The organism is Paenibacillus sp. FSL K6-2393, assembly GCF_038002545.1.
GTDB lineage: Bacteria > Bacillota > Bacilli > Paenibacillales > Paenibacillaceae > Paenibacillus.
Map to the genome: position 1 here is coordinate 5478790 of NZ_JBBOCU010000001.1, position 57671 is coordinate 5536460.

The window sequence follows — 57671 nt, forward strand, 5'->3', positions numbered from 1 at the left end:
GTTGACGTGAACCATACTCACGAACTGCTCTAACGGCTTTCTCAACCAACACTTCAACAACAGCTTCCTGGAAACCACGTGCAACCGCAGACGGCTCCAAGGTTTCTCCGCGCATTTTGGCCTGGTTGAGCGCATTCAGTACAGCAGACTTCAGACCACTGAGACTGAAATCGTACGAACCTGCTTCCAGCCATACCCGTGGTAATGGCACTACGTCCTCCGCTTCAGATGCCATCCGGTCCACATGCGGGCCACCCGGATAAGGACAACCCAATGCACGTGCTACTTTGTCATACGCTTCGCCTACAGCATCATCACGTGTACGACCAATCAGTTTGAACTTACCCTCGGATTCCATATGCACAAGTTCTGTATGTCCACCAGATACGACCAGTGCCATCGCTGGATATTGCAGTTCATGAGTAAGTCGGTTGGCATAGATATGCCCGGCAATATGATGTGTGCCGATGAGCGGTTTGCCCAGTGCCATGGCCAGCGTTTTGGCCGCAACAATACCCACCAGCAGTGCACCGACCAGCCCCGGACCTTGCGTCACGGCAATTGCACTTAGATCACGTGGACGAATGCCGGACTGTTCGATCGCCTGTTCCAGCATCAACGTAATGACTTCAACGTGTTTGCGTGAAGCCACTTCAGGTACAACACCACCAAATGCCTTATGCGTCTCGATCTGACTTGAGATCAGATTGGACAGCACTTCCCGTCCATCTTTGACTACTGCTACCGATGTTTCATCACAGCTTGTCTCCACCGCCAAAATGTAGGATGGTGCAGAATTTATTTTTTCATTGAGTTCGTTCATGAATCCAGTACGCTTCCTTCCTCTTCGCCGCTCCGGCCTGCAGACGGCAAGTTCGCCCACATAATCATCGCATCTTCCCCATTATCGGAGTAATACCCTTTACGAAGACCCGCCGATTCAAACCCTTTTTTCTGATATAAACGCTGTGCAATGCTGTTCGAGACTCTGACCTCCAGCGTCATTCGTTCCATCCCGAGATAAGCCGCTGTGCTCATTAATTCATCCAGTAACTTTTCGCCAAGCTTGCGTCCACGATACGCGCCTCTGACTGCAATATTGGTAATATGGGCTTCATCCATGATTGTCCACATACCTGCATAGCCAATGGCTTTTCCTTCTAATTCCATCACCATATATTTAGCAAAATGATTGTGTGTCAATTCATTTTGAAATGCTTCTTCCGTCCAGGGCAGGGTAAAGGCCTCATGTTCAATCTCCATCACATCGGGAATATCCGCGAGTGTCATGAACCTGAACTGAAGCGTTGCTTCCTGCTTATTATTCGCCACGTTGTCCATCTGCTTTCCCCCCTTTAGTGCGTGTTCAAAAAGACCGGTTTTCAGTACCGAGAAGATGGGATGAAGCTAGAAATGGAGTAGCGGAGCGTAGGGAAAACTACGTGAGCAACGGACATTTCGGCTGAATTCCATAATCGATGCTGATGATGCCACCAGGCATCCTTCGTAATCAAAAGCGGACTTTTTGAACAACCTCTTTCAGCCTTTGCGCAGAAGATTGGCTTCCGCTTCAGACAGCTGGGTGTAGTTTGGCACCAGCGCATGCACGTCATCACGCTGACCTGCAAGCAGCGCGGCGGCGCCAAGGCGCCCAACCCAGCGGCCTTCCAGCTCATAAGGTACGAGCTGGAGCGCCGTTCCTGCGGGGCAGCGAAGCTCCGCCGCTGCCGCAGCATGAGGGCCCGTCTCGCCGACGAACCAGACGGCTGCGGGCCGCTCTTCCGGCGCCGCCTCCGCCATGCGGGCGGCGAGGGCTTCCAGCCATCCGTCCATCTTGCGGATGGCATCAGGCGCCAGACGCCGGGGCGCATCGCTCCCGGCGGAGGCAAACAGCGCGGTGCACGCTTGACCGCGCCGTGCATCCACAAGCGGAACGATCCAGTGGACAGGGGCAGCACTTGTGCTGCCCTGGTCCGCGGATGGCGTTCCGCCAGCCCCTGCTGCGGCATCCTCTGCCGCAGCTTCCGCCTTGGCGGCGAGGCCGCTGTGCCAGCCGCCCCAGGCGATGGCCTGAAGGCTGGACACCCCGGCTACGGGGATGTCCCACGCCCAGGCCAGTGTCTTCGCCGCGGTCACCGCAATGCGGATGCCCGTGTACGAGCCTGGGCCAACGCCAACGGCAATGCCGTCCAGTTGGCCAGGCTGTGTGTTGCTGGCGGCCAGCAGCTGCTCCATCACCGGTACAACGTGTACCGAATGGTTGCGCTCAGCCCGTTCATTGCGTTCTTGCAGAAGCGCATGATCTTCCATCATCGCAGCTGCCATCACTGCGGTGGATGTATCCAACGCCAAAAACCGCTGACGCGGCTCTTTTTGTAAATCTTCCATCATCATTTGACCCCATTCTGTCTGAACTGTCGGCACATGGCTGCATAAGTCTCGCCGTACCCATCCAGTGTAATCGTTCGATCCTCCAGGCCCGTTGTTTCAATCTGCACATGCAAGTGCTCTTGCGGCAGCAATTCGGGAATGATACTCGACCACTCCACCAGACTGACTCCGGCTCCATAGAAATATTCATCAAGTCCAAGCTCATCCGCTTCTTCCAGCGATATGCGATATACATCCATGTGATATAAAGGCAGACGCCCTTCGTACTCCTTGATTAGCGTGAATGTGGGACTGCTTACCACATCACGTACACCCAAATGCCAGGCAAATTTCTGTGAAAATGCCGTTTTTCCCGCGCCCAGATCACCATCCAAAGCAATCACCATGCCGGCGTTTGCCTGTCTGGCGAGTGCGGAAGCGAGTGCTTCTGTATCTGCAATGCCATGGGATTGATACACCCACTGCTCGTGCGTCTGATTCAATATTCGCCCCACCTTTGGCGGTCCAGCCGCCTGAGTTCACTTTGAACCTTATTATATCGGTCCCTTTCTTCCCCCGCAACATCCAAGGAGGCAAGCAGAAGTATAACATGCATTATTAGACGTGTCTCAAAACTCGCTTCCTTCGAAGTTTCAAACACCTACTGGGAAAAACCAAAAACCGGCACCTCTCGGTACCGGCCGTGTTATGCATATATTTCAGCTTTTATTCATTCTCGAATCCCTCAATAAACTATATGTTACTTGTATCTACTCCTCCAAGCGATCCACACGTACCGTCTGGGTATTTCCCGGTCTGCTGCCAACCTGAACGGTCGCCATGCCATTCGCTTCATCCACATTCTCGATCCAGACTGGATCTCCCTCCAGCGTAACGGCAATGGTATCCTTCGAATCATAGATCGCTTTGGCGCGCTTTGCATCCATCATCTTATTCATACTCCCCTTCCGGATCATCATGTGATTCTCGAACCATGCTGTCTGTTGTACTTTCACCAATATAACCGTTATCTTCCGTAACCTGTCCACCGCCTAACCCTTCATTCACCATCCGGTCAATGTCGAGCATGAACGACTCCCGATCAAGGGGCAATTCTTCCGAAGTGACCGCTTCCCAATTCACAGCTGTTGCGGGTGTATAAAATTCTTCAGCACTTTCGGCTTCCGCAAGAGGATACGGAGAAAATGCATGCTTGTGTGCTTCTTCCTCATCACGTCTGTTCTTCAATATTGCACCTCCCGGCATATGTGCTGCGAGAATAACTACCTATCCCATGCTCATCTTCCTGTCGGAATCCAAACATGTTTCTGTTATCATCCCCGAGTCTCGCCGAACCATACGAATTCGTTCGTCCATAAGACGATTATCCCTCGCACCAGATGCCCATACTATTGAATATACATCCGTGTTCAAAAAGTCCGGTTTTCAATACCGAGAAAGCGGAATTTTTGAACAACCTTTTGAAAGGAGCCGATCTATGCATACCGTCTGGAAAGGTGCAATCAGTTTTGGCCTTGTGCATGTCCCTGTCAAAATGTTCTCGGCTACCGAAGACAAAGACATCTCCATGCGCTATATCCATAAAGTCTGCGGCAGCCCGCTCGCTTATGTTCGTCAATGTCCATCCTGTGAAGTGGACGTCAAGTGGGAAGAGATTACCAAAGGCTATGAATATGAAAAAGGAAAGTTTGTACTCTTCGAGAAAGATGAATTGGAAGCGTTAAATGATTCCACCAGTAAAACCATTACCATACTGGATTTTGTCGACTTGACTGAGATTGATCCGATCTATTTTCAGAAAACATATTACCTATCGCCCGATCAGGCTGGCGGAAATGCCTACCAGCTCTTGATGAACGCGATGCGGGATACCGGCAAAATTGGCATCGCCAAAATCTCCATTCGCTCGAAGAGCAGTCTGGCTGCCATACGTGTGCTGGAAGATTGCCTCTCCATGGAGACAATTTTCTACCCGGACGAGATTCGTCCTGTCTCCCAGGTGCCCAACTTGCCGGAATTACAGAACGTGAATGAGAAGGAACTCACGATGGCAAAGCTTCTGATTGACCAATTGTCCACGCCTTTTGAACCCGGTAAATACACCGATGACTACCGCAGCAAACTGCTGGATCTCATTCAGCACAAAGTGGCGGGTGAAGAAATCAAGATTGCTCCAGCCAAACCTGAAGCCAATGTGATGGATTTGATGGCTGCCTTGCAGGCAAGTATCGAGGCCGTGAAGCCTATTCCGGCTGACCCTGGGACTACAACGGCCAAGCCTAAGAAACGTGCACCGCGAAAAACGCCTGCTCAAGCGGTTGCCGGAGGAGAATCCGATACACCTGCTGCACCAGCCAAAAGAAAAAAGGCGACACCCAAACCAAAAGTTTGAATGTCGCTAAGGCAAGACCGATTCCGTTATATAACTCATGTAATGAGGTTTACTCCGATCCGGCTTCACAGTCGGATTTTTTTGTTTTACAGAACTATGGAAACAGTTCTTGTCAGTAAAACTCCAGCTATAATCGTAAAATACGATTGACGAAAGCTGATTTATATTTTATATTAACTTATGAAAAGTAACTTATTTATGAATATACAGTCACGCTGTAATTCTGCTTTAACAGTATGCAATTAAATAATCCGTTTTCAACGCATATACACAATCAAACGAGAACCCATATTATCTATGATCAGGAGGAAACAATCATGAATACAACGTATCAAATCCCTGCCACAACCCATCTGGGTGAAGTGAGTCTCCGAATTATGAACCTAGAGCGTTCTATTAAGTTCTATACCGATGTGGTTGGATTGAAATTACTGGAGCGTAGTGGCAAAGTGGCTACGTTGACAGCAGACGGAAAACAGTCCCTGCTGCGATTGGAAGAGCTCACGGATGGAATTACCCTGCCGGAACGCTCACACGCTGGCTTGTATCATTTCGCCATCCTGCTGCCCGACCGTAAGTCCCTGGGTCTTGCTCTTCGTAATCTGGCTGCATCCGGTATCGATATCGGCCAAGGCGATCACTTGGTCAGCGAAGCCTTCTATATCTCCGATCCCGATCAGAACGGGATTGAGATCTATGCTGACCGTGCACGTGATACCTGGAAACGGGATAGCGACAATAACTACGTGATGGCAAGTGATCCTGTTGATGTGGAAAGCTTGTTTGCCATATCGGAGAATGAACCTTGGCAGGGTCTGCCTGCTGGCACCGTTATTGGTCATGTACATTTCCACGTCCGCAGCCTGGAAGAAGCCCGCAACTATTACGCCGGCATACTCGGTTTTGATATCGTGGGTAACTTTGCGAACATGTCAGCACTATTTGTATCCGCAGGCGGCTATCATCATCATCTGGGACTTAATATCTGGGCAGGAGTGAATGCACCTGTCAATCCAGATAACGCTACAGGAATTGACTACTTCACCATTGTGTACGCCACAAAGGAACAATTGGATCAGGCACTTGAACAATTGCGTCAATCCGGTACAGTCGTTACACAAGTGGAAGGTACCTGGTTTACGGTAGACCCACAAAATATTCGTATCCGTCTGACAACTGCGAACTGAATTTTGTTTAGGCGTTACAATATGTTTGCTTAACCTCATTTTATTAAGCCCGGGTAACTGATTTCTCTACATCTCAGAGAGATCGGCTGCACGGGCTTTTTGAGTTGGCTTTTATAAAACTGGCACAATTGGTGCATTCTAACCAATACAGAGACAAGATATGTTAAGGAGATACCTCATGATCGAAAAGGGACGTTTGACTGTTAGACAGCTCGCTTCACTCATGTTCCTGTGCACAATTGGAGAGCAGATTCTGGTCTTCCCTTCCATGATCACATCCTACGCTCATCAGGATGCCTGGTTATCAGCCTTGTTGGGAGTCGCAGGGGGCCTTGGCATACTCTTCATTATGCTTGTTGCCTACAAACTGCATCCCCGGTTAAATCTGATTCAAAATGCCCTTCGAACACTGGGACCCTGGATCGGGACCTTGTTTGGCTCTTTTTATCTCTTTTATTTCCTGATCAGTACCTCAACGTTCATTAGGGAGATTGGCGATTTTATGTCTACCCAGATCTTGCCGGAATCTCCATTACTGATTCTGCATATGGTTTTTATGTGTGCGCTTGTCTGGGGGCTTCTATCGGGTCTGGAGAGCATTGGTAAAACTGCTGAGGTCTTTCTTCCGCTGATCGTGTTGTTTCTGCTTATTCTGACGGTATGTCTAATCCCTCATGTACATTTGGCCAACATCCAACCTGTGCTTGCACAAGGATTTCTTGATCCATTCAAAGGTTTTGTTGCTGTACTCACATATCCCTACTGTGAACTATGCATCTTCATGATGCTTTTTCCCTACACAAAAAAAGAGCCCCATCTGGAGAAGGACATCCTGTTAGCAGGGATGATTGGCGGATTGTTACTCACACTGACGCTCAGTATGTGTCTGCTCGTTATGGGACCATGGATGACCCAGCATCACTGGTTCGCTTCATTCATCCTTTCACAGAAGATCAATATCGGAAACTTTATGCAACGCATCGAAGCCTTCATAGCATCGGTCTGGATTATCGCTGTTTTCTTCAAAGCCGCTCTGTTCTTCTATGGTTTTGTCCTGGGCGTCGCTCACCTGTTTCGCTTGTCCAGTCACCGTTCTCTGATCCTGCCGGGTGCCATGCTTATTCTCGCCATGTCTATTCTAATCTCTCCGAACGAGAACTTTTATCTCAAGGTTGTTATTCCCTATTGGATTGATTGGGATCTGACCTGTGGCATAGCACTTCCGTTACTTCTAATTCTGGTGCATCATATGAAGTCCCGCTTCAAAAAATATAGTAAAATTCCGAATTAACCTGCGCTAATTGGTGTACGAGAGAGGAGTTCCCCATGTTCAAACCGTTGATTCCGTTCGAACCTATCTCCAGAGATACTTTGCCCACAGGTCCGCAATGGATTGCCCAGGTCAAGTGGGATGGAGTCCGCATGCTTGCCTATGAGGACGGGCATGAGCTGCGCCTGGTGAATCGCAGATTACATGATCGAACCGCACAGTATCCCGAGCTGGTAACACCACGCAATTTATGTTCAGGCTCCTCTTATATCTTGGATGGAGAAGTTATTGCGCTGGACCCAGACACCGGAAAACCTTCGTTTTATCACGTTCTGCGGCGGGATCGGATGAGCAGACCCGAAGGTATCGCCCAAGCCCTACATCAGATTCCAGTCACATATATGGTATTTGATATCCTGTTTTATGAGGGGAAATGGGTGACGGATCAGCCTTTGGCAGATCGACAGCGCCTGTTGCACGAGGTCCTTAACACCGCTCCCCATGTTCAGGAGGTCACCAATACACTTGATGCCGCTTCCCTGCTTACGGTCATGAGACAACATCAGATGGAAGGCATCGTCTGCAAGGATCTCACCAGCAGTTATGGCATACAGGGCAAGGACCAGCGCTGGCAGAAGGTCAAAATCATGCATGATGTATATGCCATGATCGGGGGAGTCACGTACCGGAGCGGTATTGTAAATGCCGTCGCGGTTGGTGTATATGATGGGCCTGATTTTGTCTATATTGGTCATGTCGGGACTGGCAAATTGAACTCCAATACGTGGCGGGAACTCACACATCAAGTCGAGCCTCTGATCAGGCAGGACAGACCGTTCCATAATGTACCCGAGCGCAGTGCAGAGACCACCTGGGTGGAACCGCAAATAGGAGTCAAAGTGCAATATATGGAGCTGACTCACCATAACACTCTACGCCATCCCAGTATTCAAACCTTCGCGGATGTAACCCGCGAGGATTGCCTGGCGAACCAGCTTCTTCCATGATGAAGAGTTCGCTGCACTCGTGTTTCGGCCCATGTTTCAATAATCATTAAGCATATAGGAGGTGTTCCATATGGCCCCCAAGATCCAGGGAACCATCATAATAGAAGGCACAGAACTGACGGTAACGAACCCGGACAAGCTGTTATGGCCGGAAGCAGGTGTTACCAAAGCCATCTATCTGCAAAAGCTGGCCGCTCTGGCTCCTTATCTGCTCACGTATACGAGCAATCGACTTCTCACCACGATAAGATATCCCCATGGCGCCGGAGGAACATTTTTCTATCAAAAGAATGCTCCTGAGCCTGTACCAGATTATGTACACACTGAAGTTCACGACGGCATCCGCTACGTGGTCATGAATGGACTTCCCGAATTGTTATGGCTTGGCAATCTGGCTGCACTTGAATTTCATCCTTCTCTGCATACTGTGGGAAGCCATCTGCCCAGTGAATGGATGATTGATCTGGACCCCTCTCAGGAACATGAGCCGCGGATCATGCAAGCTGCACTCATCGTTGGCGAAACCCTGACTTCCCTTGGTCTGAGGTCCATTCCCAAAACTTCGGGCGCAACAGGAGTTCAGATCATCGTTCCCATTGTGCAAGGGGTAACCTTTGATGAATTGAGAGAGGTTGGTTATTTTGTAGGCAAATATGTCACTCAAAAGCACCCGGATCTATTCACACTGGAACGACTTAAAAAGGATCGTGGAGACCGCATTTATTTTGACTATCTCCAACATTATGGAGGTAAAACCCTTGCCGCTCCCTATACACCACGTGCCAAGGCAGGGGCCACTGTCTCTACACCTCTTACCTGGGAAGAGGTTAGAAGTAACGTCTCCATCCAGGATTACCATCTGATGAACATTATTGAACGCTTGAACCAAACCGGTGATTTAATCGCAGCTGTTGAACCCCAACCGGTAGAGCTCATTCTCAAACATTTGAAGAAAAAATAGCCGACTCCCTCATCACAAGGGTGTCGGCTATTATCATTCATGCGTATATAATTCGCTAATGGATACCTTTTTTCTTGAAACGTCCGCCCTTCACGTCATGAATGTTACCGATAGCCACAAAGGCTTGCGGGTCCCAATCTTCAACGATGGTCTTCAGCTTCGCTTCTTCCAAACGGGTGATCACGACAAAAATGATCTTTTTCTCGTCCCCGCTGAATCCGCCCTCTCCATCCAGGAAAGTTACACCACGACCAAGACGGTCTGTCAAGGCTGAACCGATATCACGATATTTCTCACTAATGATCCATACCGATTTGGACTGGTCAAGTCCTTCATTCACAATATCAATCATCTTCATCGCAATATAATATGCAATCATGGAATACAGGGCATTCGGCCAGCCGAATACAAATCCTGCACCTGCGAAAATAAACACGTTAATGAACAATACGATCTGTCCTACAGACAAAGGTGACTTCTCACTAAGCAAGATGGCCACAATCTCCGTACCATCCAGTGAACCGCCAGACCGAATGACAAGTCCAACACCCACACCCAGGATCAATCCGCCAAATACAGCTCCGAGCAAAGGCTCCCCTGGTGTTAATGCAGGAACATGGTGCAATAATGATGTCCCGATGGACATGACCACAATCCCCAGCAGCGTGGATAACGCAAATGTTTTACCAATCTGCTTGTAACCAAGAATCAGGAAAGGCAAGTTGAGCAAGGTCAGGAATACTCCGAGTGGCAAATTTGTAAGTTCTGACACCATAATTGAAATCCCCGTAATCCCACCATCAATAACACCATTCGGTACGAGAAACACTTCAAGCGATACAGCCATTAGTGCAGCACCGATCAGAATCATCACAATACGTTGCAGCAGCTTTAATGTAAACACCGAGCTTTTGACCCCGCGGTCAGCTTGCTTGGCTGTTAGTTCTTTCACCGTTACATTGGACATGGTATCCCCCCCGTTAAATCAGTGTGTGAATCCATTTTATAAATCATTTAAATACTCAGGGTGAATCTACATATGAAGAACAGCAAAGTGCGTTCTATATGTACCCTGGCTATACAGCGCAAGCATCTAAAAGCGATATAAAATGGATTCAAAATGTTATTCATCCCGGTTTGCACTTTCAAAAGAGAGCAAAAGGGAGCCTGTTTTCCCGCAGACTCCCCTCCTTCGCCAAGACATGATTTATATATCTATTATATCATAAAAGATCAAATTTGCGCAAAATACTTAGCAAAAAGAAGATAAATTCACAAAAAGTGAACTTATCTTCAGAAATCTGCCCTAAATCGGCTAAAGAAGCGGAGAAAGCATCCGAGAAAGCATTTCTGCGCCTTTTTGCCGTCGTGAACGCTTCTGAAATACCTCCCCATCGATCTGACTGCATTCCCCGAGATCACGTTCAAAGTCAGTGATCAAACGACGAATCGGAGAGGACTCGAACAGGACCGCCGTTAACTCAAAATTGCAAAAAAAACTGCGCATATCCATATTGGCCGTGCCTACCGTTGCAAGCAACTCATCCACAATCATCACTTTGGCATGTACAAAACCTTTGCGATATTGGAAGAACTCAACACCTGCTCGCAGAAGTTCCTCTACATATGAAAGGGATGCCAAATGAACAAGCTTTGAATCAGATTGATACGGAATGATAATTTTCACATCAACGCCACTGACAGCAGCTGTTTTGAGTGCCTCATACAGGGCAGGATCAGGAATAAAATAAGGTGTGGTAATGTAAATCCGGTCACAAGCTACCGAAATGGCCCCAAAACACATTTCCTGAATGGCATCCCAGTCCTGATCCGGCCCACTGGCCAGAATCTGAATTCGTTCTCCCCCGCTACAGATGTGGGGTGGAAATAATTCCGCAAGCTGGGGTTCGGTAATTCGCTCACCGGAAGCCAATTTCCAGTCGTTCAGGAACGTACTTTGCAGGAAATATACGGCATCTCCCTCAATCTGTACATGTGTATCCCGCCAGAAACCCACCTCTGGATATTGTCCAAGGTAATCATCGCCTACATTAATGCCACCCACGAAGCCAACCTGTCCATCCACAACGACTATTTTACGGTGATTCCGGTAGTTGACTCTTCGGTCAATCGTGGCAATCAGTGGCGGTAGAAAATAATGAAACTCCACACCTGCATCCTGCAGTTTGCGGATAAAACTCCAGCTCATCTTGTGACTGCCGAGACCGTCACAAATAAACCGAACCTTCACGCCCTCCTGTGCCTTGCGAATCATGACATCCTGAAACTTCGTACTGATGACATCATCACGGAAAATGTAAAATTCCACATGCAGATGGTGCTTTGCTTTTTCCATTTCCCTCAGCATTGCCGCAAACGCCTCTTCACCATTTGTGAGCACCGTACTGTGGTTACAACCTGTAATCGGGCTCTCCGACAGATGGGATAACAGGTTAAACAATCGATGCTGGTGACTGAAACGATCGCCAGGCATCTGTTCGACATCTCCAATGATGTGGGCTTGTTCCCAGATCGTTTCCTTCATTTCACGGAAGATGCGCGATCCACCCTTGCGGAGTTTTTTTCGTTTGTTATAATCCTGCGCCACGAAATAGTACACTACAAAACCGATCAAAGGCACACAGAACAAAATAAACAGCCAAGCCACAGCTTTAGCCGGATTACGAAATTCCAACAAAAGAATTGTGGCTGCCTGGAAAATAAATACGAGTAATATCATGACCAGCCAGAACATTCGGCTTCCTCCTCAAGTGGCAAGCTTCATGACCTTGCCCTTCTCTCACCTACACAGCTTTGACGATTCTGTATACAGCTAATCATAGATACCCAATGTACCCCCTATTCGTAACGTTTGCTTAGATAAAACTTTACATAAGCAGACGGAATACTTCATTCTGGAAATTCAAATTTCTACTTTGTTCATTGTATATTCTGACTGTGTTACCTTCTACATATCAGTTTAATGATGGAACAGATTCGCATTGTGTCGCCAATCTGCTCACTCCACCTTCCAGACTCTTCCTCATTTCTTTGTCTGGAGGTGGTCTTCTTACGTAAAATTAGATATAATAATCGTTAAAAACTTATTACTTAAAGGAGAACAGTAGTGAATGGACAGTGAGAGGTATGCGTTAAATTTAGTATTGGTTGCGATTTTGATAGGACTTTCGGCGTTTTTTGTCGCAGTGGAATTCGCTCTGGTACGGGTTAGACCGAGCCGGATCGACCAAATGATTGCAGAAGGAAACAAGCGTGCGCTGGCTGTTAAACAAGCCGTTGCCAATCTGGATGGCTATTTGTCCGCCTGCCAGCTTGGAATCACGATCACATCTCTGGGACTGGGCTGGCTGGGTGAACCAACGGTAGAGAAAATTCTCCACCCTGTGTTCGAAAGCATGCAAATTCCTGAGGCGGTTTCTTCATTCTTATCGTTTGTAATCGCGTTTGCTTCCATCACGTATCTGCATGTTGTGGTTGGTGAACTCGCTCCAAAAACGATTGCAATCCGGAAAGCCGAGACTGTTGCACTGCTGACGTCTACACCTATCATCTGGTTTAACCGAATTATGTATCCTTTTATCTGGCTGTTAAACGGCTCAGCGAACCAACTGGTGAAACTGTTCGGAATCAAACCTGCTTCTGAACATGAAGATGCACACTCCGAAGAAGAGTTGCAGATCATTATTAATGAAAGCTTTGAAAGTGGTAAAATCAACCAAGCTGAATTCGGTTATGTAAGCCGGATCTTTGCTTTTGATGAGATGTTAGCCAAAGAAATTATGGTACCCCGGACCGATATGGTCTGCCTTTATGTGAATAGAACAAACGAGGAAAACCTGGAGATCATTCGTGAAGAACAATATACACGTTTTCCAGTAGTGAATGAGAGTAAAGACGATATCATCGGTATCATTAATACGAAACAATTCTTCCTGGAACTTTACGGAAACGATGAACCTGTTGATCTATCCTCCCTGATTCAGCCTGTATCGGCTGTTCACGAAACAACTCCTGTGAAGGACTTGCTCAAGAAAATGCAGAAGGATGGCGTACATATCGCCGTACTTGTCGACGAATATGGAGGAACTTCCGGAATTGTAACCATTGAGGATGTGCTTGAGCAGATTGTTGGTGAGATCCGCGACGAGTTCGACGCAGACGAAGTGGAAGATATTCAAGTCATCAATGAGAACTATGTCATTATGGACGGTAAGGTTTCCTTATCAAAGGTGAACGACATGTTTATGTCCAGCCTGGATGCAGATGAGTGGGACACCATTGGTGGATGGCTCTACAGCCATCGTCCTGAGATGAACGAACAGGAAGAATATGAGTTCGAGAATCTAATCTTTGTTTTGCTGGAAAAAGACAAGAATCGGTTCTACAAAGTGGCCGTTGTTCCCAAGGAACCACTGACCATGTCTGATTATACCGATGAAGACGAGAAAGAGTCCAATTGGTCTAAATAAAGCAAATTTTAAATAAAAAGAGGAGCACTTGCCTATATTGGTAAGTGCTCCTCTTTTTATATCTCGCCCCATGTGTCACTTCCCATTGTTATCACTCAACCAAGATTGGAACTCCCGTTTTAGTTTGATTTTAATACCCACTTCGCAATATCATCGATAATGGCTTTGGAGACATTAGATGGCTCAGCGTACTCTTGACCGATTGAAAGTCCATCATAGCTGGATAACAGATGATTTACCTTTGGATAGCTATTGTACGTTACATTGGAATGACCTTGAAGAGACGATTTCCAGGTTTGGAATTGATTCATAGACACTTGCACATCGTTTTCGCCTTGTATAACAAGCATAGGTGTATTTTGTGTTTTAGCCAGTTCCGCAGGTACATAATCTCTCTGCTCAAACCACCAATAAGCAGGTTGAAGTGGAAACGCCTCAGGAAGATGATCTACAGAATATTTTGGATCTTTAACCATCGCAGCCACATTTTTATAAAAATCAGCTTGCCCTTGAATGACATCCGTGTCTAAACCAAGCTGCTTCATCCGCTCGACCAATTCGTCCTGCTGCTCGGTAAGCACATCCGCAAAGCTACTACTTGGTGCAGCAAGCAGAATACTTCCTGCAATATCATGTTGTTTATCCTCAGCAATAATTAACGGCATTGCAAACCCGCCTTGACTATGTCCAGCTACAAAAATCGCTGTAGAATCAATATGTGCATTCTTTTTAAGCAATTCCACTGCATCGTTTACCTGATCTACGCTCTCTTGTTTTAATGTGAATTTAGGCTGTGAAGCCACCTTATAGGTATGCTCATACGTGACCTTATCGTATCTTAATACAGCAACTCCTTGTGAAGCCAAACCTACCGCAAGATCGCGAAACGGCTTTGCACCACCAATGGCAGCATCTTGATTGTTAGGCCCGGATCCGTGTACCAGAACGACAACCGGGAAAGGTCCCTCTCCCTTGGGCAAAGTTAATGTCCCTGGCAAAGCTAAATCACCCTGACCAACCGTAATGTTTTGTTCTGTATAGGCAGATGGGTCGTCGTAGCTTGGTTTTTGATACACATCTGGCGTAGCGGCGGCAATATGCAAATCATCCACAAGTCCGTTATGATTCATTCTGACCGTAATATTTATACGAGTTAGCTCTGTTTTGAACGTATAGGTAACATTGCGATGCACTGTATTATTTTCTACATGCTTAGCTATGGCTTCACTTGTAATTTTGCCATTTTGTCCTTCTAAAGCTCCCCACAGCTGGCTCAACAACGTGGGTGACAACACTCCACTCACAGAGGTATGAACATACTTGGCTGCCTCCTTGCCATCGCCCTCACTAATAAGGGAAATGAATATATCCTTAGGTTCTGCCTTCAGCGTCTCGGTAAGAAATGTCCCATCCATATAGGTAACTCCTTTCGTTAACTGAACAGGATTGTCTAAGGATATGGCTTGCCCATTCACCATCGCCTGTTTCTCTCCTACCTTAACTACAATAGTAAGCTCACTTTTTCGTATTGTGATTTCTCCTGTCTTTTGTTGCCAAGATACCTCTGCCCCATTCTTTTCTGCAATCTCACGAACAGGAACAAGATTTTCACTACCAGCGGATTTTTCAGCAGCTTCTGAGATGGATGTCACCGGAAGAATGAGACCTACGAAAGTAAGAGAAAGTAATAGCTTTTTCCAATTGTTCATTGTAATAACTCCTCCTAATCAGTTTTTATGTTATGCATAGATCTATGAGCATTTATTGGCTCAGAACTCTGCTTATAACAACAATAGCAATGATGAATAACAACAGGACCCAAGATAGTGGACGAGCGAAGTTAATCGTCCAGCCTATTCCATAACGCTTTTCTACGGTAAAAGAAGGATCATTGGCATTGAAGTAAATAAAACCAAGCTTCCAATGTTCATCGTCATTCACAGGCTGCTCCTTGGATCGTTCACGATCCTCTTGATGGTTCCGAATTTTCCCACCGCCTTGTCTGCCTGTGAGAGATAGCCCTACCGCGCCTAACAAGATCAGCACAGGGGTAATGAAGATAATACCTTTTAACAAGACGAGATTCGGGACGAACATATTCATCTGAATGAAGGCAAATAAAATGGTAAGAAGCAACCCCGTTATGATCGTAAATAGGGACCATTTACGGCGGAATTGAATATTTTCAGCAGCAAATTGGGCAGGATTAGACGCGGTAAGCTGTTGTTTGCTTGTTTTGATACTCCAGTTCACCAACATCATAAGTGCAATGATGCCTAGCTGCACAAGATTAATAGCCAGTACCGAGAGGTAGGTTTTAGGCGCACTGGAAATGACATGGCCCTGAAGATCATATTTCATTGGAATGACGTTAGGGAGTGCCTTATAATTCAGGATTGAAATGATTCCAATGGCTACAATAATAGCAATGTGAATGAGAAACCAATAGTTGGAATAGGTGAGTTTATTTTGACGGAAGGTGGTATCGATTTTAACCCGTTGAGGTGCGTCTACAGTTGTAAGTGTTCCTTTTATCTTTTTCATCTTGAAATGAAATAAGATGTGTAGTGCTGCCCAGTATACAATAAACAGCACTGTGCAAACACCGGTGATCATTGCCGTAGACTTTTCATTAGCAGATGGGAGTAAATACAGACAGACAAGTATAATCATCCCGTTTCCGATCAGACTTACGGTAGCAAACGTACTCCGCAGCTTACGCAAGATGGGTGTGTAGTAATTATATTCACTTACCGTAACCCCAAAGCTGATTGTTTCCCTTGTCACATATGGTGCAAAAGATAGAAATACGGCTAATGGAGCAAAGATTAAAATGATAGGTAATATACTAAATAGTTGCATACATAACACACTCCCTCGATTCCTTTATTCTTTGTTGTGACCCATCTTCACATCATCATACATTTGGTCTAACACCGCAGATAGTTCCTCTTTGGTCATTCCGCGACAGATCGCTTCGGCAATAATCGGTCTTAATTCTCTTTGCTGCTTTTTCAAAAAATCATCCGTTAAACCAGGCATTCCATCAGGGTTCACTACGACTCCCTTTTGCCTATGAACCAGAATGTATCCATCTTGCTTGAGTAGTGTATAAGCCTTGTTGACGGTGTGAAGGTTAACACCAATATCTGCGGCTAAATTCCGAACCGAAGGTAACGCCTCACCTAGCTGTAACTCACCACTAGCAATGCCTTCAATAATTTGATAAACAAGTTGCGAATAGATGGGAAGTTCGGATTGCATATCCAATTGAATAATCAAGGGTTCACCTTCTTTTTGTTATCTGTTATATATCAAGTATAACAGCTATAACATGAGTGAGCAATAAAAATGAAAATAAAAATAAAGCCGCATATCCATCGCGAGGGCAAACTTACCTGACCCTTCACCATGGATATGCGGCTTATCCTGTTGAGCTTATCGATGTGATTCAATAACAAACATTAGTAGTGGCACATGACAGCGTTGTATTTCAGATTCCATTTAAAGTTCAGTCTTATCTTCGACAATCCGATAATGGATTTTGCGAACTATAATTTTCAGAATCATATACAGCGGAATCACGATGATCATACCCAAGATATTTCCCAGGTCAGCACCCACGAGCAAAAGGATAACGGTAGTCAGTGGATGAATATCGAGCTGTTTGCCATAGACGTAAGGTGAGATCAGATTATCCTGAATTTGCTGTGCGATTACAATGATGACCAGTGACCAGATCGCCATCGAAGGTGATTCGATAAACGCAACAATGACAACCGGAATAGCTGCCAGCAAAGCACCCACATAAGGGATGAAGTTTAGAATAATGGATACAACAGTCAGCAGCAAAGCGTAAGGCAAACCTAAGATTAGAAAACCGATGTACATCAGAATCCCTAGGGCTACATTAACAATAACCCGCCCAACAATATAGTTACTTAGTGCTTCATCGATCTCATGGACGGTTTCTTCCCCATCCTTCCGATAATGTCTTGGCAACAATAAGGTTAGATTCGTTCCAAACTTGCTGCCTTCCTTGAGCATGTAATACAACATGATCGGGAACGTTGCCAGAATAATAACCAGATTGGATACCACGGAGAATAACCCGGAGACATAATTGGTTGCCTGAGTGATCCCTTGGCTCAGAACATCGGATAATCGTGAGAATAGATTGGAATCATCAGGCAGGTATCTGGATACAAAATTGCTCTTTTCAAGTGCATTCAACTGATCGCTGAGTGAAGTAACCAACGCTGGAGCATTCTCCACAAAATTCATTAATTGTTCACGCAGGGAAGGCCATACAAGCACACTAAAACCTGCAAGTATTAATGCAATTACGACATAAATAATCAGAACTGACAATGCACGTTTGATCTTATGCCTTTCCATATAATCGACAAGCGGGCGCAGCAGATAATAGAAGAAACCGGCAATCAGCAGCGGGATGATGATGATGTGAATCAGTGAGGTCAGGGGGCTGAAAATAAAGTTCACTTTATCCCCCAAATACACGATGAGCAGCAGCAGAATAATCGCTGTGCATATGCGGTAGAACTTGTTATTTATCAAGAAACGTGATCCCTCCATGCGCTGCTCTGCCAAAGTGACTGCGGCGTTCATATGTATATCTAATCATTTACTTATGATACTAAGTACCCTTAAATGACAGTCATGCCACAGTCGATGCTGAATATACACTTTTTCTTTCCAAAACAAACATTGGAGCAAAAAAAGAAGCAGGCGTTAGCCTGCCACATCTCTTTTGCTGAATACAACCCAAGAAATCACCATGAAAATAACGTAATACACCGCCAGGACTGCAATGGAGAAACCAAGTGTCATTCCTGCACTCGGACCACCCATTAGCGCAAAATCCGCCCCGGAGGTCATATATTTGCTAAGATCCATGTTGTTGAACAGAACATACTTGGCCCATTCATAACGGACCGGATTGAATATGAGTGAGAAGATACTCTGTGAGAACATAATGAACAGGGATAATCCAATCGCAAGTGCACCTGAACGAAATACGGAGGACACCATAAAGGCAATCGCAAGTGTAATGAACAGATCAACATACAAATATCCCCATAACGTCAGAGCATTACCACTTCCCGAAGGACCATCATGCGAGAACAGTAGATAGGACATACCTGTTGCCATTACAATGACAACCAGAGTACTCAAAATACTGAAGATGATCACGGTGAGGTATTTGGAAGCTAGAATTTTGCTTCGAGACCATGGACGAATAAGCAGCAGTTTGATTGTTCCCCAAGTAAATTCTCCAGCTACCGCTTCCGCTGCAATCACAACACAGAAGATCGTATTCAGAAAGAATACAATTTGCACAGTTGTTACAGCCGCTTCCCAGAATGGAACACCAGCCGACCCCATTCCTTCTCGCAGTAACACTGGCATTAATAGCGAGATCAGCGCCAGAATCGATAACATGATCCAGGTACGGGGACGACGGAAAATTTTCATATTCTCATTTAATATCAGATTACCAAAACTACCCAATTCCTCCACCCCCAGTGACTTGCAAGAATTGTTCTTCCAGGGTGTGAGTCACGTTACGAATACCGTATACCTGAAACCCTTCGCTAACCAGCTTGGCATTGATATCCGGAATCTGCTCACGAGACACCCGCATCACCAGGACATTGCCCTGTACGACAGCACCCTGAATCAGATCCGCAGCGCGGTCAGCATCATTCAGCTCAAAAGCAACTTCGATTAATGCATCCGAACCGGCTTCAGCCCGAAGGTTTCTTACATCAATCAACTTGCCATTCTGGATGATGGCCACCGTATCACACATCAGCTCCATCTCCGACAATAAATGACTGGATACAAAGACCGTAATACCTTCCTCTTGGGTGAGCTGACGCAAATAATCTCTCAGTTCCCGTATACCCTGTGGGTCCAAACCATTGGTCGGCTCATCCAGTACAAGCAGCTTCGGTTTATGTAATATCGCTTGCGCGACACCCAGACGCTGGCGCATGCCCAGTGAATAGGTTTTGACCTTATCGTGAATACGGGCCGTAAGCCCCACACGTTCAATCGTTTCCGCAATACGTTCTTTCGTGACTCCCGGCGACATGCGGGCAAAGTGAACGAGATTCTGGTACCCGGTCAGAAACTTGTACATTTCCGGATTTTCTACAATAGCTCCTACCTGGGCTACCGCCTTCTCAAATTCATTCTTCACACTGTGTCCCGAGATCAAAATGTCACCTTTACTGATGGACATCAGTCCAACCATCATCCGAATCGTTGTTGTTTTCCCCGCGCCATTAGGTCCTAAAAAACCAAAAACCTGCCCCGGAGAAATATCCAGAGTCAGGTCGCTGACCAATGATCGGGAGGATATGATTTTGCTGACGCCCTGAATCCGGACGACCGGCTCCTGCTGCATTCAATCCCCTCCTTCATGGACGAGCACATACCTCATGCCCGTTTCTCATATGCACATAGTGTATCATAATCTTTAGTATATTGTCCCGCAAACTGGGATTTCCCCTGACGTTTCGCTTCAACTACACACGCTTCACAGCATCCAAGCGGCATTTCACTCCGGTAGAATCCGGTGCGAAATACGTGATTGCCTCCATTGCCCTCTTCCTTCATTTCGACAGAGCTTCTAGCGACCGACACAATCATCCCACAACTGACACAGTAAAAGCGGCCCGTTTCGATCAATGATATTCCTTCCCCTCACAAGGAGCTTAGAAGTCCTTGTTATTTGTCGTTAGACGCTGAAAATTGATACATTTTGTATCTATCTCGTAATTTACTTGACACCGGGACTAATGTCAAGGCTTTACAGCCATAAAAACAAGCAAAACACAAAAAAAGCTCCAAAAATGCGACAAAAGTCTCGCATTTTTGGAGCCTGATGTTAGGTAAATGATACAATTCGGTTCAATGTATGGGTTAATATCATCATATCGGAGTTCCAGTCTCTTTCACAACGATGCCCACGATGTGATGCCTGATCAATCACTATTGTCGACATGCGAGGTATCCTCATTTTTCTGATTTGGATAATACCAGAGTAAGGTCCACTCATCGCCATCCTCTACCAGATAACAGGTCTGCACAATATCGAATTGGCCAAAGGTACCTGAGTACTTCTGGGTGACCCGAATTCTGTAGGCTTCAGAAAATGGTTTAACCCCATCGATCACGGTTACATCGAACTCGCGCTCCGGCTTTTCCATCTCCAACTCAAACGTTTCCACGCCAAAGTGCTGCATAAATATATGTGCTCTGTTCTGTACGTAAGCACTCTTGGGAAACCGCTCTTTCATCAGGGGATGAAAGAGTTCCCATGAACTGCCGAAGTCACCCGTCTGCTCATATTTGTAAAACTCTTCGGCAACAGCAGCAGCTTCATCCGATGTATCTGCCTGAAACAAATACGGAATGGTTCTGGCAATCAACCACAGCAATAATACAATGATCGCGATGAAGCCGATCTTTTTGAGCAAAGCATTCCGGTTCCTTCTTCGCAGCATGTCCAGTCCTCCTTGTCCTACTCCATACTTATGATGGATGGCAGACAAGTAGAAGTTGAACGATACATCTAATTTCCTGGGAAATCACTCACTGTGAATGGAAGTATGCTTTCCCTTTCTAATCCTTCGGATAATGGACTGAAGTCCTGCATATATGGCAATCCCACAGCAGCCGCCGAGCAAGTCTACTCCCACATCACGTATCGAGCTTGTCCGGTCCGGGCTGAACTGCTGAATATACTCATCAATGGAGGCTATAACAAACACCACAGCCAGAGCAGAAACGATACTGGTCATAAGGGATGTTCTTCTGTACCGCAGACCGCCGTACACAAGCATGGCGAGCACAGCGTATACAAATAAGTGTGCACTCTTGCGAAAGACGAACTCTGCAAAATCATACGGCCTCTGCTTCAGCGAATACTCATACTCCCCATAAGTGAATTGCACATCAGGAAGTGTAAAACCGATGTGCAATTTTTGAGACCATTTATGAAGCCACGGCTGAATGTCTTGCTGTTGAGAGGATTGCGTGGACATGGACCAGATGACCAGAATCCAGATCACAATCAACAGCAGAGCAATGAGAAATCCGTACGTTCTTCGTACATACTTTTGTCTCGTGCGCCCGGAGCCCTCCTCCATCATTTTAATCTTCCCCACTTTCATATCTCACTCGTTATTCTATTGATCCAACATACATGCCTCTGCCATTTGTACCTACATATACCTGACCATAGATTTGACGGTCTGCTGCCATAATTTGCGGTTCATTGCCCAGCCCGATTCCAGTACCTAAAGGACCTATATTGTTCCAGGTTGCCCCCATATCATCGGAACGGAAGAATCCATTCACGTTATTTACGGTGCCATATACATAGACAGCTGGAACTAAATTACCTGGCTTCGCTTTACCAAAGGCAAATAATTTGGAATTCTGCACACCCTGGATCTTGGAAAATGTATTTCCCGAGTTCGTTGATGCATATAATCCATCGGTTCCCAGACTCACCCATACATTATTCGCCACGCCAGGTGCAGCCTCGACTTTAATGAAGCTTGTATTGATATCCGTATTAATAGGAAGGCGAACCGCATTCGCTTTGGACCAGTTGGCTCCTGCATCCGTAGACCGATACAGATAACCAGCAGCATACATATAAAATTTATATCCATTGATGCGATCCGCAGCCAGTGGATGATTATAGGCAAAGACCATATTCCCCCCAATGGCCTGAAATGGGGCACCATTCATATTTTGCCATGTTGCGCCACGATTCGTGCTTCTGACCGGATTACCGGTCTGGGGGTAATAAACAATTACATTTGGATTAATGGCTGAATAGGCCACCCGCCCCAGTGTAGAGCCTGCCGGAACGTTTACCGGGGTTACTGTAACTCCGTTATTGGAAGAGACAAATAAGCGTGTGGTCGTACCATACCAGTCACTGCTTCCCAGAAATATCATATAATTCGGATTTGCCTCGTGATAGTCAATACTTACAATTTCTCGCATACCTGAGAGCGGGATTTTATTAAGAGGAACATCGGTTACATTTTCATGTCTAAATCCGACTTGATCCGTTAAACCACTAAAGAATGAAACACCCTGAGGTGGTGTGGATGCCGTGAGTGCGACGACTTCTTCATGACCATCGGTAATAGCTTCCCAAGTACTCGCAGTACTGCCAGTCAATCCATTGGTACCATTGATATTTTCCGTCTTGTACACGCCAAACCAGTCTGTAGCATATACGGTGCCCGGGTTATGCGGATCAAACTTGATACTGGATGTCGCTGAGAAAAACATGTTGGGTGTCCACCATGACGGTTTGGATACCAACGTTTTGCTCACTGTTGTCCAACTCTGTCCGCCATTAACGGAACGATACAGTGGCAGATTATCTCCGCCTGTTCGAACGGCTGCCAGGATGTGATTATCATTATTGGGATCAATCGTGATTCCATAATAAGATGAGTAACTGGAGCTGGGTGTTATATTCGTCCACTGCACACCATTGAACTTGTAAACGCCTTGATTATCCGTTGTCACATACAACGTCCCGTTCTTCGCCACAGTCATACGTGCAGGATATTCGGGACTTCTCCCGGTAAGTTGCCAAGTGGTCTGCCCATTGCTTCTTGGTGCTTTGCTATACACACCAATGCCGCGAACCCCCGCATACACAACTTGACCTTGCTTCGTCACGGGATTCAATCCATAAGCTACACTTCGAATTCCCTCACCGGACAGCCCACTAGGTACATCCCATACCTTACTCCACGTGGCCGCACCATCACTGGAAGTGTACAATCCATCATATCGTGTACCCACGTGCAGGTAATTGGAGTTCGTGGGATTAACCGCGATGCTCTCTCCCATGGCTCGATGGATATTTCCATTCGATTCATTCCGAAGATTAAGTCCGGTTCGAATCCAGGTTTCTCCCCGATCTGTGGATTTCAGAATATCACTCGGCCCCACGTTACCGTACTTCCCAGCAGCGATATACACGACATTGGGATTTTGCTGATCCAGCGCAATGCCATCCACACCGTACAGATTGCTATCCTCATCGCCAAAATGATCAAGTAGCGGGATCCAATCTCCTGAGGCTGCATCCAATCGGTAGGCCCCTCCAACGTCAGTTCGAGCGTAAACCAGATCAGGCTCAGTCGGATGAATGACCACGCCTGTAACGTACCCCCCACCACCAATGGGTATATTTTTCCATTGATAGTTTTGAGCTGATTGAACAACATTTGTACTTGCGGGTATCATGAGCATATACATGAGCAGCACAATCAGGGATAATTTCAATAGCCTGGAGATACGCATCTGGTTCACCGCCCTATCTAATCATTTTAAATGTTCTTCAATCAACTGATGTATCCTGTCTCGTTCCGATTGTTCCACGATATAGTAGTACACTCCGTCTATTTTCTTGCCCGTGCCCTTGATCTCAACAGACTCAATATGATCCAGTACCGAGCGGTAATTGGAAAACATCTGCTTCATTTCATCAAAGGTAACGTCGGTTCTCACATGTGCGCTGACTTCGTCCAGCAATGTCTCCAGCTGCAACACGTTGGATACTTGAACCGTATTCTTCAGCACTTGTTTGATAATCTCCCGCTGACGGTCATTACGCCCGAGATCTCCCTTCGGATCATCATAACGCATTCGCGAAAATCCCAAAGCTGCTGCACCATCCAGATGAATATTCCCTTGCTCGAACCGGTAACCCTCATAGTCAAATGCAAACGGGTTATTCACATTCACTCCACCAACCATGTCGATGACTTGTGCAAAGCCCTCCATATTCACTTTCATGTAGTAATGTATGGGAACGCCAAGCAATTGTTCCACGGTTTGCACAGACATGTTAACGCCACCAAATGCATAAGCGTGGTTGATCTTATCCTCCGTACCATGCCCTACAATACTTGTTCTGGTATCCCGGGGGATGTTAAACATGAGGACAGAATGTTTCGCAGGGTTAACACTCAATACAATCATGGTGTCGGAGCGTCCCCGATCATTGGAGCGCTCATCCACACCCAGAATCAAAGCATTGAAAGGTTCCTCATTCTCCATGTCTACAGGGAAATCTCCCCCGCCCCTCTGGTCAACAATAGATACCTGCTTGATGGGTTCCCGGGGTTCATACATTTGATCTGCCGCTGATTTAACATGCAGATACAGATACACAGAATATCCAATCATGACAACTGCAACAAGGGAAATGGCACCTAATGTTATTTTGATCCCGCGTCTCATGGTATAGGCCTCCGTCAGATGACTGCCGTTTTTCTTCCATCTATATTGGTTAAACCCGGACGACCAACGGAGTAATATTGGAAGGACGTAGCTTGGATCTGATCTTCTCCGTAGATGTTTCTTCCATCAATCAGGATGGGTTGATTCATATGGCTTGCCAACTCGGTCAGATTGACCTCCATGAACTCTTTCCATTCGGTCAGAACACAGAGTGCATCTGCGCCTTCTGCCGCATTCAAGGCACGCTCTTCCCACGTTATGGATGGGGAATCCACCTCTTTGCGGAAGTTCTCGGTAGCAATGGGGTCATACGCACGAATCACTGCTCCCTGCTCAAGCAAACGCTGAATGATCTCAATGGCCGGAGCATCACGAACATCATCGGTATCCGGCTTGAAGGCGAGCCCCCAGATCGCAATCTCCTTGCCTTCGAGTGAGCCCAACGCGTCTTCCAGTTTGCGAATGACGTTGAAGCGTTGATCCTTGTTCACTTCCACTACGGATTTCAACAGTTTGAAGTCATAATCCACATTACCTGCAATTTGAATCAGAGCTTGTGTATCCTTAGGGAAACAGGATCCTCCATAACCAATGCCTGCCTTGAGAAAGGAGGCACCGATTCGTCTGTCATAGCCCATGCCTTCGGCAACGCGGCTGACATCTGCTCCTACTTTTTCACAGATGTTAGAGATTTCGTTGATAAATGAGATCTTGGTTGCCAGGAAAGCGTTGGATGCATATTTAATCATTTCGGCCGAGCGAATATCCGTAACAATAATCTGATCGGTTAATGGCTGGTGCAGCTCCTTCAGTGTAGCAACCGCCCGTTCGCTATGTGTGCCAATGACTATCCGGTCAGGATAAAGTGTGTCCTGTACAGCGGTACCTTCCCGCAGGAACTCAGGTACCGATGCCATGTCGAATGGGTGATTCGTCAAACTGCTGATCCATTCCTGAATGCGATCGTTGGTTCCGACAGGAACAGTGCTTTTAGTCATTATTATTTTATAATTATCCATATAAGAACCAATTTCTCGCGCAACAAGCTCAATATAACTCAGATTCGCTTCGCCATTCGGCAGGGACGGCGTTCCGACCGCGATGATAATAATATCCGAACGACTGATGGCATCCTGAATGTTGGTCGTGAAGGTCAGCCTTCCTGCTTTCATATTGGCATTCATAATGTCCTTCAGACCCGGTTCATAGATCGGAACATGACCGTCCGTTAACATATTCACTTTTTCCACATTGTTGTCTACACAGATCACGTTATTTCCCAGTTCCGAAAAACATACGCCCGATACCAAACCCACATACCCTGTGCCAATCACCGTAATATTCATTCCATAATCTCCCCCATGTCCTAATGTGTTGTTACGCGTGCTTCACATATGTCTGAACAATGTCCTGCCATTCGGTAGACACTCTAACGATATCTTCCTCAATCAGCTGGCTGCCGATCTGTACTTCAATGATCTCCAGTTCCGTAACGGCTCTGACGGAATGAAGCATACTCCGGTCAATGATCACCGTATCTCCTTGCCCGATCATTCGGCTCTGCCCATCCAGAATCAATTCCCCTGTTCCCGATACAACCGTCCATACCTCATTGCGGAGCAGATGATATTGATAACTCAGGTTTTTCCCGGCACTGATGCAGATTCGTTTGGTGAGAACTTCGCCGCCAGCTTCGTTTCTTGTGTAATCCAGAACCCTGTAGCACCCCCACCTACGCTCCTCATACATGGGGCGTTGATCCTCATTCTTCAAGATTTCCTTGATACGTGGGCTGGCTTCTTTGTCACTGACCAGAATGCCATCCGGACTCACGGCGACCACCACATCCGACAATCCCAATATGGCAACCGGAATGTTCAATTCATTGACCAGGTGCGTATTCAGGGAATCTCCCGTAATCCACCCTTTTCCTACAACCGAGCTTCCCATCTCTTCCGTGAGTGTGTTCCACGTGCCTAGATCTTTCCAGAAGCCGTTATACGGAATAGCGATAATCTGATTTGCCTTCTCGACAACCTGGTAATCAAAACTGATCTTATTCAATCTTCCGTATTGCTTCAGCATCTCGTCGTACTGGATCGGCAGTTCCATCTCAATCAGCAGATTGATCAAATAACCCAGCTTAAAAGCAAAAACCCCGCAATTCCATAATGCCGCCTGCTCCATCATGAGGGCCGCATCGGATTCGCAGGGTTTCTCCTGGAACTTCGCTACATTCACGTATTCATTGTTATTCTCACTGGAAGATAGGGATTGTGGAATGATATATCCGTACTTCTCTGATGGATACGTCGGCACAACTCCCATTAAGGCCAGATCGGCACCTGACTTATCGAGCATCTCCGGCAAGGTTGCGAGCACTTCGAAGAATTCTTTTTCAACAAAGGGATCTACCGGCAACACCGCAATCGTCTCATTCAAACTCACACTCTCTACGGAATACAGATAGGAGGCTGCCAGTGCAATGGCAGGAAACGTGTCTCTGCGCTCAGGCTCCACGACCAGTCTCACATCGTCTCCCAGCTGAGAAGTCAGAATTTCGACCTGTGGCAAACTGGTTGCGATCAGCGCCTCTGATGCAAGTCCGGCATGATTCAGCTGTCGCCATACCCGCTGTACCATGGATTCGGGAATACCTTCTGGTCCATGAAGCACTTTAAGAAATTGCTTGGATCTGGAATCATTGGATAACGGCCAGAGACGCTTGCCAGAACCGCCGGATAACAGAATGCTTCTCATAGGGCTGCACCATCCGACAATACGACCTTGCTTGCTGCCTTGCCGGTCTCCGTTTGCTTGTTATAGGTGCTGGTCTGATTGGATTCAAGTCTGCCTGCTGGATTGTTCTTGGTCCAGGCTGCATAATAATTCGAGTTCTTGCCATATGAATTATCCAGCAGGATATTCGGTTGATCCAAAAGACAGGCCAGAATATGTCCATGCAGACGGGAGGTTGTGATGGTTCGGTATTTATTGAATTCCTTAATGGCCGTATGTACCATCCGATCAGAGTATTTGTACCACAACCAGCGGGCGAAAGAGCTGCCTTTCCCTGACTTCAACCGGGATGTAATCATTCGAATGATCTTCCGGTCTACCCGGTTGTACAATGTCTCCCAGTCTTTAAACGTAGCCTTGGGTCCACTGACGGATTCGTAATGCACCTGATTCTGAGTCTTCTCAATGTCTTTACGGAAAAAATATAACATCTCCGCAGTAGGCTTGCTTTTGGACTTCAGAGGCCACAATTGATGCGCCATATCCGGAGAAAGGTACACATTGGTTTGTTGAAATTCTTTACTGGCTATCTCATAAGATAAGGTGTCCCGGACAAAAAAGTGCACATCCTTATGACGATTGAATACTTGGGCTGTCTTCTTCAATTCAATATCACTCTTGTAAAACATCGTCTGTGGCAGAATGACAATCCGGTGATTCGGATGTTGTGCAATCATTCGTTCTCTCAATTTCTGATGGGCAGGGTACAGATCACCAAAGTTACCTCCCCCGTGCAACACGATCGTTATACCTTCCGGAACCTTGAGGGACAAAGGGCAATCCAGAATGCTGTATCTGGCACGTACTTGAATATCATTGTCCCGGAAGAAAGCCTCAGTACCTTTCATAATCAACAAGTCGCCACCATTGCTATGCACCGGGTAATCCAAATAATAGATTTCGGTACGCGGTGGAATGACCTTCAAAATCTGACGTAAATGTCCCTTCAACTCTTCCATTGGATGAATATTGTTAGTGCCCAGCATCTCCATCTCCTCCTTGGGTGACTCTTCTTCTTTTTTTGTTTAACCGTTCATAGAGAAACGGTATATCTTCCTTGTCATAGAACATGGCGGCAAACTTCACCTTAAATACAATCTTCATCGCGGCCACAGTAACCACCATTCGCACAATGGACCCGATCAATAAGGCAATCGCAATTCCGTTGAGCCCCCACAGCGGGGTGAATACAAAGAACAAAGCCACCGTCACCGAGAGTGCAATGAGCTGTCTGATCATCACAAGTCCAGGCCGACCAAGTGCATTAAACGCGGATGCCAGAATCCAGGAGCCACCACCAATAATGCATTCCACAGCCAAAATATAAAATGCTACGCTCGCCTCCAAAAATTCGGAGCCAAACAGAAGACCCATCAGGTAGTTCCCCACAAACATGGTGGGTATTACAATGATCATCATGACCATGAGCGAGATGCGGAAGGCTCTGCCAACTGTTCGAATAATCTGCTCTTGGGGCAATCCGGTCACTTTTGGGAAAACAACATTGCTAATCGCCGTCTGAACTGCGTTATAGATTCGGGATAACGCAAATACGACGGAATACAGTCCAAAGTCACGCGGGGTGAGCAAAGCCAAAATAATGATTTTATCAAACTGGGTATACAACGTTCCTAACAATTCAACACCATACACCTTGCTGCCATAACCAAAAAGCTTTTTCGCCGAACTCTGGTCCACCCGATCCTTGAACCATCTCAGTCTCAATTCATTACGGTTGGCATAGATAGCCCACGCCACCACGGAGAAGCTGGTTACAAAATAGATCGCAGCCGCGAGCTGAATGCTCAGCATGCCCAGGCCCCATAACACAAAAAGCCCGCCTACATTAAACAGGGGGATCATTAACCGGATACCATTATATACAGCGAATTTCTCCCGACTCTGCGAGAGTGCTGATATGAGATTGATGACAATAAGTACAGGAACAGTAGCAATCGTATACCATCTGGATATCTGCACGACCTCCGGCGGAAAGCTGGAGAGCCAGAAAGGTAATCCAAACCAGGCCACAATACCAATGATGATGCACACCGGAACTTGAAAAAGAAAGCTTAACCGAACATACTGTGCACTCTTCTCGGTTGCGCTCTGTTTGATGTTATAAATGATAGAAGTTGGTAGTCCGAATCCGACCAATCCGGTTAAGAGCGCAGGCCAGAATAGAATGGCCGAGAATGCGCCCTTTCCCTCTACCCCGAACATGCGTGACGTCAAAATGGAAGACAACATCGTCAGTGTCATGACCAGCAGATTGGTTCCACTTGTCTGAAATATGGCACTCATTAAGCCGTTTCCTCTGAATACTTTGCGAAGTGCAACTTGCGCCATAGCGATCCTCATCCCTTACTGTTTTGACGAAGCGACCCAACGATCATGCCGTTTCGGTAACATACTTTGGCAAGCTGACGTGTGAACCGATCTGCATTATAAATGTAGATCAGTGAGGTTGTGATCCCCTGTGCAAGCTTGATCCCATGTTTGGCCGTACGCACAACACCACGGTCCTGATCCCGAATGGCATCACTCACACCTTGCCAATAGATTCGGCGCAGAAACCAGTTCTTTGTTGTTCGCTCTTTGGCTACTTTATGTTGTACCGCGCCGTACGGCGTGTAATATACCTTGAACTTTGTCCGTATTCTTGCAATTAACTCACTCTCTTCACTAGAGAGAAGATTGTTCCCCACTCTTCCAAGGTCTTCACGGAAGGGAGCCAGTTGATCAAAGACGGATAAACGAAAAGCCACATTTGCACCAAATGGAATATAAGGACTTTTCATCTCAGTGACTTCATCTGCAAAATCCAGAATGGTGAATAGTGACCTGTTCTCGGGTGGAATCCACATTGGTTCAGGCACTTCCCAGATCGGATCAATCTTGCCTCCGACACAACCGATATTTTCATTCATCTCAAACACGCTAACGATCTGGCGAATCCAATCCCTGCAAGCAAAGGCATCATCGTCAAGGAACAGGATATACTCGCCGCGCGCCTCGTGAATGGCCCGGTTACGGGCTACAGACAAGCCTTGCTTTTCTTCCAACACATACCGGATCGAATGGTTCTCATGCTGCAAGATGGTTTGAAGCACGATTTCCCGTGTGTTGTCTTTCGAATTGTTATCAATGAGTATGATCTCATAGTCGCTGCTTGCGTAATTCTGTTGTATTGCACTTCGTATGGCCTCTACCGCATCATGTGCACGGTTATACGTACAGATCGCGACGGTTACCTTCATCATTTCATCCCCATATTTTTCAATTAGGTCCACCCGTTCATCTGCACTAACTGGAGTACAGGGTAAGTGTCCTTTGGGCAATCACTGGCCAATCCAGCCGCTCCAACGCTTTGACAAAACCACTGCCTTCCTGAAACTCCGATTGTTTTAATCGGATCATATTCATTGCCTTGAGCAATCCATCCGGATCCGAAGGTTCATAGAGTACCGCACAATCTTCCGGCAGGTATTCCTCCAACAAGCCAATCCGTGGTGCCACCACCGGTTTACAGAAGGTCAATGCCAGAATTGCACTGCCAGAAGTTGCAATCTGTTTATAAGGAAGAATGATCGAATCGACTGCATCAAAATAGTCCGAATATTCATCATCTTCAATGAAATGAAAATGGGTATGAATATGTCCGCTCTTGAGAAATTCATCTCCAAGGTCATAATCCTTTACCTTTTTACCGGCAATCAACAGATGGGCTTGTTCGGAATCCAGATCCTTGAATGCCTCCAGCAAATCATCCACGCCCTTGTACGGCGACACCTGACCGAAGAACGCATACACATAACTATCCTCCGGGATGCCAAACCGGGAGCGGATATTCACGCCTTTCCCCTGATACACTCCCTTGTAATGTCCATGCGGAATAACCTCGATCCGGCTGGAATCAATCCCAAACGTCGAACAGATCTCAGAGATCAGGGGTTTACCCATGACAATCAGCTTGGAGCAATTTTGGACCAGTATTTTTCTCATCCAATAATCGAACCGCGTCTTGCCGCTGTTGTGAGGCCAGATGTTATGCACCGTCCAGAACAATTTGGCCCCTCGCAAGCGTGCAAAACAAATCATCAATACATACAGAATCGATTTGATCACTGTTGTCAGCACGGACGAACCTCTGTAATAGAAGCTGGGCCAATGAAAATGCAGCACATCATTTTTTCTCAGTTTGATTAGATCTTTTTTGGTAAACTGTTTTACTTCCCATCCCTTGTTCTCAATGGAATCGGATAACAGCTCATTGAATTTATTGTTCTCAATCATCTTGGGCAGCATATACACCGTCGGATTTTCCATCCAGGCACCTCTTACTTTAGTTTCATTCGCACAGGTTCCTCTGTATACGTACCAACTGCGCGTCTTGCATGAAATCTCATTAGAAACCCTTGCATCATGATCTTGGTATTACGCTTGAGCAGCACCCAATCTTTCCACCAGGGATACAGCGACAGTGCTTTTTTCAAATAAACGTTATTGCGAAGCGTATTTCTCGACCATTCGAGCATTCGATAATGGTGTAACTGACGGCGCTTCTGTTCCTTGGACATGTCATTGTAGTATTTCAAAATAATCTTGCGTTGGCCCTTGTACTTGGCCGTTGTAGAGGTTGAAATTCGTGGTCCACTGTGGATGTTGATATCCACCAGCGGTTCTTTCACATTCACGGCGATGTAGCCTCGTTTCAATATGCGTAGATAAAAGTCATAATCCTGAGCGGATGTCAGATTTTCATCGAATCGAACTTCACGGGCCAGTGAGGTAAGTACCATGATTTTGGACGTTTCCCCGATCCAGTTGAATGTAAGCAGATCCTCATACCGAATAACATCGCGAGGTTCCACCGACAATTTCCGTTTGACCACCTGATGCTGCTCATTCGTGTATGCGAGATACTTGCTGCAAAAGGTGAATGATTCCTGTGTACGCTCCAGCACTTCCGCCTGGGTTTTTATTTTGTCAGACATCCATTCATCATCATCATCCAGGAAGGCAATGTACTTACCATTGGCTTGGGATATCCCTACATTCCGTGCATGGTTGGCTCCTTTGGGATATGGAACCCGGATGTACCGAATCCGTGAATCTTCCCGTGTCCAAGCCTGACAGATTTCTGGCGTCTGATCTTCTGAACCATCATCTACTATGAAAATTTCCAGATACGGATGTGTTTGCTCACGTACACTTCTCAACGCATTTTTCAATAACTCGGCCCGATTATGGGTCGTAATGATGCAAGATACCAAGGGGTTCATTTCATCACCTTTTCCTGTTCACTAGGATACCTTCACTTGAAGTGCATCATATATTCCTGACAATCTGCCTACGAGAAGATTCATATCGAACTTATCCGATATAATCTCTCTGTTATGTGAACCCATTCCCGCTCTAACCTCTTCATCCATGATGAGATATTCCAGCGCTGATGTCAGCCCGTGCACATCTCCCGGCTCGATTAACAGCCCATTATGACCGGATGTAATCACTTCGGGGATGCCTCCGACGGTGGTCGATATAATGGGCAAGCCACAATTCATTGCTTCAAGTATGGCCATAGGTAATCCCTCATGATAAGAAGGCAGGACCAGTAGATCCGCTTCCCGCATCAGCTTTTCCTTTTGCTCTCCGTTAATCCAGCCGAGTACATTGACACGATCCTCTATTCCATACTGCTGCACGATTGCTTTGACCTCTTCGACTTCACCATCCCCTGCCAGATTAAAGGTAGCTGTAACGCCCAGCGCCTTCAATTGCTGAATGGACTGAAGCAGATCGTAGACTCCTTTTCGCTCACCCAGTCTGCCCATGAAGAGAGCATTAACGGCTGCCTGTTGTTCTCTCACAAACGGTTCTTTGACAAAGACCCCGTTATAAAGAACCTCAATCGCTGTCTCCGGCACAATCGTAGCAAAGTATTCTTTCCACGTCTGGGACAAGACAATCAACTTATCTGCCTGATTCAGAATGTAGTGACAATACTTGCGCTGCAGAGAAAATTGATTGTAGAAATCATCAAAGCTGGCCGCATGAATATGCAGAATAACTGACTTTCGAAACAACTTTCGTGCCGTTAGCAGAAATAGAGACTTCCGATAAAAGCTCCCGTTGTTCGCCATATGAATATGCACGATATCCGGCTTAAACGTGTACAGTTTCATCCAGAATTGAATGAATCCCCGTATAAAAATAAGCAGCCGTGAGAATACGCTGCCCGTGATATATGTCTCGACCCGCTGCATAGCATACATTTCCGAGATGGAGGAATCCTCAATGTTTTTGATGACACTCACAATTCCACCCATATCCTTCAAGGATGATCCAACAACCAATACTTTTGGTTTCATGATAGACTCCTTTTTTCATGGTTAATCTTCAGACCACTTACAGACTATTCACGTAATTTTTAATGGATGAGATCAGATCAGACTGTTTTCTCACATAGGGCTGGAACGTCAGCTCCTCTATGCAAGGAACCAAGTTTTGCAATTCAGCCTGACTCTCCGCGACGGCCACATAGCCGTTATCCTGAAAAACCTTGGAGATCTCAAGCTGATGGTCATCCACATGTTCGCCCCATTCTTTCCGGCGTGGAATGACAATAACCGGCTTGCCACGTTCAAGACAATTTGTAATGGAGCCAACACCCGCATGAGAAATAATGCATCTGCTGCGCTCCACATATTCATCCATCTCTTCCTGCGTGAGGAAAGGAATCACAGTGAAATTTCGCGGCTTATACTCGGTATATCCGGATTGGGCAACAACCTCTTCTTCAATTATTCCTGCCTCAATCGCCTCATCAATAAGCTCAAACATCCGATTGAAGGGAAAACGCTGGGTTCCAACGATAGCAAATATCAAAATAAAGCCCCCCTGTACTTCGCATTGGGATAGCTATCCTGCAACGTTTCCCATTGGATGAAGAACTCATCCGAGATTTTGTACATCAATCTCCCGGTTGCGCTGGAGGAATAGATTTTGGCATAACTTTCGATATAAATCAGCTTGGCACCGAAGATTTTACCGATGAGGCAAAAAGGGTAGGTAGCTCCCGCCCCTGTTGTAATGATCACCTTTGGACGCTCACGCAGATATAGAAAGAACGACTTGATAATATTAGCCACAAAGATTAGCAAGAACATCGCATTTTTACGCTCTTGCTGCATTAAGAAGTATACTTTGCCCTGTGTTGATTCTACTTTTCTGCTTTTATTTTTCTCGGTAATCAGGAAATAATCATGTTCTTCAACCGCAGGAATAATTTTGGTTAATTCATCAAAATGACCGCCTGTAGAACTGATCAAACAGACCTTCATGTTCTAATCTCCTTTGAAAAGGATACGTCCTTGGCTCGCTGTATCTGTATACCCACTTCTGCTTCGGCCCCTGACTTGGAATGGACTCCATTTCCCGTAGCATATAACGCGTTCAGGAAGATACAGAATGGAGCAATCAGATGAACCGTGGACAGGGTATTGTCAAAAAAGGAATAGGTCAGGAAACCGATAATCATTCCGGCAAAATACAACCGGATCATGCCGCTCAACCGGAAGTACACGGCCCGGAACACCAGCAGCAGCGCTAGAAACAACAGGATGGCTCCAACTAAACCGCCATCGTAATAAAAACGAATGTATTCATTATGCGGAACGACGAATCCAGAAAAAATACTTCCATCATTCGCTACGAGAGTTGAGCCGAGTCCACGTCCAAATATCGGATACTCATTTGCTTTGCCAATAAAATAATTCCAGGCTACATCCCTTCCAGACAAGCCTTTGCTCTCTGACCTCATCTCATAATTGTCCCACTGCGCAATCACCATATAGGCCACAGCGACAACAAACAGAATGAGAGGAATAATGGCACTGACTCTGCCTTTGATGAAGGCTTTCAGTTGATCAAAAAGATAGACCAGTATAATCGGAATAAGCGCAATAAGCGGCCCCCTTGTTCCCGTCTGGACCAGAATAACCAGATGTGTCAAGGTAAGCATGTAATACAGAACAACCTGATGGCCTTGCTTGATCTGAATCAGACAGACACAGATGGAGATAAAACACAACATGGCCAGATGCGCGGCGATGTTAGCTCCTTGTAACCGGGTTACACCCGACATCTCCAGGTTAGTAATGGACAATATGCCGGCGAGTTGCAGAATATAACCACCAGCAAGACTGAACAGCGGCAACCATGCGAGTACACGTATAATTCGTTGACTGATCTCTCTTGAAAAATGGGGCATCAGCAACAAAAAAGGAACAATGACTCCCAGAAAGGCCTTGAATGGATCGAGCGGACTAACCTTACTGGGCAGATCAGATAGAAAATAACTCTCTACAAATAAAAAACCAATCGCCAGTGCAGGATAGATCAACTCTTTACGAATACCAAAGCGTAAAAAAAGAGAGACGACAAAACCCAGAATCGCCAGCTTGTAGAAGGACAGCGAATCCAGTCCTGCCAGATGAATGCTAAATATTTTATCAATGGACAATGAAAAACTTACAATGAGAATCATAAAAATCCAGCTGGGCTGTTTAATATAAACGCCCAGCAGAATCACAGCTATAAGTGCAACAACCGAAACTAACGGAAGATAGATTGCTGCGAAGACAATTACCAGCGAAAAAAGAATGATATTAAACGACTTCATATTCAATGCAGCAAGTATACCGGTCTTTTGCATATCTGCTATGCCACCTTAAAGCCAGAATCGTGTTTCAAAACGCATCCTTCGAACCTATCAGCACCTTGAACGTTCTGAAGATAATTTTGATATCCACCATCATGCTGCGCTCACGGGCATACGTCAGATCCAGCTCCACCATTTCCTCAAAACCAACACTATTTCGACCGCTGACTTGCCATAATCCCGTACATCCCGGGATCATCTGAAGGCGTTGTCTGTCATAGGAAGTGTAGTTCTTCACTTCTCTGGGCAGAGCCGGTCTGGGTCCAACGAGACTCATCTCTCCTCTGAACACGTTCCACAACTGAGGCAGCTCATCCAGACTGGTTTTCCGAATGAACTTGCCAATTCGGGTAATGCGGGGATCATTTTTCATTTTGAACATATTTCCATTCACTTCATTCTGATCAATCAATTGTTCCAGCAGATCTTCTGCATTCGCAACCATGGACCTGAATTTGTACATGTGAAACTCTTTTCCATTCTGTCCGACCCGTACCTGACGAAAAAAAACAGACCCCTGCGGGGCCTCGATTTTGATCAGTAATCCGATGACCGCAAACAAGGGGCACAAAATGATCAAACCTATGAAAGAACCCAGCAAATCGAGCATTCTTTTCATAAATAGATACACTTTATCCGCATTTTGTCCTGACATCGTTGATGCATTGTACCCCAGACTTGGGTCCATAACAATCTCCGCTTCCTTCGATTGGGGAGATGGACTCATTCAAACTCCCCCCCGGCTGCATGTTCTACCGACTCTTTTTCCAGAATCTGTTGCAGAGCTTGCAGCATTGGAATTCTAAGTTCCTGTTTTTGAAGAGCGAAGTCGATGGTTGTCAAAATGAATCCCAGTTTCTCGCCCACGTCATAACGCACTCCCTCGAAATCGTAAGCATACACTCCTTGTGTCTCATTTAAACGCTGAATCGCATCTGTTAATTGAATCTCTCCCCCTTGACCAATCTCTTGTTGCTCCAGATGTTCGAAAATCTCTGGACTCAGTACGTATCTCCCCATAATCGCCAGGTTGGAAGGCGCTGTGCCTTGGGCAGGTTTCTCTACGAACCTGAGAACCTCTGTCAAACGGCCATCCGATTGAAGCGGGTCCACAATGCCGTATCTGTCTGTTTGTTCAGCAAGTACGGTTTGTACGCCAACAATGGAATGTTGAACCTGATCATATTGATCAATCAATTGTTTGGTGCATGGAACTTCCGATACGACGATATCATCTCCGAGCAACACGGCAAAAGGTTCGTCACCGATAAAGTTACGTGCACACCAGACAGCATGACCAAGTCCTTTGGCCTCTTTTTGTCTTATGTAGTGGATATCCACGTTAGAAGATTTGCGAACCTCTTCAAGCAAGCCCAGTTTCCCTTTTTCCAGCAAGTTGTGCTCCAGTTCAAAAGCGTTGTCGAAATGATCTTCAATTGCCCGCTTCCCTTTACCGGTTACGATGATGATGTCTTCGATTCCAGAGGCAATGGCTTCCTCAACGATATATTGTATAGTTGGTTTGTCCACAATAGGGAGCATTTCTTTGGGCATCGCTTTTGTGGCTGGCAAAAATCGTGTACCTAGTCCAGCTGCAGGAATGATTGCTTTTCTCACTTTTTTCATAAATACCACCCTATCCTCTTTTTTTTTAGTTTGATAAAAGTTGAACCAGGGCATCTAACCCGTCCTCACGTCATACCTTCGACGATTAACGTCTAAGGTTCATTGAACCCACAGCATGACCGAGTGCCTACAGTGATAAAGGTGCAGTAGACATTACCTGTTTACTTGGGAGCATTGGATGGAAGGTTTACTTCTCTCCGTAGCCCACCGGAACTGCAACGTTTTTGATATTGTTTAGGATTGCGCCCAGGATTCGTGCATTCACATGCTCCAGAGCAGCCTTGGTCTTCTTCACCAATTCCTTCTTGACCTTGCCCGAGTTCACGACCAGCAGCACGCCATCACACAGCGAACTCACAATGAGTGCATCCGTTACCGCGAGCACCGGCGGTGTATCAAACATGATGACATCATATTGATCCTCTAACTTCTCAATCAGCCTTTTCATCCGGTTGGAACCAATCATCTCGGAAGGGTTCGGCGGAATTGGGCCAGAAGTGAACAATTGGAGATTATCGATATAGCTCTCTCTAAGCACGTCTTCAACACTGTACTGATTAGACAGCACACTACTAAGACCGATATGATTCGGTACAGAAAATACCTGGTGCAAGGAAGGATTCCGCAGATCCGCATCGATCAGCAGAACTTTCTTGCCTTCCTGGGCATAGGTTACCGCCAGGTTGCTAATGGTTGTTGTCTTGCCTTCGCCGGATTCAGCGGAAGCGACCATGATTTTTTTGATATGACTGTCGATTGAGGAGAACTGAATGTTCGTCCGTAATTTACGGTATCCCTCCGAGATCTGAGATTTGGAGTTAAAATAGGTCACCAGACTGTTATTTTCATTGGTTAGCCGCGACATATTTGCCATCCCCCACTTTCTGTTGAGATACGTAATTTTTCGTATTTTTCAGATCATCTTTTTTCATTTTGGATATCACTGTAAGCACAGGCAGGCCCAGCTCTTTTTCAAGTTCAGTTTCGGATTTGAATGTGTCATCCAGATAATCCATCAGGAATACAAGTGCAATCGCGAGCACAAGACCTGCGAACAGACTGACAATGATGCTTAATGTGGTTTTCATATTGATTGGAGATGCGTTACTATCCACTTTTGCTTCACTGAGGATAGCCACATTATCGATTTTCATGATTAGGGGGATTTGAGATTGGAACACGTTGGAGATGGCATTGACCGTTTTTGCGGCTTTTTCGTAGGTAGTCCCTTGTACAGTTATGCTCATCACTTGGGATTCGCTGGCTGTAGAGACGGAGGTGCTATTCATGAGCTGAGCAGAGGTTAAGCCTAGGTCTGGATACGTGGTAGCGACTTTATCCATAATGGCGGAAGATTTAATAATTTCTCTGTATGAGTTAATGAGTTTGATATTGGTTTGAATCATGCTGAAGTCCATCATCGCCTGGCCTTGAACGTTAGAGGTCTGGTTCACGATCAGTTTGGAACTTGCCTCATAGATGGGCTGGGTGAAGAAAATGCTTTTGACCCCTGCACCCACACCGGCTATCAAAGCAATTGCAACAATCAACCACAGTTTCTTTTGTAAGAGTCGAAAATATCCTTTCAGTTCCACTTTCATTCCTCCTATACGTTGTGATCTATCTATGTAACTACCAGATGGACAGCAGCCATTTGCGAGGTTTCCAGCGTTCTGTGACCAGACACGAATTCGATAGAATGTGCGACGCATTCTCTGCCAGCCTTTTAACGGCTTCAGCTCCAAATCGACGCTCGATGGCCCGCTCTCCTTCACTTATGGCAAATGTCCTTTTGCACGTATCATGTGCATCTGATGAAATGAAATGAAACCCGTTTTCTTTGCAAAAATGAAAACACCACTGCCGAACTTTCCATCCGAAAAGCCCAGTGAAAGATTGAGCTGTGAGCTGACATAGTCCGCCTTGACTCAAGTAATCAGCCAACAACTTTGGCTTCTTCAAAATGACACGATTGCGTTCCGGATGAGCAATAATAGGGGTAATTCCCGCTATTCGTAATTCATGCAGTATCCTGGGGAACTGTGAGGGAATATGACCAAAGGGCAGTTCCAGCAACATGTAACGACTTCCGGCGAGTGTGCAGCACTTTCCTGCATATAAGTCTCCAATCAGGTTGTCATGCACCCTGATCTCCTGTCCGGGACGGATCTCCAGGCGAATGTTACGTTTGCGAAGTTCTGCATGAAGCAGGTTCACGGCCTGATTGACCACCATCGGTTCATTGTTGTATTGCCCGTTCAGGTGATGCGGAGTAGCAATAATGGAGGTAATTCCTGAGGCTGCCGCCTTCTCAGCCATCGCAACGGACTGCTCCATTCGAACAGGACCATCATCTAGGCCGGATAATATGTGGCAGTGCATTTCAACCATATCCAAACTTCCTGAAATAGTATGAGCCCCCTCGCCCCTTTATTCATTGCGCAAATGCTTTTGGTGTTAAAGAACTAATGCATAACGCTATGAAATATAGTAAAATGGCGTTAAGTACATGTTTTGTTCAGAAAATGTTAAGAATCGCTTGGAATTATATGGTGAAATCAATGTAATGATAGGGTTCCTGCAGAGCCTTTTGTTCTGTTGCCTTTTCATACTGAAAACGGGAAACCGCGGGAAACTGAACTTCAGTAAGCATTGTGTTTAACTGTCCAGTTATATATAGTTTCTGTTCGTGCTGAATATGCAAGTTTGAATGATACATTGTGAGCTCTCCGAAGGGCTGTTTCCATTGCAACCTTGCGTGAAGTCGTACACATACATGTTGATCTTCAACATCCAAACCAATGAGCATTTCTGATGATACCGGCAACTTCAGGTCGCTCAGGAAGGTGATTGCTTGAGTGTCCATTCCAAGTAACAGAACAGGGCGTCTTTTGCGGTCTATCATTTTCCCATGAAACTCCTGAATGTACATATGGACATTTAATTTCATATCAGCCCATTCCTGAATTATTGAATACATGATTTCATTCCTTTAGAATGGATTAGCCTACATGGACTGCCTCCACTTCCTTCTCACAGGTATATGGTCCAGGCAACAAGGAGATACTTAAAATATTCCAAATGATACATTTTGTAACTCCATACGTCCAATTTACGATACAATACGTATCATGTCAAGCGGTATTTGGACATGGTTCTTTTGATTTACGACAATTTGAGATGTCCTTAGACAGACCTATTTACAAATGGAAATGGGTTAAAGGAAACACATGAGGAGTTACTCTTTTGCAGGAAAGCTGCCCTGATCAAACACTTGGCTCAGGATTGTTTCAATATATATTTGATGTCGTTCAGGGGGAAATAGCTTATGAGCTACGGAAATCGCATTGCTGAATTACGGGAACAGCGGGGACTTACTCAAGAAGAACTTGCGAGCTCCATTCATATTACCAGAGCTGCTCTCTCCCACTACGAGAAGAACCGTCGTAAACCGGATTTCGAAGTGTTAACGAGACTTGCTGACATCTTTGAGGTGTCTATTGATTATCTTATAGGACGTACAAAGCAAAGCGATGTCGTGATGGATGAAGATGTACGTGAATTCGTGGATACCTTGGAGTTGTCGGATAAAGAAGTGTTAGAACGCTTCGATCTGATGATTGATGGGAAGTCCTTAACAGAAGAAGAGGCACGTCGTTTTATTGCGTTTGTCCGAATGGAACGCAGTATGGACTAAACCCGAAAAGAGGACCCAGTTCCCGAGAGATAACCTCTCTGGCTTCTGGGCTTTTTTTGTGTCTTAATTCCCTTTCATTCCATGCTTGTCTATTGTGTCAAGGACGCTTGTTGTTGACGGAGGATACGAAATGGTTCCAACGCTCCGGGTCGATTCCGCATTGCAGTAAAACCTTCATGATGTCCATCTGGGTTGCTTCGACTTGTTTACCTGTCGGCCTACGATCGTCCCTGTTTGGATGCTTCATATTCATTCCGCTAACCTCTCTTATCTTTATACTTTCCCTGCCCTCCAAAACTAGCCTTATTATACTTGAGAATGTTCCTCGATGTTGTCGTCTCATGGCGATAACGTTTTTTGAAGGGGTTCTAATTTTGTCGAAAGCAAAATAGGAGCAATATGGTGCCGGAATGGCAACCATATTGCTCCTATTATTCTTAATACAACCTGTTCATGCACTTCCACCTTTGAACAAGGAAGTTTTATTAACCTCCAGCACGTGCAAGTTCACGCATATTCGCTTCAAACGCTGCGAGCAGCGCTGCTTCTCCCGTCAAACCTGTTGCTTGAATCCGTTCGATCTGTTCTGTCATACGTTTGAAGTCCTTCGGAATAACCCGAACGAACTGATTCAGCGCATCTTGCCAGTTATCCAGAACGCGCTGACCGACAGCACTTCCTGTATTAGCAACATGACGTTGAATCATGCCTCGCAGATCTGCACTTTCGGCCACATCTTCGATACGCTCCAAAAGAACCATTTCCAGATTACAACGTTTCAGGAATGTGCCTTCTGGATCATATACATAGGCAATACCTCCGGACATCCCTGCTGCAAAGTTACGACCTGTATCGCCCAGTACAACGACACGTCCACCTGTCATATACTCACAACCATGGTCGCCTACACCTTCAACGACTACTTTGGCGCCCGAGTTACGTACAGCAAATCGCTCACCCGCAATACCACGGATATACGCTTCGCCGCTTGTTGCTCCGTAGAGAGCCGTGTTACCGATAATGATGTTATCTTCCGCCTCAAACGTTGCTTTCGGAGAAGGCATCACGATCAGTTTACCTCCGGACAATCCTTTACCTACGTAGTCATTGGAATCCCCTTCAACGGTCAAGGTCATACCTTTAGGTACAAAGGCCCCAAAGCTTTGTCCGGCAGAGCCGACAAATTTGAATTTAACCGTATCTTCGGGCAATCCTGCGAGTCCATATTTGCGTGTGATCTCACTACCCAAAATGGTACCTACTGCACGGTTAACATTTGTAATTGGAAGCACCGCTTCAACCGGTTGACCGGATTCAATAGCAGACTGTGCCAGTGGCAGCAATTGTTGCATATCCAGCGTTTCTTCCAATTGGTGATTCTGATGCTGTGTGCGGTAACGTGCAGAGCCTTCCGGCATTTCAGGCACGTGCAGCAATACAGACAGATCCACACCTTTTTTCTTCCAGTGATCTACGGCTTCTACCGTTTCAAGGCAATCTGTACGTCCGACCATCTCCTGAATGGTACGGAAACCAAGATCAGCCATGATCTCACGCACATCTTCAGCAACAAATCGCATGAAGTTAACCACATGAGCTGGATCACCCATATAATTTTTGCGCAATTCCGGATTCTGTGTCGCTACACCAACCGGACAAGTATCCATTTGACAGACACGCATCATGATACAGCCAAGTGCAACGAGCGGTGCTGTAGAGAAACCATACTCTTCTGCTCCAAGCAAGGCTGCAATCGCTAGGTCACGGCCGTTAAGCATTTTGCCGTCTGTTTCGAGGACGACACGGTCACGCAGATTGTTCAGCATCAACGTTTGATGTGTCTCTGCAAGACCTAGTTCCCAAGGCATACCTGCGTGGCGAATCGAACCTTGCGGTGATGCACCTGTACCACCATCATAACCGCTGACGAGGATGATATCGGCACGGCCTTTGGCTACACCAGCTGCAATGGTACCCACGCCCACTTCCGATACAAGCTTCACGTTAATCTCAGCACGCGGATTGGCATTTTTCAAGTCATAGATCAACTCTGCCAGATCCTCGATCGAGTAGATATCGTGATGCGGTGGTGGTGAGATCAGACCTACACCTGGTGTTGAACCACGGACTTCAGCAACCCAAGGATACACTTTACGTCCTGGCAGTTGTCCGCCTTCACCCGGTTTTGCTCCCTGAGCCATTTTAATCTGAATCTCATCGGCATTAACCAAGTAGTTGGATGTAACACCAAAACGTCCGGATGCTACCTGTTTAATCGCACTGCGACGGGAATCCCCGTTGCTATCTTTAATGAAGCGAGCCGGGTCTTCTCCACCTTCACCGGTATTGGATTTACCTCCAACACGGTTCATAGCGATGGCAAGATCTTCATGCGCCTCTTTACTGATCGAACCGAAGGACATTGCACCTGTTTTGAAACGACGCATGATATCTTCTACGGATTCAACTTCTTCGAGTGGAATGGAATCTCCAACTGGTTTCAGTTTCAGCATGGAGCGAATGGTCAACAGTTGATCATTCTCACCTTGTACAAGTTTGGAATATTTTTTATACAGCTTGTAATCCCCAGTGCGTACCGCATGTTGCAGGGTATGAATGGTTTGCGGATTGAACAGATGCTCTTCTCCGTCGTTACGCCATTGATAATCCCCACCGGAATCCAATACTTTATCGTTACCGTCTTTTTCCGTAAAGGCACGGTTATGATGTGTCAACGCTTCGGCTGCCACTTCTTCCAACCCAATTCCACCGATACGGGAAGGTGTCCAAGTAAAGTAACGGTCAACGAAGTCTGATTTCAGACCTACCGCTTCGAATATTTGAGCTCCACGATACGATTGAATCGTAGAAATCCCCATTTTGGACAACACTTTAGTAACGCCTTTGGTAGCTGCTTTAATGTAGTTTTTCACTGCTTTCTCATGCGAGATACCACGCAGCAACCCTTGCTGAATCATGTCATCCAGCGTTTCAAAGGCCAGATAAGGGTTCACCGCACTTACACCGTAACCCAGCAGCAACGCGTAGTGGTGAATATCACGCGGTTCTGCCGATTCGAGCATAATGCTGACTTTGGTTCTGGTTCCCTGGCGAATCAGATGGTGATGCAGACCTGCTACAGCAAGCAATGCAGGAATGGCAGCATTCTCTGCGTCCACACCGCGGTCAGACAGGATCAGAATGTTATGACCTTTGTCGATGACACGATCCGCAGCTTCGAAGAGCAAATCCATCGCTTTGCGAAGTCCTTCTGCTCCTTCCGCAGCGGTGAAGAAGATTGGAATCGTCATGGAGCGGAAGCCTGGGCGACGCACATGGCGAATCTTCGCAAAGTCTTCATTGGACAATACCGGTGTATCCAGACGGATCTGGCGACAACTCTCCGGTTCAGGATTCAGCAAGTTACGCTCAGGACCAATGGTTGTTGCCGTAGACGTTACAATCTCTTCACGGATTGCATCGATCGGCGGGTTGGTTACCTGGGCGAACATCTGTTTAAAGTAGTTGTACAGACGCTGCGGACGATCCGACAGCACAGCCAGCGGTGCATCATAACCCATCGAACCCGTAGCTTCCATACCTGTTGTTGCCATGGGCTCCAGGATTTTACGCAGTTCTTCAAATGTATAACCATATGCCAGCTGAAGCTGGGTCACGTTATCATGTTTTGGATCAGGAAGTTCCGGTGCTTCCGGCAACTCGCTCAGATCCATCAAATGCTCATCAAGCCAATCCTGATACGGATTCTCGGCTGCGATGATTGCTTTTACTTCCTCATCCGCGATGATGCGGCCTTCTTGTGTATCCACAAGCAACATCCGACCTGGGCGCAGACGATCTTTGTACAGGATCTCTTCCGGCGCGATATCAAGTACCCCAACTTCGGAGGACAGGATAATACGGTCATCCTTGGTTACATAATAACGAGCTGGACGCAAACCGTTACGGTCAAGTGTTGCACCAATTTGCAAACCATCTGTAAAGGCCATTGCTGCTGGTCCATCCCAAGGCTCCATCATTGTGCTGTGATATTCATAAAATGCTTTTTTGGCAGGATCCATGCCCTCATCTGTGCTCCAAGGTTCAGGAACCATCATCATGGCCACGTGTGGCAGGGAACGGCCGCTCAGATACAGGAACTCCAGCGTGTTATCGAACATCGCTGTATCCGAACCGTCTGGATTGATGACCGGTTTTACTTTCGCGATGTCGTCACCGAACAACTCGCTCTCGAACAAGGACTGTCTAGCATGCATCCAGTTCACGTTACCACGCATCGTGTTGATCTCACCGTTGTGGATCATGAAGCGATACGGGTGGGCACGTTCCCAGCTTGGGAAGGTGTTTGTACTGAAACGGGAATGCACGAGTGCAATAGCCGATTCAACAAGGTCTTGCTGCAAATCCAGATAGAACTCTCCTACCTGTTCCGTAGTCAGCATGCCTTTATATACAATTTTGCGACAAGACAAGCTTGGAAGGTAGAATGAACCGCCTTCTGCCTCATCTGCCGAATAACGAATAGCCAGCTCAGCACGTCTGCGAATAACATACAGCTTACGCTCGAATCCCAGCTCATCCTTCACATCTGCGGATCTTCCAATGAACACCTGACGTACATAAGGTTTCGCTGCAAGTGCAGAACGGCCAAGCATTTCATCAAAAGTAGGAACATCCCGGAAACCCAGGAACGTCTGTCCTTCTTCTTCAATAATCTTCTTAAGGCTCTCTTCATGTGCACTACGGATGGCAGGGTCCTGGGAAAGGAACAACATCCCTACACCATAGAAGCCCTGTTCAGGCAATGCAAAACCAAGACGTTCTGCTTCCTGTGCAAAATAGCGATGTGGAATCTGAATCAGGATACCTGCTCCGTCACCGGAATTCGGCTCACTTCCCTGTCCTCCACGGTGCTCCATGTTACTGAGCATGGTCAGTGCCTGACTAACGATATCGTGTGAAGGTACTCCTTTGATGTTGGCAACAAAACCCATTCCGCATGCGTCTTTTTCGAACTGCGGGTCATACAGACCCTGTTTTGGAGGTAATCCGATGTGTCTCATGGAACGCAACCTTTCTATAATGAAGTATTTCGGAAAGATCAAGAACATAGGCAACAGGCAACAATGAAACGGGAGGAGCTGGCCTTTTTCGCTTGCGATAGAGCCTGCTAGATAGAAGAGGTGACAGCATAAGACTGTCAAAAATAATGCCTGCTATTGGGCAGAAGCCATTAAATGAGATGAGCTGAGCTGATCCGGACGATCCGGCAAACAGCCTGTATAAATCAACACGCAGCCGCTGGCACGGCTACTGAAATGGAGCGACGTTTTTTTGATATAGTTCTATTATTTTAACACCGACCTAACATCAGCGCAATTTAAACTTTTTAATACCTCTGATAAGAAATGTTTTGCAGTACAGCTTTACAGTAGTAACGTTTAAATTCATCTCTTTTTCGAATAATTATACACTTTTTAAGCCAGAGTACAACTGAATTAAATTGCTGACAGAAGAAAATCGTTCCATGTGCAGCCTACGTTTATCCATAATTCCACCAAATTTTCACTGCTTAAGCCAGCTAAACTTTGCTTCTCTATGCATTTGTATACAAAATAGCCTGCAACCCCTTTTTGGGGTCACAGGCTATTTGCACTATTTGACTACTATATTGCATAATTTCACTACAAGAAAATAAAGTTTTTTTTCATAAATATGACCCTGCTGAAGATCAGGTTCGACTTATGCCGTCACAACTTGACCAGAATCAGCCTGTTCGACTTCTTTTTTCGGACGTCTGCCATTCCAGAGGAAGTAAGCAAGCGTCAGCAGAATGGATACACCTGCATAGATGCTAAGAATACCTGCCTGATGCCACATCACATCCAGATTACCACTCGATACAACGGCTTTGAAGCCCATAATGCTGTGTGTCATTGGCAACCAAGGGCTAAATGCCTGAAGCCATGATGGAATCAGTTCTACCGGGAAGGTTCCTGCACTAGCCGCAAGCTGGAAGACCAGAAGCAGAATGACGACATAACGTCCAGGCAGATCCAGCCAGGTTACAAGTGCCTGAACGATCAACATGAAGGTCAGCCCCGTAATAATGGTAAACAGATAGAACAGCCCTACGCTGTGCGTCTCCAGTCCAAGACCATATAACATGAAACTTGCCACAATAACCGATTGGAAAATACTCACGGAGCCAAATACCAGTGTCCGGCTGACAAAACGATTCCAGCCTGTTGCACCAGGTACGGACGTTTCCCGCATTTTCAATACAATCGTGGAAATCAACGATCCCACAAACAGACCGATCGACAGGAAGAACGGTGTCAATCCTGTACCATAATTGCTTACGTTCTCTGCTGTGTTCTCCGAGGAGTTTACAGGTTCAGCGAACATGTTCACTACATCATCCTTTTTCTTAACTTCGGATGTTTTCTGCGCGGCATCATTCAGCTTGGTAGCCAGTTCACTTGAGCCATCTTTTAGCTCGGTAAGACCGTCAGCCAGTTTGCCTGCGCCATCCCCCAGTTGTTTGGAACCATCGGTAAGTGAATTAACACCACCACTGAGTTTGCCTACACCCGTTTGCAAAGCTGTTGTACCTGAGCCCAGCTGCTTGGCACCATTGGCGAGCAATGTACCGCCACTTGCAGCATCACCCAGTTTGCCACTGAACTGCTTCAGACCATCGGAGAGCTTCGCTCCTCCTTGACTAAGCTGTCCGGCTCCTGCCAGCAATTGCTTTTGTCCATCTACCAGCTGGTTTGCACCAGCAAGAAGTTGCTCCTGGCCACCATGAAGCTCGGATGCGCCCGCAGCCAGCTGCTGATTGCCCTGATGCAGCTGATCTGCACCCTGTGCAAGCTTCTGCTCGCTCTCATGCAATTGTGCACTGCCATCGGCAACGGCTTCACTCGCCGCAAGCAGTTTCTGTACATCAGCACTTTCAGCCAATTCCGGGTTCGAGGCAGCAAGCTGCTTCAATCCGGCGGCTACGCTCTGTGCACCATCAGCAACCTTGGAGCTGCCATCTACAGCCGATTGCAGGCCTGTTGCCAGTGTACCGCTGCCCTGAACGGCACTTTGCAGACCATCCGACAGCTTCGCACTGCCCTGTTCTGACGATTTCAGGCCAGCCTGCAACTTACTTGTGCCATCCAGTGAAGACTGGAGTCCCGTTTCCAACTTGGCGCTGCCATCCTTCAACTGATCTGCTCCGCTCTGAAGCTGGCTCGAAGCAGCTGCCTGAAGCTGTTGCAGACCGGATACAAGATTCGATGTTCCACTTTCAAGCTTGGTTGCCCCAGTGTGCAGCGCGTTAACACCATCACTTAATGGAGAAAGTCCTTCCTGAAGTTCAAGCGTTCCGGATGCAAGCTTCGCCAGGTTATCCTTGAGCTTAACAGCACCATCATCCAGTTTGCCTGCGCCGGTATTCAGTTCACCCGCCCCGTCGCCTGCCTCAGCCAAGCCATCCGATACTTCGGAGAACTTGTCGAGCAATGTCTCTGCATAGGATTCCGTTACTTTGGCTGAGACTTTTGCTTTGAGGTCCTTAATAGCGGTCTTACCGATCTGTGCACCGACAAAACTGTAATTGCCATTCGGTTCATAGATCAGATCAGCCGGCTCCGGCTTGTCATCGAGCAACGTTGTTGCTTGGGATGAGAAGTTCTCCGGAATCGTAATTTGCATATAATATTTGTCATTACTCATGCCTTCTTTGGCTTGACTCGCACTGACAAAATCCCATTTGAAATCGGCATTTTTCTTCAGCTCATCCACCAGATCACTACCTACATGGAGGGATTTGCCCTCCAGCTCAGCGCCTTTATCCAAATTGACAACGGCAACCGGCATCTCATCCACATGACCATACGGGTCCCAATAGGCCGCCAGATAGATGCCACTATACAGGATCGGTATAAACATAATTGCAATAACAGGGATCAACACCTTCGGGTTTCTCACGGCCGATCCCACATCCTTGAAAAACACGGATAAAGATTTCATGTCATTTTCTCCCCTTAATCTCTCTGCTCCATGAGCAGGAATAACCATAATGAAATACAATGTCGCATTCCAGAAAATATACTGAAACACGAACTGACCACTTTCCTCAAACAGTCACTTTAGGGCAAAAAAACAACCTGTCTTCCGACAAGCCTCCCTGCTTGATACACGTAAAAATCCTTATATTATAGTAGATTAAATTCGGATTACGTTACAGCAGCAATTCCTTCCATTAAGAAAAGGCGAAAGTAAGTCTTAATTTCCTCTTTGCTCAGCGGTTGATGTTGTTTGCTCCAGTCTGAGGTTAATGCAATATACAGGCGAATCATCATAAATGCGACGACTTGCGGATCACAATCTCGAATCTCTCCATTGTCTTTTGCTTTCTCAAGCTCCTTAGCCAGAAAGTCGGAGATTACTTTCTCCACCTTGTCCAAACCTTCCTTGGCCTGCAGCGTTCCAAAGTCCTTCAGCTCCTGAGATAACTTAACAAGCAGATCGTGATCACGACGAAACTCTAACAATGCATCCAGTACTCGAAACAGATTATCGAAAAATGCACTTTCCTGATGTACTTCACGATGCGCGATGTTCTTCATTTCCTGAATCACTTCTACCAGGATCTGATCAAACAATTGTTCCTTATTGGTAAAAAACGTATAGATCGTTCCTTTGCCAACGTTCGCAATCTTGGCGACCTGATCCATCGTCGTTGCTTTGTATCCAAACATGGCAAACGACTGGGCTGCTGCATGAATAACCTGCTGTCTCCTGTCAATCGGAGCCATCATATCCCTCCTTTAAACACATTCATTGTTCAATCGCTCTACATAAATGACCAAAAATACAATTCGGTCATTCGGTCAAAATATACAATACCACCTTAGAAAACAGATTGCAACCCTAACATTTTAAAAATTGTGTTAATATTTTTTAACCTAAATGCAGTGGAAACTCCTTCTGTCGTCGTCTATAGTGTAAGATGACTCAGATAATACGTATATATAATGAAGTTTAGGTTGTCTCATTGTAAGATATATGGTGTAAATATTCATAGAAGAAACATGATTTTGCGCTTCAATGTATATTCATGTAGTAACGCATTCCCTAGCTAGAATAAACAATGAATATCTTCATTTTGAATTAAAACTTATGAATAAAGGTGAACTCATGCGAAAACCAAGAGTGCTCTTATTATCGGAAGGTTTCGGTACCGGTCACACTCAGGCCGCTCATGCGCTGGCACATGGCATCAAAAAAGTCAGTCCACATGTTCACAGTCGTGTCATTGAACTAGGCAAATTTTTGAACCCAACGGTAGCTCCACTAATTTTCTCTGCATATCGAAAGACACTATCGGTTCAACCCAAACTGGTCAGCCTGTTGTACCGCACACAGTACAATAAATCATTAAATGGTTTTACCAAGCTGGCGTTGCACCGAATTTTCTATACACAGACGGCACAGGTTGTATCCCAACTAAAACCCGATGCAGTGATCTGTACCCATCCTTTTCCGAATGCTGTCATCTCCCGGCTCAAACGCCAGGGTCTGAATATCCCGCTCTATACGGTTGTGACGGATTATGACGTGCACGGAACATGGATTAATCCGGAAGTGAACAAATATCTGGTCTCTACCCCTCAGGTCAAAGCATTGCTTGAGATCCGGGGTGTCGATCCCTCCCATATTCAGATCACGGGAATCCCTGTGCATCCAGACTTCTGGGAAGCTGGAGATAAGGTGAAGCTACGGGAAGAGATGGGGCTTCAGAACATGCCTACGGCGCTGCTTATGGGTGGCGGATGGGGACTTTCGTTTGATGAGGATCATATGAAAGCTCTCACGTCTTGGGCAGATCGTGTTCAATTGGTCTTCTGTCTAGGAAGCAATGAAAAAATGATTGCAAAAATGAAGGAAATGCCTTGCTTCCAACATCCGAATATTCGTATTCTGGGATATACACGGGAAGTAAGCAAACTGATGGATGTATCCGATGTGCTGATCACCAAGCCAGGTGGCATGACATGCACTGAAGCGCTGGCCAAGGGTCTACCGATGTTGTTCATTCCTCCGATTGCAGGTCAAGAGGAAGAGAACTGTGAATACTTTGTACAAGCCGGATACGGCCAGGTCATTCACTCTGCCGACGTGATCACCAATCGTTTCAGACAACTAGTGGAACAGGCATCTACTCAAACTGAAAGCCCGCTGAACGTAGCACATATTTCAGGTAACCATTCGGCCTATGATCCGAAGTGCTGTGCTCAAGCTGTTCATAATTTATTGTTCCCGACTACGGCCGAAGTCACAACAACCTCCGTGGAGCGCTTCACATCCGGAATTGCTGCCACGTCCTTGTCAGGTACCAGAATACCATTCTGACGCCTCTATGGGCCTATAGAACAGCTCTCACGAGGTGTTATAGAGGACAAGACAATTGCTCACGATATACAAAGAAGGTTCCCTTCCGAATTTTTGGAAGGGAACCTTCTTTTATTTTCACTAATTCCACCGTATGATTTGGCAGAAAAAAGGGTAATTTAGAGTATAACGATATTTTAAATAACGAAATAAAACTACGATTCAGGCTTTTTCAAGGGCCATGTGATACACACACAGTTAACTACCCTGCCTGTTTGCAGAATTTACGGGTCGATTACTTGTAAAAAGTATGATGACCGATCGTTTTTACTTTTTTCTGCGAGCGAGCAACTGTCAGATCGTCGGCAAGCGTCAATGATAAGAAATAATACGTATCATCGGCAACTTCCTTCTTCCCGTTCAACGCAGCATTCACTGCTTTGATGCTGTCCTCGTTGGGAACTACACGTTTCATACGTCCGTTCGCTACAGGACTAAACTGGGATTTCTGATAGATGACCTTGTAAATGGTATCGGGAAAATTGGCTGACCGCAGCCGGTTTAAGACAACATTGGCAACTGCCACTTTGCCTTCGTACGGTTCACCTTCCGCTTCTGCCATGACGATTTTTTGCAGCAGATGCAGTTCTTTATCGGACACACTGTATGACCAGGTTGCAAGTTTCGAGTCTTCCTGGTTCAGAAGTTTGGTCCGTGTAAAGTATAGTTTTTGGGGGGGAGTTGTTACAGCAGCGACTTCTTTGGCACGTTTCACTTTGGCCAATTTCAGTGCAGCTTCTTTTTTGGCTTTGGCCGCAGCTACCGCTCTAGCTTTGTTCTTGGCCTTGGCTTCTTGCAGTTCCTGCTCTTCTTGAGCAGTCGTAAGCCAGTTCTTCGCTGGCAGAGATTCAGTCCACGCTACGGTTTGGGCAGACAGATTAGAGGACAGACTTGTCCCATCTTCCATCATACGCCTCTCTTCTTGCGTAGATGTTTGGTTATTTTGCACAGAAGCCGCAAGTTCGGTCATCTGTTTACTATCACTAGCTTCATTCCACTTCCCCGTCGCCTGAACGACATTTACCCCCACTATACATACAAGCAGCACTGATAACATCGGTGCTACCCAACGATTTTTGCTTATAATGTTCATTCGAAGATTCCTCCTGTCGAAACAATTCCCTTAACTAAGTAACCCAAAAAAAAGAATTTGAATAACGATGGCTAATATTACATAGGGATAAACGTTATGTCAATGTGATTTTATGGCATAAAAATGATTATCAGGAAAAAGAGAACGTGTCCACGACCTCATACATTGGCGATTGTCCCAGCCTTGTCACATAAAGTACAATGTCCTCCACCATCCATGAATTAGCACCTGTGGAATGTTCCGGAAGCACTCCAGATACCCCTTTATTTTCATTACCTGGAAGCTGTCCCAGATATTTTCTGGCAATGGTAATGTGGGGAGCATAAGGTCTTAATTCAGCTTCATACCCAAGGGGCGAAGTCGCCTGCACGATTTGTTTTTGCAATGAAAACAAGTGCTCTACCTCTCCGCTAACACCTTTCCAAAGCACCTTAGGTGCTTCTTCAAGTCCAAATGTGCCCCAGTCGGAAAGCTGAAGTTCAAACGGCTGAAATCCGCTTGCTGCTGAGCGCAATGCTTTTCGCAGGTGCCCGATGTCACTAACTAACGTATCCCCCAGAAATTGCAAGGTTATATGATAATCTCTATGATCTGTCCATTTACGAAAATCTAGCTTGTTCTGTACAAGCCTTGCATCCATCTGAAGAGACTGCTGAACAGCAACAGGAAGACGAATTGCTACAAACAATCTTTCCCGTCGGGATGAATGATCCTGATGTGATTGGTTATTCATTGCATACACCTCTCTAAAGTTCGCTCTATTATTTCATAACTATACATATCGTTTCAAGTTGGGTAAGTATAGAGTGACACAAATATAACCATTTGCAAATAAGGCTAGATTCCTGCATTTCCCACCTAAATGCACATCCAACACCAAATCTGATACACTTTAATTATCAAACTCATCAAATTATTTATCTCAGGAGGACCACACATTATGGGTAAAATTGTATGTTTTCCATCTCTATCTGAAGAACAGCAACAACGCATTCAGAATGCTGCACCAGAATACACCCTGAAATTCGGAAAAGCCAAGGAATTGGACCCCGCTGAGTTGGAAGAAGCTGAGATTATTCTCGGCTGGTCCCCACTCGTCACAGAACATGCATTGAAACAGGACAGCCTGTTGAAATGGGTTCAGGTCTGGTCTGCTGGTGTGGACAATCTCCCCTTCGCAGATTTGCAACAAAAGAACGTTCAGGTCACTAGTGCAAATGGAGTTCACGCGATTCCAATCACCGAAATTATTCTGGGCATGATGTTGTCCCACAGTCGCTGGCTGAGACAAGCTATGCTGCATCAACAGCAGGCCGAATGGAAAGCTCCTGCCAAACCACTGCCGGAACTGCATGGCAAAACAGCGGTCATCGTTGGTGTAGGTGAGATCGGTACGGAAACAGCCCGTATTCTCAAAGCACTCGGCATGCGCACGATCGGAGTTCGCCGCTCAGGTAAGGATGTCCCCAATGTGGACCAAATGTACAACATGACCGGTTTACATGAAGCCTTGAGCCAGGGCGATTATGTAATTAACATTTTACCGCTAACCGATGAAACCAAACATATATATGATCAAACTGCATTTGAGCAGTTCCGATCCGGTGCCTGCTTCGTCAATGTAGGCCGTGGCCCCAGTGTGAAAACGGAAGCGTTGCTGAATGCACTCCAAAACGGCCAAGTTGCCTTCGCCGCACTGGACGTGTTCGAAGAAGAACCTCTTCCTGCAGACCACCCGCTATGGGGCATGGATAACGTGTTAATTACGCCTCATATCGCAGGAAGTACAGAGCAATACGCGGATCGAGCAGTCGATATTTTCGTCAAAAATCTGAAAGCTTACGTCGCTGGCGATACCCTGCCGGTGAACCTTGTGGATTATAGTCATAAATATTAACACAAACACCCGTTCCCATGCAATATTGTGCAAATCAGATCAACGATATCAATTGAACAAAAGAATATTTCTGTCCTCTACGTTCTAGTGTAAACGGTTAGTTCAATGGATATGTAAGCAATAAAAAAATCTACCTCTGGAAATTTCCCTAGAGGTAGATTTTTTTGTTTTTTACGCTTACATACACAGCCAAATATGACGTATAAACGTGCCTTTATGTACTGTTTGGTACTCTTTTACAGTCCATCCCGCTTCCAACAAGTGCTCTTCTACCCACTCTGTGGAAACAATCACTGCCCGTTTTGCCAATATGCGCAAACTCTCCAGCATGGCTCGTTGCTCAGCATCCGGAAGTACAGAGCAGAGATTATAAGGCATGTCCAGAATTGCTGCATCATACAAATCTTGCAGTTCATTCATATCCCCCAGTGTGATTCGATCTGAATCATATCCATAATGCGGCAGATTGATACGTGCACCTCGGACAGCCAGCGGATTGAGATCGTTACCTTTTGCGTCAATTCCCATGGATAAAGCCTCAATCACAACCGTTCCCATACCGCAGCATGGATCAAGCAAGCGATGGTTTTCTACTCTCGGAACAGCAATATTAACCAGCGCTCTCGCAAGCGTGATGCCAAATCCAGTCGAGTAGTTTTGCGGCTTCTGCCTATGAATTTGCCAAGATCGATCAGCTTCTGTCCACTGGCCCAAGATCCATTTTTCTCCTGTTCGGATTAGGCCGAAAGTCACCTTAGGTTGTTTCATCTGTGCCTTGCCCTTAATGCACATGCCGATTTCTTTTTCCAGTTGACGAGACTGTGCATAGTCAGGGGTATGATCCCCTTCTTTCAGACAAATCACCTTAAATGTCTCTTCTGGCAACAGCTGAATCTCTTTGGCAAGAGGAAGCAGATCAGTCACGCTGCTCCCTTCGCCGATCACGTCCAGTCTGCCATGGATAAAAGGACTGCGTCCAGGTGGAATACATCGTTCAGACCACACATACGACCCCATATCCATACGGATCTCCAAACTCGGTTCAAGCAGCGTATTCAGTTCCATCATGCATAATTCATGCTCGTTCTCGTGGCAAGCAAAAGTGTAGAGGTGTTTCCCAGAAGTAGCGTAAATACCAAGTGTTTCATCAGGCAAAATCCCCCTCTCCTTCCTTCATTAATCATGTTTCTTCTATATAAATAGTAAGCTCATTGAAGACATAACAAATACGACTCATACGTTTGCTTCAGGTAGTCATTGTATACAATGTTAGGCTCCTAGACAACTATCCATTTCCTTGCACGTATCTAATTGGAAAGAAAAAAATAAGGTGTTCCCATTGTTTAGGAACACCTTATTTTATTTTGAGATTATAACATTGGAATCCTAATCATTCTTGCCAGCAAACGTTATAGGCCAACAGCTCATATATCATACTGATATCTCACCAATTGCCGCCTGCGTGATTCCAGCTTCTTCTATTATAAGAAGAAGGTTATATTTTTAATTTTTCAATGGATGTAAGCAAATCTTCCGATAATTCTTTCAGACTTTGAATGTTGCCGCTAATCGTTTCCATGGAACTTACTTGCTCTTCCGCCGATGCAGAAACTTCTTCCACACTCGCTGCCGATTGTTCCGAAACAGCGGAAATCTGCTGACTGAAATCATTCATTCGTCCGCTTGCTTCCTGCATGCCTGCCAGTCCATCTGTCATCGTGCTGATGACACCAACCATGCCTTCCACCGATTCGTTAATTGTACGGAAGAGTTGACCTGAAGCAAGCACATGTTCCTGACCCAGTTCGGTTTCCTGAACGCCCGTACGTAATTCCGCAACCACCCCTTGTGACTCCTGCTGAATATCCTCGGTAATCGCCGTGATCTCTTCGACCGAAGTCTGCACAGCCTCAGATAACTTCCGCACTTCTGATGCTACTACAGCGAATCCGCGTCCACTCTCTCCCGCACGTGCTGCCTCAATGGAGGCATTCAATGCGAGCAGATTGGTTTGGCGTGCAATGTCATGAATGACTTGAACCAGCTTGGAAATATCTTCATTTTTACGATTCAACCGTTCCATTTTGTCCATGGAAGCCGAGACCGAACCTGAAATCTGTTGCATCTGCTGCACCGACTGTTCCATCGCCTTGCGACCATTCAGCCCTTGTTCCAGTACAAGATCCGACATGACGCGCAGCTGGCTGCCTTGTTCCGTATGATTCTGAATGTGATCATTCAACGCTTCAACCGTGCGGGCTGATTCCACGGCTGTCTCTGCCTGGCTCTCTGCGGCCTTGGCTGACTCTTCCATGGTCACAGCAATTTGGCGACTACCAATCTTAACCTC

The 57671-nt window shown here is 46.1% G+C and carries 53 protein-coding genes (2 of these 53 only partly in view); 9 read left to right on the forward strand and 44 right to left on the reverse strand.

Annotated features, from left to right (window positions below; all coding sequences use genetic code 11):
• The 6 genes from tsaD to MHI14_RS24430 form a co-directional block, all read right to left on the reverse strand.
• On the reverse strand, window positions 1-823 hold the 5' portion of the coding sequence (gene tsaD, locus MHI14_RS24405; protein ID WP_091033774.1) for a tRNA (adenosine(37)-N6)-threonylcarbamoyltransferase complex transferase subunit TsaD. It extends 233 nt beyond the left edge of the window; the window shows 823 of its 1056 coding nt (coding positions 1-823); it begins with the start codon at window positions 821-823; its stop codon lies beyond the left edge, outside the window.
• Complete coding sequence (gene rimI / locus MHI14_RS24410) at window positions 820-1341, reverse strand: ribosomal protein S18-alanine N-acetyltransferase (RefSeq protein WP_036668955.1); 522 nt, start codon at window positions 1339-1341, stop codon at window positions 820-822. The genes tsaD and rimI overlap by 4 nt, the downstream gene beginning before the upstream one ends.
• Window positions 1342-1539: 198 nt before the next feature.
• Window positions 1540-2388: a tRNA (adenosine(37)-N6)-threonylcarbamoyltransferase complex dimerization subunit type 1 TsaB gene (tsaB, locus tag MHI14_RS24415; RefSeq protein ID WP_445670377.1), complete on the reverse strand. Its 849-nt coding sequence runs from the start codon at window positions 2386-2388 to the stop codon at window positions 1540-1542.
• Between the two features lie 2 nt (window positions 2389-2390).
• Entirely contained in the window at window positions 2391-2873 is a 483-nt protein-coding gene (gene tsaE / locus MHI14_RS24420) for a tRNA (adenosine(37)-N6)-threonylcarbamoyltransferase complex ATPase subunit type 1 TsaE (protein ID WP_017690089.1), read from the reverse strand.
• A gap of 267 nt (window positions 2874-3140) precedes the next feature.
• Complete coding sequence (locus MHI14_RS24425) at window positions 3141-3317, reverse strand: H-type small acid-soluble spore protein (RefSeq protein WP_026081228.1); 177 nt, start codon at window positions 3315-3317, stop codon at window positions 3141-3143.
• 4 nt (window positions 3318-3321) lie between these two features.
• The gene (locus tag MHI14_RS24430) at window positions 3322-3618 is read right to left on the reverse strand and encodes a hypothetical protein (protein WP_036668952.1); all 297 of its coding nucleotides are present in this window, start codon (window positions 3616-3618) and stop codon (window positions 3322-3324) included.
• 250 nt (window positions 3619-3868) lie between these two features.
• On the opposite strand from MHI14_RS24430, the gene ku reads away from it, so the two are divergent.
• The 5 genes from ku to ligD all read left to right on the forward strand — a co-directional run bounded on the left by ku (window position 3869) and on the right by ligD (window position 9208).
• The gene (gene ku / locus MHI14_RS24435; protein WP_341131413.1) at window positions 3869-4783 is read left to right on the forward strand and encodes a non-homologous end joining protein Ku; all 915 of its coding nucleotides are present in this window, start codon (window positions 3869-3871) and stop codon (window positions 4781-4783) included.
• A gap of 317 nt (window positions 4784-5100) precedes the next feature.
• The gene (locus MHI14_RS24440; RefSeq protein ID WP_341131414.1) at window positions 5101-5970 is read left to right on the forward strand and encodes a VOC family protein; all 870 of its coding nucleotides are present in this window, start codon (window positions 5101-5103) and stop codon (window positions 5968-5970) included.
• 178 nt (window positions 5971-6148) lie between these two features.
• Window positions 6149-7261, forward strand: a complete 1113-nt coding sequence (locus MHI14_RS24445; protein ID WP_289391492.1) for a GerAB/ArcD/ProY family transporter — start codon at window positions 6149-6151, stop codon at window positions 7259-7261.
• A 35-nt stretch (window positions 7262-7296) separates the two neighbouring features.
• Window positions 7297-8247 (forward strand): ATP-dependent DNA ligase, encoded by a 951-nt coding sequence (locus tag MHI14_RS24450; RefSeq protein WP_341131415.1) that lies wholly within the window; start codon window positions 7297-7299, stop codon window positions 8245-8247.
• Between the two features lie 70 nt (window positions 8248-8317).
• A complete protein-coding gene (ligD, locus tag MHI14_RS24455) occupies window positions 8318-9208 on the forward strand; it encodes a non-homologous end-joining DNA ligase (protein WP_341131416.1) in 891 nt (296 codons plus the stop codon).
• A 55-nt stretch (window positions 9209-9263) separates the two neighbouring features.
• On the opposite strand, the gene MHI14_RS24460 is transcribed toward ligD, so the two are convergent.
• Together MHI14_RS24460 and cls are read right to left on the reverse strand one after the other, a co-directional pair.
• A complete protein-coding gene (locus tag MHI14_RS24460; protein ID WP_036611290.1) occupies window positions 9264-10175 on the reverse strand; it encodes a YitT family protein in 912 nt (303 codons plus the stop codon).
• Window positions 10176-10523: 348 nt separating this feature from the next.
• Window positions 10524-11963, reverse strand: coding sequence for a cardiolipin synthase (cls, locus tag MHI14_RS24465; RefSeq protein ID WP_341131417.1), 1440 nt, complete (start codon window positions 11961-11963; stop codon window positions 10524-10526).
• A gap of 376 nt (window positions 11964-12339) precedes the next feature.
• Here cls and MHI14_RS24470 point away from each other — a divergent pair, with 376 nt between their 5' ends.
• Window positions 12340-13698, forward strand: a complete 1359-nt coding sequence (locus MHI14_RS24470) for a hemolysin family protein (RefSeq protein WP_091033797.1) — start codon at window positions 12340-12342, stop codon at window positions 13696-13698.
• Window positions 13699-13817: 119 nt separating this feature from the next.
• On the opposite strand, the gene MHI14_RS24475 is transcribed toward MHI14_RS24470, so the two are convergent.
• From MHI14_RS24475 to MHI14_RS24610, 28 genes are all read right to left on the reverse strand, one after another.
• On the reverse strand, window positions 13818-15407 hold the full coding sequence (locus MHI14_RS24475; RefSeq protein WP_341131418.1) for an alpha/beta hydrolase family protein: 1590 nt from the start codon (window positions 15405-15407) through the stop codon (window positions 13818-13820).
• 52 nt (window positions 15408-15459) lie between these two features.
• The gene (locus MHI14_RS24480; RefSeq protein WP_133386726.1) at window positions 15460-16560 is read right to left on the reverse strand and encodes a DUF1648 domain-containing protein; all 1101 of its coding nucleotides are present in this window, start codon (window positions 16558-16560) and stop codon (window positions 15460-15462) included.
• 24 nt (window positions 16561-16584) lie between these two features.
• A complete protein-coding gene (locus MHI14_RS24485; protein ID WP_036611299.1) occupies window positions 16585-16980 on the reverse strand; it encodes a GntR family transcriptional regulator in 396 nt (131 codons plus the stop codon).
• Window positions 16981-17202: 222 nt separating this feature from the next.
• On the reverse strand, window positions 17203-18276 hold the full coding sequence (locus MHI14_RS24490) for an AI-2E family transporter (protein ID WP_249911539.1): 1074 nt from the start codon (window positions 18274-18276) through the stop codon (window positions 17203-17205).
• A gap of 174 nt (window positions 18277-18450) precedes the next feature.
• Complete coding sequence (locus MHI14_RS24495; RefSeq protein ID WP_341131419.1) at window positions 18451-19230, reverse strand: ABC transporter permease; 780 nt, start codon at window positions 19228-19230, stop codon at window positions 18451-18453.
• The gene (locus MHI14_RS24500) at window positions 19223-20131 is read right to left on the reverse strand and encodes an ABC transporter ATP-binding protein (RefSeq protein WP_237176584.1); all 909 of its coding nucleotides are present in this window, start codon (window positions 20129-20131) and stop codon (window positions 19223-19225) included. The genes MHI14_RS24495 and MHI14_RS24500 overlap by 8 nt, the downstream gene beginning before the upstream one ends.
• Window positions 20132-20163: 32 nt before the next feature.
• Window positions 20164-20415, reverse strand: a complete 252-nt coding sequence (locus tag MHI14_RS24505) for a hypothetical protein (protein WP_143023589.1) — start codon at window positions 20413-20415, stop codon at window positions 20164-20166.
• A 296-nt stretch (window positions 20416-20711) separates the two neighbouring features.
• The gene (locus tag MHI14_RS24510; RefSeq protein ID WP_249911540.1) at window positions 20712-21233 is read right to left on the reverse strand and encodes a hypothetical protein; all 522 of its coding nucleotides are present in this window, start codon (window positions 21231-21233) and stop codon (window positions 20712-20714) included.
• Window positions 21234-21317: 84 nt separating this feature from the next.
• Window positions 21318-21902, reverse strand: a complete 585-nt coding sequence (locus tag MHI14_RS24515) for a VanZ family protein (protein ID WP_341131420.1) — start codon at window positions 21900-21902, stop codon at window positions 21318-21320.
• Between the two features lie 10 nt (window positions 21903-21912).
• On the reverse strand, window positions 21913-24072 hold the full coding sequence (locus MHI14_RS24520; RefSeq protein WP_341131421.1) for a WD40/YVTN/BNR-like repeat-containing protein: 2160 nt from the start codon (window positions 24070-24072) through the stop codon (window positions 21913-21915).
• 21 nt (window positions 24073-24093) lie between these two features.
• Complete coding sequence (locus MHI14_RS24525) at window positions 24094-25014, reverse strand: LCP family glycopolymer transferase (RefSeq protein WP_341131422.1); 921 nt, start codon at window positions 25012-25014, stop codon at window positions 24094-24096.
• A 14-nt stretch (window positions 25015-25028) separates the two neighbouring features.
• On the reverse strand, window positions 25029-26360 hold the full coding sequence (locus tag MHI14_RS24530) for a UDP-glucose dehydrogenase family protein (protein WP_341131423.1): 1332 nt from the start codon (window positions 26358-26360) through the stop codon (window positions 25029-25031).
• Between the two features lie 31 nt (window positions 26361-26391).
• Window positions 26392-27774 carry a sugar phosphate nucleotidyltransferase gene (locus tag MHI14_RS24535; protein WP_341131424.1) on the reverse strand — a complete coding sequence of 461 codons (1383 nt, stop codon included), beginning with the start codon at window positions 27772-27774 and terminating at the stop codon, window positions 26392-26394.
• Window positions 27771-28799 carry a polysaccharide pyruvyl transferase family protein gene (locus MHI14_RS24540; protein ID WP_341131425.1) on the reverse strand — a complete coding sequence of 343 codons (1029 nt, stop codon included), beginning with the start codon at window positions 28797-28799 and terminating at the stop codon, window positions 27771-27773. Before MHI14_RS24540 ends, MHI14_RS24535 begins: the two co-directional genes overlap by 4 nt.
• Window positions 28786-30162, reverse strand: coding sequence for a lipopolysaccharide biosynthesis protein (locus MHI14_RS24545; protein WP_091033833.1), 1377 nt, complete (start codon window positions 30160-30162; stop codon window positions 28786-28788). Before MHI14_RS24545 ends, MHI14_RS24540 begins: the two co-directional genes overlap by 14 nt.
• A gap of 8 nt (window positions 30163-30170) precedes the next feature.
• Complete coding sequence (locus tag MHI14_RS24550) at window positions 30171-31073, reverse strand: glycosyltransferase (RefSeq protein WP_133386851.1); 903 nt, start codon at window positions 31071-31073, stop codon at window positions 30171-30173.
• A 46-nt stretch (window positions 31074-31119) separates the two neighbouring features.
• The gene (locus MHI14_RS24555) at window positions 31120-32142 is read right to left on the reverse strand and encodes a glycosyltransferase (RefSeq protein ID WP_341131426.1); all 1023 of its coding nucleotides are present in this window, start codon (window positions 32140-32142) and stop codon (window positions 31120-31122) included.
• Between the two features lie 11 nt (window positions 32143-32153).
• Complete coding sequence (locus MHI14_RS24560) at window positions 32154-33098, reverse strand: glycosyltransferase family 2 protein (protein WP_133386717.1); 945 nt, start codon at window positions 33096-33098, stop codon at window positions 32154-32156.
• A gap of 21 nt (window positions 33099-33119) precedes the next feature.
• A complete protein-coding gene (locus MHI14_RS24565; protein ID WP_341131427.1) occupies window positions 33120-34187 on the reverse strand; it encodes a glycosyltransferase family 4 protein in 1068 nt (355 codons plus the stop codon).
• Window positions 34188-34224: 37 nt separating this feature from the next.
• Complete coding sequence (gene pssE, locus MHI14_RS24570; RefSeq protein ID WP_341131428.1) at window positions 34225-34704, reverse strand: PssE/Cps14G family polysaccharide biosynthesis glycosyltransferase; 480 nt, start codon at window positions 34702-34704, stop codon at window positions 34225-34227.
• Window positions 34701-35159, reverse strand: a complete 459-nt coding sequence (pssD, locus tag MHI14_RS24575) for a PssD/Cps14F family polysaccharide biosynthesis glycosyltransferase (protein ID WP_341131429.1) — start codon at window positions 35157-35159, stop codon at window positions 34701-34703. The genes pssE and pssD overlap by 4 nt, the downstream gene beginning before the upstream one ends.
• Window positions 35156-36532, reverse strand: coding sequence for an O-antigen ligase family protein (locus MHI14_RS24580; protein ID WP_341131430.1), 1377 nt, complete (start codon window positions 36530-36532; stop codon window positions 35156-35158). The genes pssD and MHI14_RS24580 overlap by 4 nt, the downstream gene beginning before the upstream one ends.
• A 34-nt stretch (window positions 36533-36566) precedes the next feature.
• Entirely contained in the window at window positions 36567-37265 is a 699-nt protein-coding gene (locus MHI14_RS24585) for a sugar transferase (protein ID WP_091033853.1), read from the reverse strand.
• Window positions 37262-38164 (reverse strand): UTP--glucose-1-phosphate uridylyltransferase GalU, encoded by a 903-nt coding sequence (gene galU, locus MHI14_RS24590; protein ID WP_091035105.1) that lies wholly within the window; start codon window positions 38162-38164, stop codon window positions 37262-37264. The genes MHI14_RS24585 and galU overlap by 4 nt, the downstream gene beginning before the upstream one ends.
• Window positions 38165-38351: 187 nt before the next feature.
• A complete protein-coding gene (locus MHI14_RS24595) occupies window positions 38352-39029 on the reverse strand; it encodes a CpsD/CapB family tyrosine-protein kinase (RefSeq protein ID WP_091033856.1) in 678 nt (225 codons plus the stop codon).
• A complete protein-coding gene (locus MHI14_RS24600) occupies window positions 39010-39759 on the reverse strand; it encodes a YveK family protein (protein WP_036611336.1) in 750 nt (249 codons plus the stop codon). Before MHI14_RS24600 ends, MHI14_RS24595 begins: the two co-directional genes overlap by 20 nt.
• Before the next feature lie 37 nt (window positions 39760-39796).
• Window positions 39797-40555 (reverse strand): tyrosine-protein phosphatase, encoded by a 759-nt coding sequence (locus tag MHI14_RS24605; protein ID WP_133386712.1) that lies wholly within the window; start codon window positions 40553-40555, stop codon window positions 39797-39799.
• Window positions 40556-40709: 154 nt separating this feature from the next.
• The gene (locus MHI14_RS24610; protein WP_133386711.1) at window positions 40710-41114 is read right to left on the reverse strand and encodes a hypothetical protein; all 405 of its coding nucleotides are present in this window, start codon (window positions 41112-41114) and stop codon (window positions 40710-40712) included.
• Between the two features lie 378 nt (window positions 41115-41492).
• Here MHI14_RS24610 and MHI14_RS24615 point away from each other — a divergent pair, with 378 nt between their 5' ends.
• The gene (locus MHI14_RS24615; RefSeq protein WP_017690127.1) at window positions 41493-41861 is read left to right on the forward strand and encodes a helix-turn-helix domain-containing protein; all 369 of its coding nucleotides are present in this window, start codon (window positions 41493-41495) and stop codon (window positions 41859-41861) included.
• 97 nt (window positions 41862-41958) lie between these two features.
• Here the strand turns inward: MHI14_RS24615 and MHI14_RS24620 are convergent, their stop codons facing one another.
• The 4 genes from MHI14_RS24620 to MHI14_RS24635 form a co-directional block, all read right to left on the reverse strand.
• Entirely contained in the window at window positions 41959-42114 is a 156-nt protein-coding gene (locus MHI14_RS24620) for a hypothetical protein (RefSeq protein WP_017690128.1), read from the reverse strand.
• Window positions 42115-42346: 232 nt separating this feature from the next.
• A complete protein-coding gene (gene gltB / locus MHI14_RS24625; protein ID WP_133386710.1) occupies window positions 42347-46945 on the reverse strand; it encodes a glutamate synthase large subunit in 4599 nt (1532 codons plus the stop codon).
• Window positions 46946-47624: 679 nt separating this feature from the next.
• A complete protein-coding gene (locus MHI14_RS24630) occupies window positions 47625-49907 on the reverse strand; it encodes a YhgE/Pip domain-containing protein (protein WP_341131431.1) in 2283 nt (760 codons plus the stop codon).
• Between the two features lie 206 nt (window positions 49908-50113).
• The gene (locus MHI14_RS24635) at window positions 50114-50695 is read right to left on the reverse strand and encodes a TetR/AcrR family transcriptional regulator (RefSeq protein WP_036611349.1); all 582 of its coding nucleotides are present in this window, start codon (window positions 50693-50695) and stop codon (window positions 50114-50116) included.
• A 382-nt stretch (window positions 50696-51077) separates the two neighbouring features.
• Here MHI14_RS24635 and MHI14_RS24640 point away from each other — a divergent pair, with 382 nt between their 5' ends.
• Window positions 51078-52292 carry an MGDG synthase family glycosyltransferase gene (locus tag MHI14_RS24640; protein ID WP_341131432.1) on the forward strand — a complete coding sequence of 405 codons (1215 nt, stop codon included), beginning with the start codon at window positions 51078-51080 and terminating at the stop codon, window positions 52290-52292.
• A 274-nt stretch (window positions 52293-52566) separates the two neighbouring features.
• On the opposite strand, the gene MHI14_RS24645 is transcribed toward MHI14_RS24640, so the two are convergent.
• On the reverse strand, window positions 52567-53424 hold the full coding sequence (locus MHI14_RS24645) for a cell wall hydrolase (protein WP_091033869.1): 858 nt from the start codon (window positions 53422-53424) through the stop codon (window positions 52567-52569).
• A 130-nt stretch (window positions 53425-53554) separates the two neighbouring features.
• Window positions 53555-54157, reverse strand: a complete 603-nt coding sequence (gene thpR, locus MHI14_RS24650) for an RNA 2',3'-cyclic phosphodiesterase (RefSeq protein WP_341131433.1) — start codon at window positions 54155-54157, stop codon at window positions 53555-53557.
• Between the two features lie 207 nt (window positions 54158-54364).
• Here thpR and MHI14_RS24655 point away from each other — a divergent pair, with 207 nt between their 5' ends.
• Window positions 54365-55321, forward strand: coding sequence for a D-2-hydroxyacid dehydrogenase (locus MHI14_RS24655; protein WP_341131434.1), 957 nt, complete (start codon window positions 54365-54367; stop codon window positions 55319-55321).
• A gap of 177 nt (window positions 55322-55498) precedes the next feature.
• Here the strand turns inward: MHI14_RS24655 and MHI14_RS24660 are convergent, their stop codons facing one another.
• Both MHI14_RS24660 and MHI14_RS24665 read right to left on the reverse strand, forming a co-directional pair.
• On the reverse strand, window positions 55499-56476 hold the full coding sequence (locus MHI14_RS24660; protein WP_341131435.1) for a TRM11 family SAM-dependent methyltransferase: 978 nt from the start codon (window positions 56474-56476) through the stop codon (window positions 55499-55501).
• A 340-nt stretch (window positions 56477-56816) separates the two neighbouring features.
• Window positions 56817-57671, reverse strand: partial view of a methyl-accepting chemotaxis protein gene (locus MHI14_RS24665; RefSeq protein ID WP_341131436.1) — the 3' end only. The gene runs 858 nt beyond the window's last position; the window shows 855 of its 1713 coding nt (coding positions 859-1713); its start codon lies off the right edge, out of view; the stop codon is at window positions 56817-56819.

Excerpts from the sequence above, each read along its gene's own strand:
- rimI (WP_036668955.1), bottom strand. The coding sequence starts at position 1,341 with ATGGACAACGTGGCGAATAATAAGCAGGAAGCAACGCTTCAGTTCAGG.
- tsaB (WP_445670377.1), bottom strand. The coding sequence starts at position 2,388 with ATGGAAGATTTACAAAAAGAGCCGCGTCAGCGGTTTTTGGCGTTGGAT.
- MHI14_RS24425 (WP_026081228.1), bottom strand. The coding sequence starts at position 3,317 with ATGGATGCAAAGCGCGCCAAAGCGATCTATGATTCGAAGGATACCATT.
- ku (WP_341131413.1), top strand. The coding sequence starts at position 3,869 with ATGCATACCGTCTGGAAAGGTGCAATCAGTTTTGGCCTTGTGCATGTC.
- MHI14_RS24440 (WP_341131414.1), top strand. The coding sequence starts at position 5,101 with ATGAATACAACGTATCAAATCCCTGCCACAACCCATCTGGGTGAAGTG.
- MHI14_RS24445 (WP_289391492.1), top strand. The coding sequence starts at position 6,149 with ATGATCGAAAAGGGACGTTTGACTGTTAGACAGCTCGCTTCACTCATG.
- MHI14_RS24450 (WP_341131415.1), top strand. The coding sequence starts at position 7,297 with ATGTTCAAACCGTTGATTCCGTTCGAACCTATCTCCAGAGATACTTTG.
- ligD (WP_341131416.1), top strand. The coding sequence starts at position 8,318 with ATGGCCCCCAAGATCCAGGGAACCATCATAATAGAAGGCACAGAACTG.
- MHI14_RS24460 (WP_036611290.1), bottom strand. The coding sequence starts at position 10,175 with ATGTCCAATGTAACGGTGAAAGAACTAACAGCCAAGCAAGCTGACCGC.
- cls (WP_341131417.1), bottom strand. The coding sequence starts at position 11,963 with ATGTTCTGGCTGGTCATGATATTACTCGTATTTATTTTCCAGGCAGCC.
- MHI14_RS24470 (WP_091033797.1), top strand. The coding sequence starts at position 12,340 with ATGGACAGTGAGAGGTATGCGTTAAATTTAGTATTGGTTGCGATTTTG.
- MHI14_RS24475 (WP_341131418.1), bottom strand. The coding sequence starts at position 15,407 with ATGAACAATTGGAAAAAGCTATTACTTTCTCTTACTTTCGTAGGTCTC.
- MHI14_RS24480 (WP_133386726.1), bottom strand. The coding sequence starts at position 16,560 with ATGCAACTATTTAGTATATTACCTATCATTTTAATCTTTGCTCCATTA.
- MHI14_RS24500 (WP_237176584.1), bottom strand. The coding sequence starts at position 20,131 with ATGCAGCAGGAGCCGGTCGTCCGGATTCAGGGCGTCAGCAAAATCATA.
- MHI14_RS24510 (WP_249911540.1), bottom strand. The coding sequence starts at position 21,233 with ATGCTGCGAAGAAGGAACCGGAATGCTTTGCTCAAAAAGATCGGCTTC.
- MHI14_RS24515 (WP_341131420.1), bottom strand. The coding sequence starts at position 21,902 with ATGAAAGTGGGGAAGATTAAAATGATGGAGGAGGGCTCCGGGCGCACG.
- MHI14_RS24520 (WP_341131421.1), bottom strand. The coding sequence starts at position 24,072 with ATGCGTATCTCCAGGCTATTGAAATTATCCCTGATTGTGCTGCTCATG.
- MHI14_RS24525 (WP_341131422.1), bottom strand. The coding sequence starts at position 25,014 with ATGAGACGCGGGATCAAAATAACATTAGGTGCCATTTCCCTTGTTGCA.
- MHI14_RS24530 (WP_341131423.1), bottom strand. The coding sequence starts at position 26,360 with ATGAATATTACGGTGATTGGCACAGGGTATGTGGGTTTGGTATCGGGC.
- MHI14_RS24535 (WP_341131424.1), bottom strand. The coding sequence starts at position 27,774 with ATGAGAAGCATTCTGTTATCCGGCGGTTCTGGCAAGCGTCTCTGGCCG.
- MHI14_RS24540 (WP_341131425.1), bottom strand. The coding sequence starts at position 28,799 with ATGCTGGGCACTAACAATATTCATCCAATGGAAGAGTTGAAGGGACAT.
- MHI14_RS24545 (WP_091033833.1), bottom strand. The coding sequence starts at position 30,162 with ATGGCGCAAGTTGCACTTCGCAAAGTATTCAGAGGAAACGGCTTAATG.
- MHI14_RS24550 (WP_133386851.1), bottom strand. The coding sequence starts at position 31,073 with ATGAAGGTAACCGTCGCGATCTGTACGTATAACCGTGCACATGATGCG.
- MHI14_RS24555 (WP_341131426.1), bottom strand. The coding sequence starts at position 32,142 with ATGGAAAATCCGACGGTGTATATGCTGCCCAAGATGATTGAGAACAAT.
- MHI14_RS24560 (WP_133386717.1), bottom strand. The coding sequence starts at position 33,098 with ATGAACCCCTTGGTATCTTGCATCATTACGACCCATAATCGGGCCGAG.
- MHI14_RS24565 (WP_341131427.1), bottom strand. The coding sequence starts at position 34,187 with ATGAAACCAAAAGTATTGGTTGTTGGATCATCCTTGAAGGATATGGGT.
- pssD (WP_341131429.1), bottom strand. The coding sequence starts at position 35,159 with ATGAAGGTCTGTTTGATCAGTTCTACAGGCGGTCATTTTGATGAATTA.
- MHI14_RS24580 (WP_341131430.1), bottom strand. The coding sequence starts at position 36,532 with ATGCAAAAGACCGGTATACTTGCTGCATTGAATATGAAGTCGTTTAAT.
- MHI14_RS24585 (WP_091033853.1), bottom strand. The coding sequence starts at position 37,265 with ATGAGTCCATCTCCCCAATCGAAGGAAGCGGAGATTGTTATGGACCCA.
- galU (WP_091035105.1), bottom strand. The coding sequence starts at position 38,164 with ATGAAAAAAGTGAGAAAAGCAATCATTCCTGCAGCTGGACTAGGTACA.
- MHI14_RS24595 (WP_091033856.1), bottom strand. The coding sequence starts at position 39,029 with ATGTCGCGGCTAACCAATGAAAATAACAGTCTGGTGACCTATTTTAAC.
- MHI14_RS24605 (WP_133386712.1), bottom strand. The coding sequence starts at position 40,555 with ATGGTTGAAATGCACTGCCACATATTATCCGGCCTAGATGATGGTCCT.
- MHI14_RS24610 (WP_133386711.1), bottom strand. The coding sequence starts at position 41,114 with ATGAAATTAAATGTCCATATGTACATTCAGGAGTTTCATGGGAAAATG.
- MHI14_RS24615 (WP_017690127.1), top strand. The coding sequence starts at position 41,493 with ATGAGCTACGGAAATCGCATTGCTGAATTACGGGAACAGCGGGGACTT.
- MHI14_RS24620 (WP_017690128.1), bottom strand. The coding sequence starts at position 42,114 with ATGAATATGAAGCATCCAAACAGGGACGATCGTAGGCCGACAGGTAAA.
- gltB (WP_133386710.1), bottom strand. The coding sequence starts at position 46,945 with ATGAGACACATCGGATTACCTCCAAAACAGGGTCTGTATGACCCGCAG.
- MHI14_RS24630 (WP_341131431.1), bottom strand. The coding sequence starts at position 49,907 with ATGAAATCTTTATCCGTGTTTTTCAAGGATGTGGGATCGGCCGTGAGA.
- MHI14_RS24635 (WP_036611349.1), bottom strand. The coding sequence starts at position 50,695 with ATGGCTCCGATTGACAGGAGACAGCAGGTTATTCATGCAGCAGCCCAG.
- MHI14_RS24640 (WP_341131432.1), top strand. The coding sequence starts at position 51,078 with ATGCGAAAACCAAGAGTGCTCTTATTATCGGAAGGTTTCGGTACCGGT.
- MHI14_RS24645 (WP_091033869.1), bottom strand. The coding sequence starts at position 53,424 with ATGAACATTATAAGCAAAAATCGTTGGGTAGCACCGATGTTATCAGTG.
- thpR (WP_341131433.1), bottom strand. The coding sequence starts at position 54,157 with ATGAATAACCAATCACATCAGGATCATTCATCCCGACGGGAAAGATTG.
- MHI14_RS24655 (WP_341131434.1), top strand. The coding sequence starts at position 54,365 with ATGGGTAAAATTGTATGTTTTCCATCTCTATCTGAAGAACAGCAACAA.